The organism is Leuconostoc gelidum subsp. gelidum KCTC 3527, from assembly GCF_000166715.1.
In the GTDB taxonomy this organism is placed as follows: Bacteria; Bacillota; Bacilli; order Lactobacillales; family Lactobacillaceae; genus Leuconostoc; species Leuconostoc gelidum.
In genome coordinates this window covers 1-41,561 of sequence record NZ_AEMI01000037.1, presented here as the reverse complement: position 1 = coordinate 41,561, position 41,561 = coordinate 1, and the positions used below count along the sequence as shown (strand labels likewise).

Sequence of the window (41,561 nt, the reverse complement as noted above, 5' to 3'; positions counted from 1 at the left end):
TAACTAAATTAATAATTGTGCCAGAGTTTTTTAAATACTAATTGCTATAACCAACCCAATGCACTGATTGCAGCATAGAAAACACTACCAACCATCAATACAACCATGACCCACGACATGATAAGTGTCATTTTTTCGATGCGAGTACGCGGCTTTTGAACAGCTTTAGGAACACGATGCTGATTTAATTTTGCGTCAATTTCTGCTTGTAATTTAACATTAACAGGCCGTGCGTTTTGTTCATCTGTCATATTTCACCTCATTTATAATTCAAAAATAGTGTATCATAATCAGTCATCTATATGCAATTTTAAAATGATAAATCAATGAATTATATACGATTTATCATAATTTATGATAGAAATTCTTGCCTTTTTGTTTAGGTTTAGGTATTGTTATTAAAGTACAAAGAAACTATGAGGTAAAGTAATGCAGTGGTGGATTTGGCCGTTAAGTGCGGTAAGTTTCATATTATTTGTATTTGTGTTAAATAGATGGACACGATTGGGTGATCTTAAAATTAAAACGTTAGATATTATTGTCATCCCAGTCTGGGTGATACTACATGTTACGATGGGATACTGTTTTGGTATCAGTTTGATTTTATGGTTTCTGTTAGTATGGTGTTTTGTGGGAGCTGTTTTGGTATGGTTTCTATTACAAGGCAAATGGCATTGGCGCTTGTTTTGGCATAAGTATTGGGAGTGGAGTGGGTTGGTTGGTACTTTATTACTTTTAATTGTGACAATTGTTGGGTTTTGGCACCACTAATATATTTTGTCGATAAAAACGCTGCTATGCAAGAATAGCAGCGTTTTTATGTGTGTTAAAATTTACTAAATGATGACAAATTAGTAATTAGGTGGAGGGAAGTGGTGAAATGTGGTAAATTAGTAGTATAGAATTTTTATTGGAGGTGGTCCTGATGTTTATGGGCGAATATTCACATACGCTCGATATCAAAGGGCGACTTATTATTCCAGCAAAATTTCGAAACCAATTAGGCGAGAAGTTCATCGTGACGCGTTGGATGGAACATGCATTACGCGCCATGCCAATGCCAGTTTGGGAAAAATTAGAAAAGCAACTTAACGAGCTACCATTAGGAAAAAAAGAAGCACGCCAATTTAAACGCTTTGTGATGGCAGGGGCGATGGTAGCTGAAATTGATAAACAAGGACGGATTATAATTCCGTCAAACTTAAAAGACTATGCTGGACTTGAAAAAAGTGTGACAGTAACAGGATCTGGGGATTCATTTGAAATTTGGAGTTCAGAAAACTGGCATGATTATACACTTGCTACAGCTGATGATTTTGATGAGATTGCAGAAGGACTAGTTGACTTCGACTTCTAGTTAAAAGGATAAATGGAATGACTGAATTTGAACATGTCACAGTACTCTTAAAAGAAGCAGTTGCATTATTGAATGTAAAACCAGATGGTCATTATGTTGATGCAACTTTAGGTGGCGGCGGTCATACTGGTGAAATTCTTAAGCAACTAGACAACGGCATACTTTATAGTTTTGATCAAGATGATACAGCAATTAAGTATAACGAAGAACAATATGCCACTGAAATTGCATCAGGTAAATTGATCCTAATCCATCGGAATTTCCGTACGCTGACTGAAGCTTTAGCTGAACTTGGCGTGAGACAAGTTGATGGCGTGATTTATGATTTAGGCGTCAGTTCAGTACAGTTTGATGATGGGCAACGTGGCTTTAGTTATAATTACGATGCTGATCTGGATATGCGGATGGATCAACGACAGGCATTAACCGCTAAAATAATTATTAATGAGTGGCCATTTAATGATATTTTACGTATTTTAAGTCGATATGGAGAAGATCGCTTTCCTAAACAAATTGCACGTAAGATAGAGCGTCATCGTGAAAATGGTGCGATTAATACAACATTTGAATTAGTTGATATTATCAAAGAAGCAATTCCAGCTCCTGCTCGGCGTAAGGGGGGGCATCCAGCAAAGCGAACCTTTCAAGCATTGAGAATAGCTGTTAATGATGAACTAGGAGCATTAGAAGATTCTCTGACTCAATCACTTGATTTGCTTGCACCAGGTGGTCGTATTAGTGCTATCACATTTCAGTCACTTGAAGACCGTTTAGTGAAACAAATGTTTCGCGAAAAGACATCAACCCCAGAATTACCAGTTGGTTTACCAGTTTTACCGGGTCAATTCGAAGCGGATTACACTTTATTAACACGTAAACCTATTTTGCCAACTGATGATGAAACACAAACTAATCACAGAGCACAATCGGCTAAATTACGTGGTATCGAACGCAAATAATATTTAGGAGTTGCAAACATGGCACAGAATGCATATCAATATTCAACGGCGGCTGAAGCGCTACCTTTAGCACAACCAAAAACGCGTATAAAGTACAAAGCAGCGCGTTGGACACGAAAAGAACGGCTAATGGTTGCTTTTGTTTCAGCCGTCATTATGATATTGATGGTGGGCGTTGTTTTTTCAAGTATGCAAACGAGTGCAGCACGTTCGAATGCAGCAAACATGCAAACGGAAACTGAGACCACAAGAGAAACTAATAACGCTTTGCGTAGCGATATTCAAAATAAAACAAGTAAGCAAAATTTAGATGAGGTTGCTAAGAAATATAATATGACGTTATCCGATAGTAATGTCAGAAATATTAACCAATAATTATGAAAAATACCATGAGACGGATACCAAATAAAAAAGTTACTAAAAACGCCAAAGTATTTGGCGGTGTATTATTGGGCGCAATTGTGCTGGTAACTTTAGGGCTTGGTATACGTCTTTTTGTTATAGCGAGTGGTTCGGTTGATGGACATAACTTAAACGATGCAACACGTCGCGCATTTATGGCGAACCAGATAGTACCAGCAAGTCGTGGTAAAATTTATGATACTAACGGTCAAGTATTAGCAGAAAATACAACAGTTTATGATATGTATGCTGTGCTTGATAAAAAAGTAGCACGTGTTAAAGATACGAAAACCGGTAAATATGTTGATGGGTCTGGTCATGTAGTAGATAAAGAAACTACTGCAGAAAAGCTTAGTAAAATTATTGACATGGATCAAAAAGATATATTAAGTCGATTAGAAAAAAATGTCTATCAAGTTGAGTTTATCTCTACAAAAGTTCAAGCGAGTAAAAATTTAAATATTGATCAGTATAAAAAAATTCAGGCCCTTAAATTACCAGGTATAAATTTCATATCACGGCCATCACGAATATATCCTAATGGCAATATGGCATCACATTTAATTGGTGCGATGAGTACTGACGAAAATAAAAAGAGTGGTCAATCTCAACAAATTGGTTTTATGGGTATAGAAGCTGCTGAAAATACATTACTTGCCGGAAAAAATGGTATTAAAAAATATGATGGTCAAGTGGAAAATGTGCAGGATAGTAGGACAGTAAAACCAGGTAATGATGTTTACCTTACGTTAGATAGTTCACTTCAAAATACACTTGAGACGCGTATGGATGACTTACTTAAAACGACGAAGGCAAAAGCAACAGTTGGCGTTTTGATGGAAGCTAAAACTGGCCGAATCGTTGCTGCAACGCAACGCCCAAATTTTAATCCTAATGGTAAAACAATTAATCCAGACCTATGGGCTAATTTATTGGACCAGGCCCCTTTTGAGCCTGGATCTACTATGAAGGGTATTACGCTTGCTGCAGCCATTGATTCAGGCAAGTGGCGACCTAATGCTACCTACCCATCTGGGACACTCTTAATTGATGGTAAAAAAGTTGTTGATGCATTTGGGCAAGACCAGGGTACGCTCACATATCGAGAAGGATTTTGGCGTTCCTCCAACGTTGCATTTGCACGAACTGAACAGCAGCTTGGAGCCACAACTTGGCGTAATTATCTTGAAAAATTTCGGTTTCTACAATCGACTAAATCGGGTTTAAATGGTGAAGAATCCGGGCATTATTCTTTTGATTATCCTATTGATCAAGCTAATACGGCTTATGGTCAAGGAATTAGTGTGACACCACTACAAATGATTCAAGCCTACTCAGCTATTGCAAATGATGGAAAGGAAGTTAAGCCATACTTCGTGGATAAAGTGGTTAATCCTGCAACAGGGGCAATTATGCAACAAGGAAAAACGGATACTGTCGCACACCCTATTAAAGCCAGCACAGCACAACAGGTTCGTAAATATATGATTGATGTTGTTAATCAAGAGACTGGTACTGCAAAAGAGTTTGATTTGCGAAAGTTTGGTTATCAAATTGCAGCTAAAACTGGAACAGCTCAAATATCTGAAAATGGCCAGTATTTACAGGGATTGAACAATGCCATTCATTCTGTGATGGTTTTGGCACCAGAAAAAAACCCAAAGTATATTTTCTATATGGCTGTGAAACAACCTAAGGTTTTTCCTGATCCAACAATTCAAATAACAATGAACAAGGTATTTCAACCCTTGATGCTTCAGGCTTTAAATAATAGTGATAGTGCTGTAAAATCAAAGACAACGAAACAGACAGTACCTAATGTTGTTGGTCGATCAATTGCTAAAGCGACGCAAACATTAACTGGTGCAGGTTTTAGAACAGCTGTTGTGGGTAATAGTGGCCAAATTGAGAGTCAGTCTTTACTACCAGAACAAAAATCATTAACGAACCAACTGGTGATTTTGCATGCAAAAGGTAATACATATTTACCAGATATGACGGGCTGGAGTTTGACGGATGCACAGTCATTTGCCCGAGAAGCAGGGTTTAAACTCACTTGGTCAGGATCTGGATATGTTGTAGGCCAAACGGTGGCTAAAAATCAGTTAGTTGTAGATACTAGTCAAGTTACCGTTAGGTTAAAAGAAAAGAAGTAAGGAAAGAACATGTCTGAAAATTTATGGGCGTTGACCCGCGCACTAATCGTAACAGTAATATTTATGCCATTCCTGATTAAATTTTTAAAACAATCAAAAGAACAGGCAGTTATTCGAAAGCTTGGACCAGACCATCAAGCAAAGTCCGGTACACCTAGCATGGGTGGTGCACTTTTTGTTGTCGCTGCATCGATTAGTTCACTTATAGGCGGTGGGCTGTATAATGGTTGGCATGGCGTAATGACTATGGTGATTCCGGTCGTTGCATTTTTGGCTTATGCAACTATCGGTGGCATTGATGATACATTAAAATTAATTAACCACGCTGACGATGGTTTTGCTTTTAAGCCAAAGCTAATAGCACAAACGGCTAGTGCAGCAGTTATTATGCTAATTATGTGGTTTATGGGTGTTCCTTTCACATTGTATATCCCATTGCTTGGGACGTACAATTTGGGTATTTTCTATTTTGCATTTCTTTGGTTTTGGCTTGTTGGATGGTCAAATGCGACCAATCTTACTGATGGTCTAGATGGTTTATTGGCGGGTATAAGTATTATTGTTTATGCAGCCTATAGTGTTGTTGCTATGAACATGCATAATCAAGTATTGGTCATTTTCAATTTTTCAGTGATTGGTTCCTTGATTGGTTTTTTGATTTTCAATAAACCTAAAGCCAAAATTTTCATGGGTGATACTGGCTCACTTGCTTTAGGAGCTGGTTTAGCTATTGAATCAATTTTGCTTGGTATACCATTTTCTTTGGTTTGGTTTGGTTTGGTGTTTGTTATCGAAACATTGTCAGTTATTATTCAAACAGTTGGTTATCATTTCTGGCATAAACGTATATTTCCAATGGCGCCAATTCATCATTCATTCGAAAAGTTTGGCTGGAGTGAATGGCAAATTGACACCTTGTTTTGGATTTTATCTGCAATTTTAGCAGTTGCTGGTATCTTTTACATGAATTAAAGGCGGGTTTACTCGCGTACATAAAATTTTAGAAATCAGGTTATGATGAAAATACAAGATTTTAACAATAAAAAAGTGATGGTATTTGGTTGGGCACGTTCAGGGAAAGCAGCGGCACAGCGATTGCTTGAACTTGGGGCGCAAGTCACTGTTGTTAATGGTGGCGAATTCGAAGATGACATAGTATATCGACAATTGTTGGCAGCAGATGTCCAATTTATTAACCATGATGATGCGATGTCATTAAATACTACTTTTGATTATTTAGTTAAAAATCCAGGCATTAATTATGAAACAGCATTAGTTAAACAAGCAGAAAAGTTAAACATCCCTATTTTGACAGAAGTAGCAGTTGCTTTGAGTTCATTTGAAGGTCGTTTAATTGCTGTGACGGGTTCAAATGGCAAAACAACAACAACGTCATTAATTCGAGATATGCTCAAAAGTGATGGTCAAAAAGTAACGACTGCTGGTAATATAGGTATTCCAGTCTGCGAGGTTATCAAAAACTTAACAGCAGATGATACACTTTTATTAGAATTATCAAGCTTTCAATTAATGGGAACGCCAGATATACGGCCAGATATTGCATTAATTACAAATATTTTTGCCAATCATTTAGATTATCATGGGACACGTGAAAATTACGTGACGGCCAAGTTTCAGCTAACAAAAAATCAAACAACTAACCAATTACTAGTCCTAAATGCAGATGGCCAAGATACAGATGATTTTATCAAAAAAACACATGCCAAAGTTGTTGCGTTTTCTCGCATAAAAAATGAATATACTGTACGTACAGATAGCGTTGATCTCATTATTTCGGGTAATCATTTGATGCCGCTAAGTGATATTAAATTAGTAGGACCACATAATCTTGAAAACATTGTGGCTGCGGTGACAGTTGCAAAATTAGCAGGTGTGCATGACGTGGCAATACGGCATGTACTTGAAACATTTGGTGGTGTAAAACATCGTTTACAACATGTTTTCACGGATAACGGTGTGACTTTTTACAATGATTCTAAAGCGACAGATATTGAAGCGACACAAACAGCGTTAAATAGTTTTCACCAGCCAACGATTTGGTTAGCTGGTGGATTAGATCGTGGTGATGATTTAATGAGATTATTACCAAATTTATTACATGTGAAGGCCGTTATTGCCTTTGGTGAGACGCAACAAAAAATTGTCACTGTTGCACGCGCTGCTAATAAACCAGTTATTACTGTGGATGACGTTGAACAAGCTGTACCAGTTGCAGTGAAACTTGCTGTCACTGGGGATGTCGTGTTATTGTCACCGGCAGCTGCTAGCTGGGATCAGTATAAAAGTTTTGAAGAGCGCGGCGAACGTTATGTCACTGAGTTAAAGAAAGTATTGGGGCTATAATATGCGTGTAATTTTATCAGGTGGTGGCACAGGAGGCCATATTTATCCAGCTTTGGCATTGGCTGAAGTTATTAAGCAACATGAACCAGATTCAGAATTTTTATATGTTGGCTCGGAACGTGGTGTGGAATCTGACATTGTACCAGCTACTGGTATGGCTTTTGATAAGTTATCTGTCCAAGGATTTAAGCGGTCATTATCATTTGATAATGTTCAAACAGTTAATTTATTTTTAAGAGCAGTCAAGCAATCTAAAAAAATTATTAAAGATTTTAAACCAGACGTTGTTGTTGGTACAGGTGGTTATGTCGCTGGGGCGGTGGTCTATGCTGCACAACGTATGCATGTTCCAACTGTCATTCATGAACAAAACTCTGTTGCTGGTGTGACAAATAAATTTTTAGCGCGTGGTGCAAGCAAAATTGGAGTTGCTTTTGATGTTGCTAAACAACAATTTCCAGCAGGAAAAGTGACACTTGTTGGTAACCCTCGTGCGCAGCAAGTTGCACATATTGTATCAACGTTTTCTTGGCAAACGTTGGGTTTGCGAGACGATAAATCAACGCTTTTAATTTTTGGCGGCTCACAGGGTGCACCAGCTATCAATTCAGCAGTTATTGAAGCTATGAATACTTTTAATTTAAGAAATTATCAAATTGTCGTAGTGACAGGGCCTAAACGATATGATAATGTGTTATCGCAACTAAATAGTCAGGGTATTGCTGTCGCTGATAATGTTCGCATTCTGCCATATATTGACAATATGCCAGAAGTGCTAGCAAAAACCAATGCGATTGTATCCAGGGCTGGGGCAACATCAATTGCTGAAATCACAGCATTAGGCATTCCATCAATTTTAGTGCCAAGCCTTCATGTTACTGGCAATCATCAAACTAAAAATGCACAAAGCTTGGTCGATGATGGTGCTGCACTAGTAATAGCAGAAACAGATTTAAATGGAGAAACACTTATAACAGCTGTTGATTCATTATTGTTGAATGATAAAGCCAGCGAAAATATGGCGGCACAAGTTGCAAAAGTGGGAATACCTGATGCCGGTGATAGATTGTATAACTTAATACAAGATGCAATTTTAGAAAAGAAAGATTAAAATAGTGCATGTTTTAAAAGACAAAAAGATACTGAAAACAAAACGACCGCGACAACTTTGGATAAGTTTAGCGGCTTTTGTGGTGTTTATGATCGGTATCGTGTTCTTATTACAACCATGGCGAACAATTAAAACAGTTAGTATCAATACAATGATGATACCAACCGATAAAATTGCAACATATGCTAATATCAATCAGCAAACGCCATACTGGCGTATAGGGGGCCAGACAAAGTTTATTGCACAACACATTGTTAAACAAGATGATCAAATTGACTCAGCTCAGGTCACATTGCAGGGGAGTAATGTTAACATTAACATTGTTGAGAAAGTAACTGCGGGTTATATTGAACAAGGAAATAATTGGTATATTATTAATCGTGAGGGAATGTTTAAAAAGGTTCAAACCCCTGAAGGAAATGCACCTGTATATGCCAACTTTAAAACAAACAAAGATGTTAAAAAATTGGCTAAAGCGTTTGTATCATTAGAATTAACGTTACGTCAAAATATTAGTCAGATCATTTTTTCGCCCAATAAAGATAATGCTAACCGTCTCATAATTATTATGAATGATGGGAATACTGTTTATGCAACATTAGATACATTTGGAAAAAAAATTAATTATTATCCTGGAATTGCTGCACAAATGCCTGTTAAAGGTATTGTTGATTTGCAATTCGGTGCCTATTCGTATGCTTATGGCACCTCACAGGCAAATACAACGAATAAAAAAAGCGACCATAAAGACAAACAAAAGTGAGAATTTGTGGCGTAATAGCTATAACTTATGATATTATTATAGTTAGGTATATTTTATTAAAAAATAATTTTGTAAAGGGGCACGACGCATGAATAATTCAGGCGTGACGGTGGGTTTAGACATTGGTACCACATCCATCAAAGTAGTCATTGCGCAAACAACTGGTAATCAATTCAACGTGATTGGTGCAGGAAATGCACCTTCACGGGGTTTACGCAAGGGCGTGATCGTGGACATTGATGCAACTGCCAGTGCGATCCGCGAAGCGATTGAACAAGCACAAGAAAAAGCAAATTTTCAAATTAATGAAGTAATTGTAGGAATTCCTGCAAATCAAATTGAAATGGTTCATGTCGAAGGCCTCGTTTCGATTGCTAATCAAAATAAACGTATTACTTACGCTGATGTACAAAATGTGGCAAAGCAGGCTTTATCGCATAATGTCTCATCAGATCATGATGTGATTGATTTAATTGCTGAGGAATTCATTGTAGATGGTTTTGATGGTATAAAAGATCCGCATGAAATGATTGGTGTGCGACTGGAATTACACGGAACAGCCTTTGTTGGACCAAGCAAGATTTTAGATAATACACGTATGGCGATTCAAAAAGCAGGTTTGAAACTACATGAATTTGTTTTGGCGCCATTGGCCATTGGCACTAGCATTTTAAATGATGGTGAACAGGACTTTGGAACTGTGTTAATAGATCTCGGTGGTGGACAAACTACGACATCCGTCATACATGATCGTAAGTTGAAGTTTAATCATGTAGACCTCGAGGGTGGGGATAATGTGACGAAAGATATTTCAACAGTTCTAGGTATCTCTTATACACATGCTGAAAAAATCAAACGTGATTTTGGATATGCGGATCCAACTCAGGCAAGTGCCGACAAAGAGTTTTCTGTTGAAGTTGTTGGAGATAATACACCTCAATTAGTTAATGAACACTATCTTTCAGAAATCATTGCCGCAAGGTTAGAACAAATATATATGCGTGCATTTGATCCGCTGAGCACGGTTAACGGTTTGAACATGCCAGGTGGTATTGTTTTAACTGGTGGAAATGCGGCTTTGCCACGTATGGTTGACTATGCTAAAACTATTTTGGGTGAAAATGTACGACTTTTTATACCTGATCAAATAGGATTACGCCATCCTTCTTATACACGCGCAATGGCATATGCGATGTTTGCTTCGCGTGAAAGTATGACGCAACAGGTCATTAAACAAGTTATCATGTCACATCGTGACGATACTGATAATGTGCAATCTGTACCATCAGTATCCAAACAATCACATGAATATGAAGAAACATCTGAGTCAACAGAGCAGACGTTGTACAACTATGATGGCAAGCAAGATGACCAACCACGGCAAAGCATTTTTAGCCGTTTAATACAAACAATTAAGAATTTATTTCGAGAAGATTAGTATAATTAAGGAGACAACTTATGGATTTTTCAATTGATGACGCCCAAGAAACCGGTGCAATCATTAAAGTTATCGGTGTTGGTGGTGGTGGATCAAACGCTGTCAATCATATGATCGAAGAAGGTGTTAGTGGCGTCGAGTTTATCGTTGCTAACACTGATGTACAGGCCTTAGATAAGTCTAAAGCTGACATTAAAATTCAAATCGGGCCAAAATTGACTGGTGGTTTAGGTGCTGGTTCAAATCCTGAACGTGGTACTAAAGCTGCTGAAGAATCATCTGAAGACATTGCTTCAGCAATTTCAGGTGCAGATATGATTGTTATCACGGCTGGTATGGGTGGCGGAACTGGGAACGGTGCAGCACCAGTTGTCGCGCGTATAGCTAAAGAACAAGGTGCTTTAACTGTTGCTGTTGTGACACGTCCATTCAAGTGGGAGGGACCCAAACGTGGTCGCTTCGCCGCTGAAGGATTACAAGCGTTGTCCGAATCAGTTGATTCGCTGATTGTGATTACTAACGAACGTTTAAAAGATCGTATTGATTTACGTACACCACTGTCAGAGGCTTTTAAAGTTGTTGATGAAGTTGTGGCTCAAGGTGTTCGAGGTATCTCAGAACTAATCACAAACCCAGGATTCATTAATCTTGATTTTGCTGATGTGAAAACTGTTATGCAAGATGCCGGACCTGCCTTAATGGGTGTTGGCCAAGCTAGTGGCGAAACACGTGCCGCTGACGCAACGAAGCAGGCTATTTCCTCACCATTGCTTGAGGTAGATATGTCAGGTGCTGAAGACGTTTTGCTTAATATTACCGGTGGATTGGATATGTCATTGTTTGAAGCGCAAACCGCCTCAGAAGTGATTGCTCAAGAAGCAGGGCGTGAGGTCAACGTTATCTTCGGTACATCTATTGATGAAAATCTAGGTGATTCAATTCGTGTGACGGTAATTGCAACTGGTCTTCAGAATGTTACGGTAGATTCTGCAGCAAAAAAATCTGCTGCACCGAAAGCAAACGCTGCTAAAGTATTTGGTACGACAAGTAACAATGTAACGCCAGCAACACCAAACACATCAATATTTGAAAAACCAGCAACAGAGCCTGTTAAATCAACAACGCCAACGCCACAAAATGATCCATTTGCTGATTGGAATATTAGTAGTGCTTCAAAAGATGCGTTTGCTGAGGATGAACGGTTTGATGGTGTACAGAAACAAGCGTTCGATGTATTTAATACACCGACATCCAATGAAACACCAGTAGACTTTTCAAACAATGACGATGATACTGAACAACCACCATTCTTTAAAAAACGTTAATAAAAAAACGTGAGTTGTGTATATTTTGATTGTGTTATATAACGATGAGATACAATCATTGTCGTGTACACAGTGAGTTTCAACCTGCGTGTTTAAGGAGAAATCATGGCATTAGGCGATACAATTAAACGTCTTTTCAGTAATGATGAAGATGATTCATATGACGATAGCTATGATGATAGCAGCTATCAAGAGCAACCACAATATCAACAACCAGTGCAACAAACATCACAGCAACAAGCAACCTATTTTGGTCGTCAATCGGCACAATCAACAATGACAGATCCAGGTAATGCTAATAGTAAAATTGCATTATTTGAACCTAAAGTATATTCAGATTCTAGAGACATTGCTTCTCAGATATTAGGCGGAGAGGCAGTAATAGTTAACTTTACGCAAATTGATGAAGCACAAGCTAAAAGAATATTAGATTTCTTAGGTGGTGCTATATATGCAGTCAATGGGGAAATTGAACGTATCGGTCAGTCTATCTTTTTAGTAACACCTGCAACTTTTGAAATTTCAGGGACGTTGACAGATAATTTAGAACCGAATACGCGGTATTAACATATGCTAGAAATACTAAATTGGATTATACGTATCGCAAATTATTATGAGTATGCAATTGTCATTTATGTCCTAATGTCTTGGTTACCTGGCGCGCAACAATCAGTGTTTGGCAAGTGGCTTCAACGAATTGTTGCACCCTATCTAAACTTATTTCGGATAATACCACCAATTGGTGGTATTATTGACATTTCACCAATTGTTGCCATTTTGGCTTTGAATTTTGCCATTAGCGGCTTGTCTCATTTGGTGCTACTTTTCCTGTAATATGATAGATAATTTTTCAACAATTGAACAACACTTCCGACCAGAAGAAGTAACATTTATTCAGCAAGTAACTGATTGGATTCGTCAAAGTGAAGATGAGTATCGTGGCATTCTAACACGTTTTTTAAACCCTCGGGAACAATATATTTTGCAAACTTTAGTTAATCGTTCAGAAAATTTACAAGTGCATTATAATGGTGCAACTAGTAATACCGAAAATCAGCGTGCAGTCATAGCACCAGATTTTTATACTGTCGCATTATCGGATTTTGAATTAGCAATTCTTGAAATTAAATATCCGGTAAAATTCGCTGAATTACATCATTCAATGATTCTAGGTGCATTTATGAGTGCTGGTATAAAACGTGAAGTTATCGGTGATATTTTATCTAATGATAAAAAATGGCAAGTCATTGTTGATGCAAAAATGATAACATATATTCAACAAACAGTTCAAAAAATTGGCCGAATTAAAATTGCATTGATTGCACGTGATGTGAAAGATGTCATTGCGGTTCATGATGATTGGAACGAAATATTTTTATTATTGTCATCTTTACGAATTGACACGACTATTTCAATGGCTTTTAATATACCACGTAGTGTAGCAAAATCATTAATTGAACAGCAACAAGTTCGAGTTAATTGGACAACGATTGTTAAGCCAGATCATGTAGTAGCAGTAGGAGATATTGTATCTGTTCGCAAATATGGACGTCTGCAACTTAAAATGTGTGATGGGTTTAGCAAAAAAGATAAAATTAAGGCAATTGTAAATATTATTCGACGTTAAGTTAACTCGAGTTATATCAAAATTAAAAGGAGACCAAGATGGTACTAACACCTGATGAAATTTTGAAGCATGAATTTACTAAAAAGGGTTCACGTGCATATATTGCATCTGAAGTTGATTCGTTTTTAGATCAAGTTAATGGTGATTATGAAACTATTATTACTGAACGTGATAAACTTTTAAATGATAATGAACAGTTACAAGTTAAAGTTGATGGCCTAGAGGCGAAACGTGAGCAAGTCAACCAATCAATTTTTGTCGCTCAAGAAGCCGCTGATCGTTTGAGACAAGAAGCCGATGGCGAAGTAAAAAAGCAATTAACACATGCCCAAGAAGCAGCCACAAAGATTATTAGTGATGCACGTACAAAGGCTGAGGCTGAAGCAACAAGCCTAGCACAAGAAAATGAAGGTCTGATTAAAGAGCAAAATGAATTAAGAACTGAAGTAGAAAATTTTAAAAATTCATTCTTGAAATTATTGGAACTTCAGCGTAAACTATTAGAAAATGATGATTTAGCTGAAGCAGTTCATCGTTTGCCAATTGGACAAGCAACGGCTGATCGTATTGATAAAATAGCAACAATTGAAAATGAGACTGTTATGTCAATGGTAGCAAGCGAATCCGATTCTACAGAAACAGAAAATGAGGAAGCTGCTCCTGAGCAAGGGCCAATTGTTGTGTTTCCCGAAGCAAGTGAAAACGAAGATAATAAATTATAAGAAGCATAACACAATAAGAATGGCATACATACGTGCAGCGAGTCATGGTGGTTAGAGATGATCGTCCCTGTAGCCTTTTAAATCAGTTATGAATTTGTTGGACTGAAATTTAAGTAAGTTTAACCGGTGCAGACCGTTAATACTGATTTGAGGGTTGTTTACTTGTAGACAACTAAAATTGGGTGGTACCACGTGAAAACGTCCCTGTGTTGTAAAACACAGGGACGTTTTTTATTGTTTTAGGGCACCTTATTATTTTGTTACTAACGTTAAGTTATAAATAGGAGATGGCATTATGAAGTATAAAGATACACTCAACCTTGGAAAAACGGCATTTCCAATGCGCGGATCATTACCAAAAACTGAGCCGATTCGTCAACAAAAATGGTATGATTCTGATTTATATAATCAACGTCTATCACAAAATGAAAAAAAACCACATTTTAATTTACATGATGGCCCCCCATATGCCAATGGAAATATTCATTTAGGTCATGCTTTGAATAAAATTTCAAAAGACATTATTGTGCGTTATAAAAATATGGCTGGTTTTTATGCACCCTATGTTCCAGGATGGGATACACATGGTTTACCAATTGAACAGCAGTTAACAAAAGCTGGTCACGATCGTAAAACAATGCCTAAGGCTGAATGGCGAAATTTAGCAAAAGATTTTGCCTTGGAACAAGTTGATAAGCAAAAAAATGATTTTAAACGTTTAGGGATTATGGCTGATTGGCAGAATCCATATATCACATTGCAACCAGAATTCGAGGCTGCACAGTTACGTGTTTTTGGTGAAATGGCTAGTAAAGGTTATATATTTAAGGGGTCAAAACCAGTTTATTGGTCATGGTCATCAGAATCTGCTTTAGCGGAAGCGGAAATTGAATATCACGACATCAATTCAACGTCTTTGTATTATGCTAATCAAGTGAAAGGTGGCAATGGTATTTTAGATGCTGATACTTATTTTGTTGTTTGGACAACTACGCCATTTACAGTGACAGCCTCACGGGGTATTACTCTTGGACCTGATATGGATTATTCAGTGATCCAACCAGCAGAAGAAACTCGCAAATTTGTCGTTGCTACAGGGCGTTTAGAGGTCATTGCGCCATTGTTTGGTTGGGATGAATATAAGACTTTGGCAACATATAAAGGCGAAGAATTGGATCGCATTACAGCGTATCATCCATGGGATCTTGATGCCGAAGAATTAGTTATGAATGCAGATCATGTTACTCTTGATTCGGGTACTGGTTTAGTTCATACTGCTCCTGGTTTTGGTGAGGATGATTTCAATGTTGGTAAGCAGTACGGTCTAGAAGCTGTTGTTACGGTCGATGAAAAAGGGTATATGACTAAAAATGCCGGACCGGATTTTGAAGGCAAGTTTTACGATGATGTTGTTGGCCTTGTCATCAACAAATTGACCACAGCTAATTTGTTCTTGGCTAAAGAAAAAATTACGCATTCTTATCCGTTTGATTGGCGTACAAAAAAGCCTATTATTTGGCGTGCTGTACCACAATGGTTTGCATCTGTAGGTAAGTTCCGTCAAAATATTTTGGATGAATTAGATAATGTCAATTTTTTCCCTGAATGGGGAAAGAAACGTTTGTATAATATGATTCGTGATCGTGGCGATTGGGTTATTTCACGTCAACGTGTTTGGGGTGTGCCATTACCCATTTTTTATGCAGAAGACCAAACGCCTATTTTAGATCAAACTATTATTAATCATGTAGCTGATTTATTTGAAGTACATGGTTCGAATTATTGGTTTGAGCATGAAGCTAAAGACCTATTACCTGAGGGTTATACTAACGCACACTCGCCTCATGGAGAGTTTACTAAAGAAGAAGATATTATGGATGTTTGGTTTGATTCAGGTTCTTCTTGGTCTGGTGTCATGAATACACGTGATCAATTAGATTATCCCGCAGACTTATACTTAGAAGGATCAGATCAGTATCGCGGTTGGTTTAATTCCTCATTGATTACTTCGGTAGCTGTTACAGGGCATGCACCCTACAAAAATGTACTGTCTCAAGGATTTACTTTGGATGGTAAGGGTAATAAAATGTCTAAATCACTTGGTAACACAATATCACCACTTGATGTAGCCGACAAAATGGGCATTGAAATTTTGCGGTTATGGACAATTTCAGTTGACACATCACAAGATATGCCAGTATCAAATGAAATTTTAAAACAAGTATCTGAAAGTTATCGTAAGTTACGTAATACTTTGAGGTTTTTAATGGCTAATACGGCCGATTTTAACTATACAACAGATGCAATTACTTTTACTGACAGAGCTGGGCATGACCAATATTTCTCAGTTGTTTTAAATAATTTTATTAAAGATGTACGTGATTCATATGATAATTATCAATTTAATGATATTTTTAAACGTGTTATTAATTTTGTTAACGTTGACTTATCGGCATTCTATTTGGATATTGCCAAAGACGTTGTCTATGTTGAAGCACCAACTGGACATGCACGCCGTTCAATGCAAACGGTATTTTATGAAACATTAATAGCTTTGACAAAGTTATTGTTGCCTATATTACCACATACATCTGAAGAAGTTTGGGAGTATTTGCCAAATGAGAATCAGGATTTTGCTTATCTTTCTGACATGCCAGAGGTACAAAATTTTGGTGATACAAGTGAATTATTGAAAAATTGGTCTACGTTTATGTCGATGCGAGATGCAGTTAACAAGGCGCTTGAAGAAGCACGAACGGCCGAATTAATTGGTAAAAATGCCGAGGCAGCCTTGACATTGTATTTGACAACAGAACAGCAACAACTATTGTCTGATTTAAATGCTGACGTCCGACTACTTTTGATGGTTTCTCAGTTATACATTGCTGATGCTAAAACGGCAGTTGACGTAAAATCATATGATGGGGTTCTCATTTCGGTGAAGCATGCCGTTGGTGGTGTATCACCGCGTGATCGTCTGTTTCATGAGGATATTGGTGCAGACGCATCATTTCCAAATTTGTCAAAGCATGAGGCAGATATCATACGTGAATTCTATCCAGAAGCATTGATTGAAGGATTAGAATAAAATCAGCGTCAGATTTATATGTGGAAAACAAACAATAATAGTTGACGAACTATGTTATTTGAAAATTCTAAAGTGTTAGCTCAAAGTTAGTAAATGTGGCACTTTTCAGTGAACTAATGGCTTTAATTATGCCAAAAAGTTTGATTACGAACGAGAACGTGCTGGTATAAACCAGTAACATACACTGTTAATTCGAATTAACAGTGTATTTTTATTGTGTTTGAGTGGCTTTCTAAGATACAATGTAGATATAAATAAAAAAAGGGCGGTTATTGCTTTTTACATAGCCGAAAAAACTATGACAAATCAAAAAATAAAATATTATGTGGTTACAACTTTGTTTGTTGCGATTGTTTTGCTGCAAATGATTGTGCCGTGTCTTGGTGTGATGCCATTAGGGGCATTCGTAATTGGTGCCAGCGCGACAATTATACAATTTACAGTGGCGTTAGCTGGTATTTTATTGGGACCTAAATATGGTGCTGTTGTTGGTTTCTTTTGGGGAATAATGTCATTTATTAACGCGATAACTCACCCAGGAACAATTGGTTCACTAATGTTTCAAAATCCTTTTACAGCATTGATCCCACGAATTTTGGTTGGTTTTCTAGTTGGATTATTATTTAATTATTTTTTACGTAAACGATCGGGAACAATTAGGACCATTGGACTAGGCATTCTTGGAATTGTGGCTGCACTTATTAATACAGTTGGCGTTGTCACTTTAACAACAATTGGTTTCACTGTGATGCATACAAATTTTACAGGTATTCCTGATCAAAATCTGTTGAGTTGGTTAATTGGTATTGTATCGTTTAATGCCATTTTTGAAATGATTGTTGGGTTTATTTTGATTACTGTTGTTGGTAATGTTTTAATACCAGTGGCTGAACGCGCAAATATTAAGGGTTAATATAGCTGGGAAAGCATTATTAGAGATAGAAAAAGCACGACTTTTAGTCGTGCTTTTTGATGCACTAACCCAGACTCGAACTGGGAGCAAAGACTTAGGAGGTCCCCGTTTTATCCTGTTAAACTATTAGTGCGAACTATCATATTATACCTTAGTTTTAGTAAAAAATAAAATAGAAATTGCGTTAATATGTATCATATCATCAGTTTTTGGTGGAATGTATTTTTGACTATAGATTAATTTTAAAGTTGTATGTTTTAATTAGTTTATTAAATCATATGACTTGTTATTTATGGTACTGTTATGCGGTGTTAAGAAATAAAAATTTTATTCTAAATATTTGATTAAAATCTAAAAATTAAGAAAATGTCTGTTGTTTAATAAACAAAATTTGAATAAGTGATAGTCAGCGTTGATACTTTACAAGAGGATTTTTTGCTATAATAGAAGTAGATAAATTAATTTGAAAGGAAATGCGTCGTAATTTACATTTTACACGCTTAATATAAACATTATGGGAAAATTTATCGAAATGGATCATCCATTGATTCAACATAAACTAACAATGATTCGTAATAAGAATGTCGGGACAAAAGATTTCAGAGCGCTTGTTGATGAAATTGCAATGCTTATGACATATGAAGCAAGTCGTGATTTGCAATTGGAAGATGTTGTTGTGCAAACACCAGTGGCGACAACGACTAAAAAGCAATTGGCAGGCAAAAAACTAGCTGTTGTACCTATTTTGCGTGCTGGATTAGGCATGGTGGACGGGATTGTACAGTTGATTCCTGCAGCTAAAATTGGACATATTGGTATGTATCGTGACGAAGAAACTTTGGAACCGGTAGAATACTTTATTAAATTACCAGAAGATATTGATCAGCGGGACGTGTTATTAGTTGATCCGATGCTTGCTACTGGCGGTTCAGCAAAAGATGCTATTGTTGCTTTGAAAAAGCGTGGGGCAAAACATATTAAATTGATTACTTTAGTTTCAGCACCTGAAGGGGTTAAGGCAGTTCAGGAAGCCCATCCTGACGTTGATATTTATACAGGATCGTTAGATGACGGCTTGGATAAAAACGGCTATATTATTCCTGGATTGGGTGATGCTGGTGATCGATTGTTTGGGACAATGTAATTTACGATTGAAAGACTGATGATAGAATCAGTCTTTTTTATGTATTTATAATGATAAAAATAAAACTATTGACATTTTAAATTTATATCTGTATAGTATTATTCATCAAGAAGTAAGCAAGCAATTGCTCAATAACAAGGAGAGACAACATGATTAAAACTTTTTATAAACAAGTGAATAGTGCACTTCTCCGCAACCTTCTTCTCATTTGAGTCTAGTTGGTTGTTATTTGAGCAAGATCAACTACTGGACTTTAAAAGTAAGTTTATGTAGCTGGTTAGGAATATGACGTGAAAACGTCCTAACGAGCAATCGTTGGGGCGTTTTTCTTTTTCTCCAATGATTGCGATGCTCAATTGAAGTGTAAGTTAAAAGGAGATTAGGATTATGGCACAAAATGCAATTAATAAAGGAACACAAATTAATAAAGAAGCGATCCAAGCAAAAGTTGGAGAAGCTGAAGAATCTATTCGCGATATTGTGTATAAAACATCGGCAGCGGTTTCAAATGCTATTTTAGTGACTTTGGGAATGGGATTGTTATTGCAAACTATTGCCGGATTTATCAATTGGGCACCAATGGTGCAGATGGGTGCAATCACAAAAATTATGTTACCAGCTGCGTTTGGTGCAGCGGTCGCATCGCAGATGAAAACAAATACAATGGTCATGTTTAGTGCTATGGCTGCATCGACTGTCGGTGCTAACGCTGTCTTTTTTAGTAATACAGCGGTTCAAGGTGTTACGGCAACAGGCTATGCTGGTACACAGGCAGCAGGTTCAGCGATTATAACAACTGGACAACCGATTTCAGCTGTCATCGCAGCTATTATTGCAGTGTTGTTTGGAAAATGGTTGAGTGGTAAAACACCGTTGGATATGGTGATTGTGCCAGCTGCTACAACAATTGTGGGTACAGTGAGCGGGTATTACTTAGCGATGGTGACGACACCAGCATTGGTGGCTGTTGGACATTTTATCGCCTCTAGTGTGGCTGTGAATCCCATTATTGGTACAGCAATTGTTGCGATGGTATTTGGTGCTATGACAATGACGCCAGCTTCAGCGGCTGCACTAGCTGTGGCCATTGGTGCAACAGGGGTGACGTCACCTCAAGCTGCTGGTGCAATATTAATCGGTACAACAGCCGTGTTTGTTGGTTTTCCCGCAATGTCATTTCAAGAAAATAAAATTGGTGCAACGATCGCACAGGGTATTGTGACGCCGAAAATTCAATTTCCAAATTTGACTAAAAATCCAGCATTGATTATTCCACCAATGATTGGTGCAGCCATTGCAGCCCCAATTGCTACATTAGTATTTCATGTCACAGCACCTTTTGCTATGGCGGGTATTGGATTTAATTCGTTTATTGTCCCTTTGGCTTTGGCAGGATCAAATCCAGTTGCGTTTGCTGCTTATATGGGTGTTGGTGTTGTCGTACCAGTTGTTGTGTCATTTGTGGGTTATCGTGTGATGCGCAAAATGGGGTGGGCAAAACCAGAACAATTGCATTTGGAAATGATTTAATTAATTGTTTCAAAACGTTTTTGGAGATAAATTATGAAAAAATTGTTTCTATAAGTAACATGGATACAAAAAAATTTGACATCGTCTGATAAAGTTGTTATTATATTCTCAACAGTGAAGAGATAAGTAATATCGTGAGCACACTAAGAGAATCTATGTTTGGTGAAAGTAGATTGCGCGATGATATGAAAATGGTCTTGGAGAGATACGCCATGGTGAGCATACGCTAATGCGTTGTGAGCAATGACCGGGTGTGCCCGTTATAGCAACAGCAATTCCTATCTTTAAATTTTTTAAAGCATGGCGATTGTATGAGGTATGTTTTTAAACATACAAATACCGGGTGGTAACACGATAAGTCGTCCCGCAGTTTGATTAAGTTCAAACTGCGGGATTTTTTGTTTTTATCGGTATTTAGTTGTTGGTTATAATTAAATGAACTGGATCGAGGATAAAATGGCAGGGAAATTAAAACGTGCAATGACAGCACGACAAATACAAATGATTGGATTAGCCAGTGGTATTGGCACAGGATTATTTTTGTCATCTGCTTACACAATTCATACAGCAGGGGCTTTTGGTACAATTTTAGCGTATTCTGTGGGTGCAATTTTAGTCTATTTGGTGATGCTAAGTGTGGCTGAATTATCAATTGCGATGCCACAAACGGGTGCATTTCATTATCATGCACAAAAATTAATAGGGCCAGCCACTGGATTTTTCGTTGCTATTTCCTACTGGTTAACATGGACAATTGCCTTAGGGTCTGAATTTACAGCATCAGGTATTATTATGCAAAGATGGTTTCCAAATATTCCTGTGTGGGCGTTTTCCGGGGTATTTCTTGTTATTATTTTATTGAGTAATATATTTTCAGTTAAAATATTTGGTGAAAGTGAATATTGGTTAGCTGCTATTAAGGTTGTTGCCATAGTTGCATTTTTGATTGTTGGTGTATTGATCCTAACGGGTGTATTACATTCTAGCAAAACGCAAAATGTTGGCTTTCAAAACATTTTCAGTCATGGCGTTTTTCCAAATGGTATTGGCGCTGTATTTACAACAATGTTAGCAGTTAATTTCGCCTTTAGTGGTACCGAACTGATGGCCATTACGGCTGGCGAAGCTGCAGACCCAAGTCGTGCCATATCTAAAGCGATAAAAGCAGTTTGGTGGCGTCAAGTTATTTTCTTTATTGGTAGTATTACTATTTTGGCAGCAATTATTCCTTACGAAAAAGCGGCTGTTACTCAAAGTCCATTTGTCACAGTATTTAGTATGATTGGGATACCTTATGCCGCAGATATTATGAATTTTGTCATTTTAACCGGTATCATTTCAATGGCTAACTCAGGTCTATATGCTTCGACGCGTATGTTGTGGTCATTGAGTCATGAAGGATTAATTTCTGCCAAGTTTGAGAAAGTAAATGAAAATGGTATTCCAATCAGGGCTCTTTTGGCAAGTCTTGTGGGTGGTATTTTAGCTTTAGGGTCTAGTTTTATGGCTGCAGGGTCCTTATATCTTATATTAGTAGAAGTTTCAGGATTAGCAGTGGTATTCGTGTGGATAGCGATTAGTTGGTCGCACTATAAGTATTACCAACTACTAAAACGTGAAAATCGAACTCAAGAATTACGTTATCCAAAATGGGCCTATCCGATTTTACCACTAGCTGGATTTATTGGCTCATCGTTGTCAATTATTTTGGTTATTTTTGATCCTCAGCAACGGGCAGCGCTGTTATGGTCAGTACCATTTATAATTTTAGTGTATGGTTATTATTATTTAAAGTTTAAATGGTGGCCAAAGCGCCATTTGTCAACAGTAACAATGACCAAGAAATAAAGTAGGAGAACTGGCATGACAAAGTTTGAATCATATATTGAATCAGGAGTAGTTGTAATAGATGGTGGTATGGGTAGTGAACTTGAAAAACGACAGATCGATGTGAATAATAGTTGGTGGTCAGCCTCGGCATTGATTCAATCGCCAGAAGATATCTGTGATATTCATAAAAACTATTTTAATGCAGGGGCTTCGTTAGCGATTACTGATACCTATCAGGCGCATATAAAATCTTTTACGGATCAGGGATTAAGTGAAACAAAAGCATATGAACTCATAGATTCAGCTGTCAATTTAGCTAGGCATGGCCTTGAAAATTCTAATCGAAGTGATGGTTTAATCGCTGGATCCGTTGGACCTTATGGTGCTTATCTGGCAAATGGTGCTGAGTACACCGGTAATTATTATTTATCAGAATCTGAATTCCAAGCATTTCATCGGCCCCGTATTGCTCGTTTAATTGCTGATGGTGTAGATGTATTTGCCTTGGAGACGATGCCAAATTTTGAAGAAACTAAGGCCTTAGGCCACTTACTACAACAAGAGTTTCCGTCTGTTGATGCGTATCTATCGTTTGCCACAGAAAATGGCGATCATTTGTGGGACGGCACGCCACTATCAGAAGCGGTTACTTATTTTGAATCAATCAGCCAAATTAAAGCTATTGGTGTCAACTGCACATCGCCTCAAAATATTTTACCAGCTTTAAAAAACATCACACCAAATACGAGTAAGAAAATAATTGTTTATCCTAATGCTGGCGATGATTATGATCCAGAAACTAAACGTTGGGTTAGTCAACATGGACCAATTAAATGGGATGAATTAGTACCAATATGGCTAGCTGCCGGAGCTAGTTTAATTGGCGGTTGCTGCAGAACAAGTCCTGATGATATTAATGAAATAGCTCTGGCCATTATAAACACGAAACAATCATTTGTATAGTAATTCAAACATAAATTACTTTGAAGTCAAGAGAGGCGATGATGATAATTGATTTAAAAATATATTATGTATATAGTGATAAAATTACAATAAATATGCTCTTGAAAAATTGTGGCACAGAAGACGGTATTATGTTCTAATTTGACAGTTTGAAAACAATAATAATAAGGACGAGAATATGACTAAAATATCTAAAATATATCATACGAAGTCAGCACCAGTATTGTCATTTGAAATTTTTCCACCAAAAAAAGAGACCGACATTGAATTACTTTATCAAACATTGGATGAAGTTAACCCAAAAAAATTAGGCGTTGACTATATCAGTGTGACATATGGTGCCGGTGGATCAGGTGATAATACAAGGACACGAGATCTAGCACAATATATTCAAATGCATTTCGGTGTTACTGCACTGCATCATTTAACTGGTGTGAATCAAACACCAGAAAGGTTGCGAGATATTCTTTCAAAAATTGAACAAGCAGGCATTGAAAACATACTTGCTTTACGTGGTGATTTAGCAGATAAAACTTATGTTAATGTCAATTATCCCTATGCTAAAGACTTAATTTATGGTATTAAACAATTTAGTGGTTTTAATGTCGGGGCAGCAATTTACCCAGAAGGTCATATTGATAATCCAATTACCGGTATTAGTATGGCTGGCATTAAAGAAAAAATTGCGAGTGGGGCTGATTTTTTGATGTCTCAATTTTTCTTTGAAAATGATGTCTACTATAATATGCAAGAAGCATTAAAAAATAATTATATTAAAGTACCAGTGTCTGCTGGTGTGCTGCCAATCATTAGTAAAGCACAGGCTGAACGTATGGCACATATGATTGGGTCACCATTGCCGGCACGGTTGGTTAAAATTGTTCATAAATATGAAGATAATCCGGAAGATTTAAAAAAAGCAGGCATTGATTATGCGCTCGAACAAATTCAAGATTTATTAAATCATGGCGTAGACGGTATTCATTTATATGCTATGAACCAACCAAGCGTACTGAAAAACATGTTACCTATTATTAATCAAGAAATCAAAACCAAATGTTTTGTTGAAGATGGAATTATTGATCATGCATAATTAGCAATTAAAAAATCATCACTGTAATAGTGATGATGTGACAGTATCTTTTGGTAGCAGACAGCTAAAAATCAATTGCTATTAGAATAAATAATTGATAGGTTGGGTTTTCTAAGATTCAAGTTAAACAGGTTTTAGATGCTGTAAAGCAAAATAGTTTAACAACTTGTTACAATATGGAAATGATGGTTATGACGTCAACTCATACGGATCATTTTGTCCAGGAAGCCATTTTAGTTTTGTTAATGGATTAGATTTTGTCCCCCAAATGTCTAGTAAAGCAGCAATAGCAATGTGGACGGGTGTTTGAGAATCAAATGTGATTTTAAGTTGAGTATAAATACCATCTTGGCGTAACTCGGGCTTGACACTGAGTAATTTTTTGGTATTATGAGTGGTGATGTAGCGACCAGCAATAAAATTACCCGATATTAACCAGCCGAGATGACGAATGTAGACAATGTCACCTAAATGGCCTAGTGTAAAACTAATTGAGCCAACGATATGACCACGGTATTTTAACGAAAAACGTGGTAATATACCAAATGATGTCTGCTCTATACGGACAAGCACGTTACCGGACATATCTTGAACTTGTAATTCGTCGTGCTTTTTACCTGTTCGACCAGATACTAAATAGCTCGCTTGAAAATTTTCGTCAAACACGATGTTTACGCCGTCGTCTATGCTGTGTCTTTGTCGGAGATAGTATTTTGTCATAATCGCCTCTTGACACTAATTTTACCACGAAAGAAGATTAAATATGCCACTATCGCATACAACCTGGGCCCCATATGTTAAAGAAAAGCTAACAAATGGTCAAATCAAAGATATTCAGTACTTTTTGGATACTATCTATCAAACTGATACCATTTTTCCACCACGTGATCAGGTATTTTCGGCGCTAGTTGCGACGCCATTAACAAACACTAAAGTGATTATCATGGGACAAGATCCTTATCATGAAGTTGATCAAGCACAAGGTTTAAGTTTTTCGGTTCCTGACGATATATTGGCACCACCATCGTTACGTAATATTTTAAAGGAATTGGCTACAGACATTGGTGAACGTCGATCTCATGATTTAACTTCATGGACAACACAAGGGGTACTTCTACTAAACGCTGTTCTAACTGTGCCAAAAGGGCGTGCAAATGCGCACGCTGGACAGGTCTGGGAACCATTAACTGATGCTATTATTCAAATTGCATCTGAGGATAATGCACCGAAAGTGTTTATTCTGTGGGGGAAATATGCACAGTCGAAGCGACGGTTGATTGATGAATCAAAACATTTAGTTCTGATGGCAGTGCATCCCAGTCCCTTATCAGCATATCGTGGTTTTTTTGGTAGCCAACCTTTCTCGCAAGCGAATGCCTTTTTAAAGACAAATGGGCGAGCGCCCGTTGATTGGTTAAATTGAGTGAAATAAATCACAAAAAATGATGAAACCACAGACAAATACTAATTGTTCTGTTACAATGAACTTGTAAATTAAATTAAAAAATGTTTGTTAAAAACGTTGGAGGAAGTATCTTGGTTGAATTATTTGAACAATTAAAGCAAAAAATAAGTGGACAAAATAAAGTGATCGTTTTCCCTGAAGGTGAAGATGCGCGCATTCAAGGTGCGGCTGTCAGACTAGCTAATGAAGGTTTAATTAAGCCAATTTTGTTGGGAAATGAAAATGCCATAAATGCCACTGCCACTGAATATCATTATGATTTGTCGAACGTATCAGTGATTGATCCATTAAACTATGATGTGAATGCTTTAGCAAAATTAAATGCATCATTAGTAGAACGACGTAAAGGCAAGACTGATGCTGAAACAGCCGAAAAATGGTTGCAAGATGTCAATTATTTTGGCACAATGTTGGTGTATACTGGTAAAGCGGATGGCATGGTTTCAGGGGCAACACATCCGACTGGTGATACGGTCAGACCAGCATTGCAAATCATCAAGACAGCACCAGGCTCATCACGTATTTCAGGTGCTTTTATCATGCAAAAAGGTGATGAACGGTATGTTTTTTCGGATGCTGCAATCAATATTAATGTTGATGCATCAGCAATGGCGGAAATTGCGATTCAATCAGCACAAACGGCTAAGGTATTTGATATTGAACCCAAAGTTGCTATGCTATCATTTTCAACTAAGGGTTCAGCCAAATCACCATTGGTTGATAAGGTAGTTGAAGCAACTAAATTAGCTAAAGAAATGGCACCAGAATTAGCCAATCAAATTGACGGTGAATTACAATTTGATGCTGCATTCGTTCCAAGTGTCGGCATTGCCAAAGCACCAGAATCAAATGTTGCAGGGCATGCTAATACATTTATTTTTCCAAGTTTAGAATCAGGTAATATTGGTTATAAAATCGCTCAGCGCTTAGGTGGGTATGAGGCAATTGGGCCTATTTTGCAAGGGTTAGCTAAGCCCGTATCTGATTTATCACGTGGTGCTAATGAAGAAGATGTTTATAAAGTAGCCATTATTACTGCGGCGCAAGCATTATCATAAATAAACTTATGACAGTCTAACAAAATAAGAAGCAGTATACAATATATGTTGTATACTGCTTCTTATTTTGTTATTTTAGCAGACTTATGTCGGTTATGATCGGTAATAGTTGCAAAAGTGTTGTCTTTCAAATCAGCTATTAGGTTTTCAGCAGTATGGTCATTTAAATCAAAGTGATGATCACCAATTGTTAATATATATCGGTCAGCCATATCATAAAATTTAAGTGAAGCCATCCGTGAGTTGTATGTTGCCATTAAGTTAAAAAGTTCTTTTTTTGTCATTTTTCATTCAAATTGTGCATCATATAGATGCCTATAAATACCATTATCAGCCAGAAGGCTTTGGTGTGTGCCTATTTCTGCGACTTGCCCCGCATTCATTACAATAATTTGATCTGCTTTGTGGATTGTACTCAGGCGATGTGCAATCACAACTGCAGTTTTTGCGACCATTAAATTATCTAATGCATGTTGAATTGCTTTTTCAGATTCATTATCTAATGCAGCAGTGGCTTCGTCTAGAATCACGATAGGCGCATTTTTTAATAGGGCGCGTGCAATAGATAGACGCTGTTTTTGTCCGCCAGATAGTTTGACACCGCGTTCACCAACCTCGGTATTTAATTGATGTGGTAATTGTCTGATAAAATCAGCAATATCAGCCTGTTGCGCTGCTTGCCAAATGTGATTTTGGGTAACATTTTCGGTACCATATGTAATGTTATCAGCTATAGTGCCGTCAACAATTGTAACGTCTTGACTAACTACGGCAATATTTTGACGTAAGTTGGATAGATTGAAATCCTTAATATCTATACCGTCAAATGTAATGTTACCGGCTGAACGATCATACATACGAGTGAGTAGTTTAGTAATAGTTGATTTGCCTGAACCGGAACGACCAACTAAGGCTGTTGTTTTACCACTTGGTATGGTTAAAGAAACATGATTTAAAGCAGGTTTAGTTTCCACATCGTATTCAAATGTCACCTGTTGTAAGCTGATACCTGTTTTTAAAGGATTAGGAAAAATTACCGGGTCTTGTATTTCAAGAATGCTTGGATAGTAACTTAAAATATTTTTAATACGATCGTATGAGACTTGTGCGGTTTGAAAAACGTTCATTAACATAGAAAATGATCGAATGGGATCTTGTAGCATAGCGACATAAGCAGTATAGGCGACTAAATCACCGATAGTCATGGTACCACGCATAACAAATAATGAACCAAATAATAACACAATTGCTGTACCAGCTGTGTTAATTAGTGTGATTAAAGGTTGGAAAATGGCTTGCCATTTGGTAGCTGTTAAGGAATAATTGTTTGATTCGTTAGCAATGGCTTTAAATTTGTCTGTTTCTGAATTTTCTGATGTATAGGATTTGATTAATTCAATTTCTGTAAGCGTCGCTTGTAGCTGATTATTGATTTTACTTTGTGCATAACGTACATTTGAATAAGATTCACGAATACGGCTACGGAAAAATCGAATAGTGACAAATAAAATTGGGAACGTTATTGAGACAAGCAAGGCTAAGTGCCAGTTCTGAAAAAATAAGAAAGTTAAAACACCAATAAAGGTGAAAATATTACCAATAATACTAAATGTATTGGAACTAATTAACATTTGAAGATTACTGATATCACTGGTTAATCGAACCATTAAATCACCGGTTTTCGTATCTTGAAAAAAAGCATAATCTTGTTTAAGTATGTAATTATACGTTTCAATACGTAAATCCGTAATGGCGCGTTGTGATAAAATTTGCATCATATAGGTAGAAAAAAATGTGATTGTGCCAAGAATCAGAGTAGTTATGAGTAACCAAACAATGTTACTGTATAGTGCATATTGATTATTTTGAGGTAACGCATGGTCAATAATGTTTTTTGTGAATTGTGGCACCATAAAATTCAACCCTGCCATAATAGTCAGTAAAAAGACATTTAATAGGACAAGGCCACGGCGCTTTAAAACAGATCCAAAAACAAAACGGATCATTTCACCGATAGTGGAATTTGATTTTGAAAGCTGTTCTTTGATTTCGGACGGGCTCATACGGCTATTTGAGTTATTCATAATGTTTTATTATACGCTACATTGTGCCAAGTCTGAAAAAAATATTGTATATACAGAATTATGAATTTACCAATGACGTAAATTGGTTGTAATCGTATAAATACCATAAAGTAATAAACTAATTAAATAGAGCCAACTAATCATGCGCCACCATTTAATGTGAAGTTGAGGTTTAGAACGCCGCATATGATGGACCTCCCCATGTCGTTATTATTTAAATTTAATATAACGCATTTATATGACGACTATGTAACAATATCAGCACGTTAAGAAAATGATACACTTTTTTATAAATTCTTACAAAAAACAATTAACTATTTACGCTGTGGTAGTTAGTTTTGTAGCCCCTTTGTAGCACTAAATAAAAAACAACCCACTTTCAATGCTTTCAAACAGCTTACGAAATAAGCTGCTAACGTTGATACACCAACGTTTACAAACAAAAAAGCTGTCCTACCAACAACGTTGATAAAACAGCAAATATGCCGCTGACAGGAATCGAACCTGCACGAGATTGCTCTCATATCGACCTGAACGGTACGCGTCTGCCAGTTCCGCCACAGCGGCAATATACGCTTTATTATACTAGATTTTTTTGTAAAATAAAAGATTGACTTTCAATGCCAATATAGTAATATATAAAATAATGGGATTAAAAAGACTAATGTTAAGTTTTTTGAGTATTTTTAGACTTTTTAAACTGTATTTGTTAGCTTATATACCAAAAATTACGTTTATCAAATTAGAGGTATTCGTAAAATATACATGAGTATCTTGTTGTTGAACACAAAATGGAGGGTGTGCAAACGCACAAAATCATGATGACAACTTATAATTTTTCTGCTGGACCAGGTGTTATGCCAGAAGAGGTCATAACACAAATTAAACAGGAGTTTGAAAAAAACGAACAGACCCATATGAGTATTATTGAAATATCTCATCGTTCCAAACAATTTCAAACAATTGTGACTGATGCTGAAAATAAATTGCGTCAATTAATGCATATTTCGGATGAGTATGCTGTTGTCTTTTTACAAGGTGGCGGGTCCACTCAATTTGAAATGATCCCATTAAATTTCGCAACAAATCACCATGAAATTGCCTTACTAGATTCAGGTAACTTTGCTCAAAAAGCTGCGGAAGCAGCTAGAGAGCTTGGTAATAAAGTAACAACATTAAATAGTACAAAAAACATACATTATCAAAAGCTGCCACCTTTACCTGATGATTTTGATCCAATGACTTACGATTATTTACATATTGTGACCAACAATACGATTGAGGGCGTAACTTTCCACCAAAATAATTTACCCAAAACAACTGGACGTCTCGTTGCTGATATGAGTTCAAATATATTAGCAGAACCATATAATATATCAGATTTTGATGCAATTTTTGCTGGCGGTCAAAAAAATCTGGGCCCAGCAGGCGTCACTGTCGCAATCATTAAAAAATCTTGGTTGGCAGAACAAGATGTCACTGGGGTTGGTCCGATGATGCGTTATCAAAATCATATTGATAAACAGTCAATGTATAATACATCACCTGTTTTTGCAATATACGCTTTAAATTTGGTGCTCGATTGGGTCATACAACAAGGTGGCGTGACTGAAATGTATCGTCGCAATTTGGAAAAATCAAAACGTCTTTATGCTTATCTTGATCAGTCAGAATTCTATACTGCACCAGTGGAAGCGAGTGCGCGTTCTCTGACAAATATTGTTTTTACGACAGGTGATCTTGAAAAAGATAAGGTTATTGCTAAGCAAGCGACTGAAGAAGGTTTGTTTAATCTTAGCGGGCATCGTTCAGTCGGTGGTTTTAGAGCATCATTATATAACGCACAACCGATGTCGGCTGTAGATGCGTTGATTGCATTTTTGCAGAAAGTAGAACAACAAGCATGACAACGATCAAAACTTATAATGCGATTAGTACCATAGGATTAGATTATTTAAAGCAACATGATTATGAGATTAATACAAATGATAATCCAAAAGGGATACTTTTGAGATCTCAAAATCTGCATAATGAAGAAATTGCCGCCAGTGTACGAGCCGTTGTACGAGCAGGTGCTGGATTCAATAATATTCCAGTAGATGACTTATCAAAGCGCGGCGTGGTTGTGTTTAACACACCTGGCGGCAATGCAAACGCGGTTAAAGAGTTAACACTAGCATCATTAATTTTAGCGGCACGGCCGGTTATTGGGGCAATTGGCTTTGCTAATGAAACACGTGGTGGTGACGTATCTTTACGTACAGAGGTGAGCAAGGGTGGCTATCGTGGCACTGAGTTAGCTGGGAAAACGCTAGGGGTTATTGGTTTAGGAAATGTCGGTTCAAAGGTAGCTAATACTGCTTTAGCACTAGATATGGATGTTATTGGCTATGACCCTGGGCTAAATGCTAACACAGCCTGGCGAATTGATCGGCACATTTTGCACGCTAAAAATGTGCAAGAGGTCTTACAAAAAGCTGATTATATAACAGTGCATATTCCGTTAACTGATAAAAATAAGTTTTTTATTGATAGTGATAGTATTGCACTTATGAAACCAACAGCTGCCTTATTAAATTTTTCGCGCAATGGCATTGTTAATGACTTGGCAGCAAAAGCAGCGTTAGATAATGATAAACTACGGGTCTATATCACAGATTTTGCTGATGAAGCATTATTTGATCATCCAAAAGTCATCATCACACCACATATTGGTGGTTCAACGGTTGAAGCAGAAGATACAAGTGCCTTAATGGCGGCACGCCAGTTAGACGAGTATTTGACAACTGGTAATATTATCAATTCAGTCAATTACCCAGACATCGATGAACCATTTACAACAAAATACCGTGTTGGTATTATTCATGAGAATGTCCCAAATATGATTAGTCAAATTTCAAAGTTTTTTGGTGATAATGATATTAATATTGAGCAATTGAGTAATCGCGCAGTAGGTGCATACGCGTATACGTTAGTAGCGATAAATAACTTTAGTGATGCCCAGCAAGAATATGTTAAAACGGCATTAGACGAAATTCCGCATGTTATTTTGACTCGTCGCTACGTCAATGAAAACTACTAAGGAGGGTAATCATAAATGAAAGATTTACAGGAATCAGGGATTACAAAATTATCTCAACGTGGTGTTAGTATCAACGATATAGCTGAAGGCGCACGTACTTTTTTAATAGAAAAATATCATGATGCCGTTGATGAGACGCTATTAAATACAGCTATTTCACGTGTATTACACAAAGATGAAGTGGCAGATATTATATTAACGGCGTTGTATTTAGATGAACAAGCAGAAAACATGCCTGACACGCAGCCACTCAAAGCACGTTTACAGCGCGACGCGAACGGGCACAATGTTGATGAAATATTGGCAATTGCAATTACACAACAGTTCTCAGCAGCTGCAACAGTCCACTATGGTTTACTAGATGATCTCAAGCCAGGTTTGATTGGTATTATTAATGATAAAACCGATAGTATTAATGTTTATTTAGATGATATATTGGCAGCTTTGATTGCCAGTTCAGCGATGCTTTACTTAGAATTATTGGGTGGCAATACTTATTAAAAAATATTAATACCATGAGTGCATAAAAACGTGACTTACTACTTTAAAAACTGGTAAGGTAAGCGTTTTTTTGATAGAATTAAAGGCACAGTAATAATTTCAAGGAGATGTTAAAATGTCAGGACATAGTAAATGGCATAACATACAAGGCCGTAAAAACGCCCAAGATGCTAAGCGTGGTAAAATTTTTCAAAAGTTAGCACATGATTTGTACGTTGCAGCTAAGGCTGGTGGTGCAGATACAGATATGAATGCATCACTACGGCTGGTTGTTGAAAAAGCTAAGTCAGCTAATATGCCAAAAGATAATATTCAGCGTGCGTTGGATAAAGCTTCAGGTGCTGGTGGTCAAAAATTTGAAGAAGTAACTTACGAAGGCTACGGTACGGCTGGTGTTGCCGTGTTAGTTGAAACATCAACGGATAATATTAATCGGACGGTATCAAGTATTCGCAATTCGTTTAAACACTTTGGTGGTGCTTTAGGAACTTCGGGTTCAGTCGCTTTTCAGTTTGATCGTAAAGGTTATTTGGCTATTGATCGAGAAATGTTTCCTGAATTAGATGAGGACACTGTTCTAGAATCCGCACTGGAAGCGGGTGCTGAAGATGTGCAAACGCAAGATGCAGTTTTTGAAATTTATACGGCACCAAATGACTTTCAAACTATTGAAGGTACTTTGGGTGAAGCAGGCTATGTTTTTGATGAAGCTGAAGTGACTATGATTGCTCAAAATCCCATGATTATTTCTGATGAAGATCGTGAAAAGTTAGAGCAATTAATAGATGAATTAGAAGAAAATGAAGATGTCTTAGCTGTATATACAACAGCTGACTAATAAATTGATTTATACAAAAACACATCCCTGAATGACTGTCTATTGACAAACATTTTGTTCATGAGATGTGTTTTTTTGAATTAATTTTGAGCTTTTTGAATTAATTTTGTTACAAATGCGTTTAATGTGACTGTATCTTCATCGTCTGGTCTGAGATTTATTTTAATGCCATCTGCCCCCTTAATACCATGTGTTTTGGCAAATTGTACTTCAAATTTTGGTACTGCTAGTCCAAAATCAGACATATAATATATATCACCTGATCCAGCAACGCCGTAAACGACACCACTTAAATCTGCCTGAGCTAAGTCATCAAAAAAATCAAGACCCTCGTCAGGCAAAGAACCATTGTCGTACGTATAAGGTACGATAACAGCAATATTCGTGTGCTCGAGTTCATCAACTTCAGTTTGTGATATTTCTGTTTTTTTTACGTTGATGCCAGCAGTTTTGAAAGCTGAAACGATAATATCGGCAACATCTTCATTATTACCGGTGATTGTTGCATATACGACGTGTGCATCCATGATTAATATGAGTTATGCTAGTATACCTTCAAATTATGCGTATAATAGACATATTTCCTCCATTTATATTTTATAGTTATAATTATAAAGACTTTACAGATAATTGCACCCATTGTTTTCGTGAAATAATGCACGAATATGACGATTTGTTGACAAAATGAAAAAAGAGCTTTACACCACCCGTTTATGGCCTTACTATAAAGACTGGAAATTAAATGTAAAAAACCGCGACTACTTGATAGATTTGCGACCGCTTAGGAGATTACAAATGATACACCAGTTGTTGGCCGAATTTATGGGCACTGCTCTAATGATTATTTTTGGCGTTGGCGTTCACGCTGATGAGGTTTTGAACCGAACGAAATTTCACGGTTCGGGTCATATTTTTGCCATTACAACCTGGGGATTTGGTATCTCTATTGTGTTGTTTGTCTTTGGCGATGTTTTTATCAACCCAGCTATGGCTATGGCACAGCTTGTACTTGGAAAAATTGATCTGATATATTTTCTAACAGTCAGTGTTGTTGAAGTACTTGGTGGTATCGTGGGCTCTTTGATTGTTTACGTAATGTATGCTGATCAGTTTAAACTATCAGAAAAAGATATTGATCCCGTTATCGTACGAAATATATTTTCAACTGCACCAGCAATTCGTAACTTACCACGTAACTTTTTTGTTGAAGCGTTTGCAACCTTTGTATTTTTAACGAGTATTATGGCTATCTCAGCTCGAGCTGGAAACGTACCTGGTATGGTGCCGTTATCAGTTGGTTTCTTAGTATGGGCTGTGGGTATGGGTATGGGTGGTACGACTGGATTTGCGATGAATTTAGCAAGAGATATGGGACCACGGTTAGCCTATACAATTTTACCTTGGAAAAATCGCGCATCGTCTGATTTTAAATATGGATTACTTGTTCCAGGCATTGCCCCTTTTGTAGGTGCAATAGTTGCAGCTTTATTTTCAAAATATTACTTAGGCCTTTAATGACATGTTCTTGGTTTTAAAAGCGAACTTGTTATTTTTAATTGTTCAGTTATAATAAAATTATCAATTTTAAAGAGGAAAAAATTATGACACTGACACGGGAACAATATAATGCTTTAAAAATGGCGTTTGATAATGGTATTTTAGATCATGATGATCTTGCCAAGGATGCGCTTGAGATTTTATTACTAGCAGTAGCGCCAAAGTAACTGTTGCATAAACGAAAAAACAGTGTTAAAATTATTTTCAGTAACGTTGATAAGGACAACTCAAGTGTACATATGATAAAGAGAGCTCATGTTTGGTGAAAATGGGTGATTTGTGCGTGAGAGACTACCTTTGAGTGGTGGTTGAGTAAGTAATGAAAAACATCCGGGTGACACCGATAGCTGTCATTTAAGTAGCATGGTTAAACATGTTAAACTTGGGTGGTACCACGGTGAAACGTCCCTTTAAGTCTATTGACTTAGAGGGACGTTTTTGTTTTTATCATCACATAGTTAACTTGAATTCAAAACTTGTTACAAAATTTGAAAGGAATAATAAATATGTCAGCACTTAATCTTACATTCCCAGATGGGGCAGTGAAAGTCTTTCCCGATGGAACAAAACCAATTGAGGTTGCTCAGAGTATCTCAAAATCTCTAGCTAAAAAATCAGTATCAGCTAAACTAAACGATGCATATGTTGGTATGAATGATATTATCCCAGAATCTGGTAATTTTCAGTTAATTACCACAAATGATGCTGAAGCGCTAGCTTTATTACGTCATGCAACATCACATCTCTTGGCACAAGCTTTGAAACGGATGCCAAAGTTTGCCAATATGCATTTTGGCGTAGGACCTTTCATCGATAATGGATTTTATTATGATACAGACAATGGTGCAGGAAATCAGGTTTCAGTAGAAGATTTTTCTGAAATTGAAGCAATGATGCATAAAATTGTTAAAGAAGATTTACCAATAATATCACGTCAAATTACACGTGCAGAAGCGTTGGAAATGTTTGCGACAGATCCATACAAAATGGCATTGATTACGGATTTACCCGAAGATGAAATTCTAACAATTGCTATACAAGGCGATCATATTGAATTGGACAAAGGTGGCTTAGTCCCATCAACTGGTTGGATTAAACATTTTAAATTAACATCCGTTGCTGGTGCTTATTGGCGTGGTAAATCATCTAATCCAATGATGCAACGCATATATGGTATCTCGGAATGGAAGCAAGCAGACGTTGATGCTGAAGTAACACGCCGTGAAGAAGCTAAAGAACGCGATCATCGCACAATTGGTCGTGATTTAGACTTGTTTTTTACAAGTCAAGAAGTTGGCTCTGGATTGCCAGTCTGGCTACCAAATGGGGCAACGATTCGGCGTCAAGTTGAACGTTATATTACTGACAAAGAATTAGCCAATGGCTATCAACATGTCTATACACCTGTATTATCAAACTTAAATTTGTATAAAACTTCTGGACATTGGGATCATTACCGTGAAGATATGTTTCCGCCAATGGATATGGGAGATGGTGAGTTTTTAGAGCTGCGTCCTATGAATTGCCCATCACATATTATGGTATTCAAGCACAAGCCACGTTCGTACCGTGAATTACCAATTCGCATTGCTGAACTTGGCATGATGCATCGTTATGAGAAGTCTGGCGCATTAACTGGTCTATCACGTGTACGTGAAATGACGTTGAATGATGGCCACACATTCGTTGATCCAGAAAAAATTGAAGAAGAATTTAAGTCCATTTTGACAATGATGATGGCCGTTTATCGTGATTTTAACATCACAGATTATCGCTTTCGATTATCATACCGCGATCCTAAAAATACTGAAAAGTATTTTGATGATGACGAAATGTGGGAAAAGTCACAAGCACAACTCAAACGTGCAATGGATGATCTTAAATTAGATTATTACGAAGCTGAGGGTGAAGCTGCTTTCTACGGTCCAAAGCTGGATGTGCAAACGAAGACAGCCTTGGGTAATGAAGAAACAATGTCGACAATTCAGTTAGACTTTTTGTTGCCTGAACGTTTTGATTTGACATATATTGGTGCCGATGGGCAAGATAATCATCGGCCAGTGATGCTACATCGTGGCATTGTAGGCACAATGGAACGTTTTACGGCATATCTGATCGAAATGTATAAAGGTGCTTTTCCAACCTGGTTGTCACCATTGCAAGTGCAAATCATTCCTGTCAATCTTGGTGCGCATGGTGAGTATGCCGATGGTATCCAAAAAAAGTTGCAGTCTGCGGGCTTGCGGGCTAATGTAGAAACCAAGGAAGCTAAGTTGGGTTACTTGATTCGTGAAGCGCAAACTAACAAGATTCCATACACACTAGTATTAGGTGATTCTGAAGTTGAGGCTCAGACAGTGACAGTACGTAAGTATGGTGAAGAAAAGACACAAACAATGTCATTTATTGATTTTCAAATGGCTATTTTAGCAGATGTTGCACGTTATTCACGTACAACAGAGACACATGAATAAAGTTAATAGAAGTCGCTAATATATGTTAGCGACTTTGTACATACAGATTGTATATGTTTGAAACAGGGGGATAAATATTTTTATGGTAGAAACAACGGAAGATGGTAATAAACCGCCAAAACGCGGATTACAAAATCGTCATGTGCAATTAATTGCTATTGGTGGCACGATCGGAACAGGACTCTTTATGGGTGCTGGTAATTCAATTCATTATGCTGGACCTATTATTTTATTGGTATACTTAATTGTTGGATTATTCATGTTTGTTATGATGCGGGCTATTGGCGAACTATTGTATGCTGATCCAAAGCAGCATACATTTATTACGTTTATTACTAGGTATGTTGGCAATCGCGCAGGTTTTTTTGCACGATGGTCCTATTGGTTGACGGTTGTATTCATGGGTATGGCTGAATTAACCGCAGTGGCCAAATATGTCCAATATTGGTTACCAGGACTACCAAGTTGGTTGATCCAAATTAGCATGTTGATTATCCTAACATGCGTCAATTTAGTCGCTGTAGCATTATATGGCGAAACGGAATTCTGGTTCTCAATGATTAAAATTGTCGCTATTTTAGCTTTAATTGCTACGGGTATTATTTTAGCATTAACAGGGTTCAAAACACCTGTAGGGGATGTGTCATTTAGTAATGTTTTTCACCACTTTTCATTTTTTCCAAATGGTTTTGGAAATTTTATTAATGCTTTCCAAATGGTCATGTTTGCCTTTGTCGGTATGGAATTTATAGGAATGACCGTAGCAGAAACAGATAATCCACGCGAAGTTTTACCTAAGGCGATTAATCAAATACCTTGGCGGATATTATTTTTCTACTTAGGGGCATTGTTTATTATTATGACGATCTATCCTTGGCAAAAAATTCCTGCTGATCAAAGCCCTTTTGTGATGGTTTTTGAGCTAGTTGGGATTAAATGGGCGGCAGCATTAGTTAACTTTGTTGTTCTTACAAGTGCTGCATCGGCGCTGAATTCCGTATTATTTAGTGCGAGCCGTAATTTTTATGCTTTATCATTCCAATCAAAAGCACGTTTCTTACAGCCATTTAGAAAAATGTCTAAAACACAATTACCACTCAACGCGGTTTTGTTTACATCTTTGATGATAGCCTTTTCGGCAGTTATTTCTGTTATACCTGCGATTACAAATGCATTTAGTTTTGTCACGAGTGCTTCAACAGATTTGTTTTTGATGATTTATGTCTTAACGTTAATCGCGTATATGAACTACCGTAAATCAAATGATTACATGCATGATGGTTTTTTGGTTATTGCACCTAAAACATTAGTACCACTCGCAATCATATTTTTTATTTTTGTCTTTATTACGCTATTTTTCAACCCAGATTCACGTATACCAGCTATTGGTTCAACGATTTGGTTAGTTATATTTGGCCTGATTTCATGGTGGCAACCAAAAAAAGCCATCAGGTAAAACTATTAACTGTTCAATTGAAGATGTTGAACAGTTTTTATTTGGTATGCTACACTAGAAATATTGCAGAAGGGAATAGTATATGCGCGACAAAGGTTTAAATATAACAATTATTCATGTCATGATTTTTTTGTTTTTCTTGTTTGTTTACGTGGCACCAACCCATTTTACATTTTTAAATTGGAATGTTTTCTTATCATTATTGCCTTTTGATTTTGCATTAGTTGTGGCAACGACACATTTTAAAAGTGTTAAATCTATTTTTCTTGTATTATGGTTACTTTTTTTTCCAAATACAATGTATATGATGACAGATTTTATACATTTAAATGCCATTGGCACAGACTTGAATCAAGCGGCGCAATACTTTAATTATGCTATATTAGCAACAGGAATTTTTATAGGCGTTGGTTTAGGTATCTTAAGTTTAGAAATTATAGCACAAGCCCTATTTAAAAATCACGCTCACATTATTTATTTTATTGTTACGGCACTTGTGTCGCTATTATCAGCGATTGGTATTTATCTTGGCCGCTATTTGCGATTAAATTCATGGGATATGTTCACTAACTTTAGTGATGTCATTCAAAATATTGTATCGTCTGTGGGTTATCACATGGTAACATTTGTGATCCTGTTTGCGGGTGCACAATTTGCAATACTTGTCATTTTCCACTATGGCGTGCGATTGATAAACATAAACTTGTCAGTAGAAAAGTAATGTGGTAGAATAGTATATGTTGAACAAGTAGGAGCACCCGCTTCTCGCCAAGTGACCAAGTTGCTTGGCAGATACAGTTATCCGAGATGGATCGCAAGTGTTGAAGTGGGTAAAGATTAGGTTCTTTATCCACTTTTCTTCTTGATTCACAAAATAAATTTGGAGGTGTCTGACAATAGCACGTCAACCAAGACAAGTTGATTTAATCAACGATAATATTCGGGCATCGCGCGTACTACTTATCCATGAGGGTAAGCAAACAGAAATGTCTACGCGAGATGCACAACAAATTGCAAACGATTCAAACCAAGATTTGGTATTGGTACAAGCTAACGCTGAGCCACCAGTTGCCAAAATCATGGATTGGGGAAAAGCGAAGTTCGAAGCACAAAAGAAACAAAAAGAACAGCGTAAAAACCAAAAAATCGTTCAAGTTAAAGAAGTTCGCATGTCGCCGGTTATTGATTCGGGCGATTTCGAAACGCGTAAAAAAGCTGCTATCAAATTCCTTGGACAAGGAAATAAGGTTAAGCTGAATTTACGCTTTCGTGGTCGTATGATTACGCACCAAGACATCGGACGTCAAGTATTAGACCGTATGGCCGCAGAGCTTAACGACATTGCTAAGGTTGAGCAACGTGCCAAGATGGACGGCCGACAGATGTTTTTGGTCTTGGCACCTAGAGATGCCAAGTAATGAAGGGTTTAGTTGCTTAATTGCATGCTTAAACAAAAAAATCACACAGTAGGAGAATTAGTCACATGCCAAAGATGAAAACACACCGCGCATCAGCAAAGCGCTTTAAGAAGACAGCCAACGGTGGTTTGAAGTCAGCCTCAGCTTATACTTCACACCGTTTCCATGGTAAGACAAAGAAGCAACGTCGCCAATTGCGTGGTACACGCATGATGGATTCAACGACTGTTAAAACATACGCTAAGATGCTGTCAAACATCTAATTCGCGTTGCGATAGTTCATCTATCTATATTTTGGATTTAAAATCCAGTAATTTATTTTTTAGAATTCTAGGAGGAATTACCCATGCGAGTTAAGGGTGGTACAGTTTCACGCGCACGTCGTAAGAAGATTGTTAAGTTAGCCAAGGGTTACCGTGGTCAACGTCGTATTAATTTCAAGGTTGCTAAGCAACAAGTATGGAAGTCATATTTGTATGCATACCGTGATCGTAAGAACACAAAACGTAACTTCCGTAAGTTATGGATTGCTCGTATCAATGCAGCAGCCCGTATGAACGGTTTGTCATATTCTAAGTTGATGCATGGTTTGACACTTGCAGGTGTTGAATTGAATCGTAAAATGTTAGCTGATATTGCTGTGACTGATTTTGATACATTTTCAAAGTTAGCAGACCAAGCAAAATCTGCATTAGCAGCTGATAATGTTTTGGTACAAGAACGTGTAGCCGCAACATTGGAAACGACTGTTAAGGTTGATCGTTAATACCTATTCATATTAAAAAGTCCGAAAATCTGTCTGAGATTTTCGGAACTTTTAATTATGATAGGTTAAAAGTAGCT

At 37.1% G+C, this 41,561-nt stretch carries 41 protein-coding genes and 2 tRNA genes; 36 read left to right on the top strand and 7 right to left on the bottom strand.

Features of this window, described 5'->3' with window-relative positions:
- Positions 1–44: 44 nt before the first annotated feature.
- Entirely contained in the window at positions 45–251 is a 207-nt protein-coding gene (locus EUI_RS0109115) for a DUF4044 domain-containing protein (RefSeq protein WP_010687868.1), read from the bottom strand.
- A gap of 178 nt (positions 252–429) precedes the next feature.
- Here EUI_RS0109115 and EUI_RS0109110 point away from each other — a divergent pair, with 178 nt between their 5' ends.
- From EUI_RS0109110 to EUI_RS0109030, 17 genes are all read left to right on the top strand, one after another.
- Complete coding sequence (locus tag EUI_RS0109110; protein ID WP_010687867.1) at positions 430–771, top strand: hypothetical protein; 342 nt, start codon at positions 430–432, stop codon at positions 769–771.
- 154 nt (positions 772–925) lie between these two features.
- Positions 926–1,357 (top strand): division/cell wall cluster transcriptional repressor MraZ, encoded by a 432-nt coding sequence (mraZ, locus tag EUI_RS0109105; protein ID WP_010687866.1) that lies wholly within the window; start codon positions 926–928, stop codon positions 1,355–1,357.
- Between the two features lie 17 nt (positions 1,358–1,374).
- Positions 1,375–2,316 (top strand): 16S rRNA (cytosine(1402)-N(4))-methyltransferase RsmH, encoded by a 942-nt coding sequence (rsmH, locus tag EUI_RS0109100; RefSeq protein ID WP_010687865.1) that lies wholly within the window; start codon positions 1,375–1,377, stop codon positions 2,314–2,316.
- A gap of 18 nt (positions 2,317–2,334) precedes the next feature.
- Positions 2,335–2,691: a cell division protein FtsL gene (locus EUI_RS0109095; protein WP_010687864.1), complete on the top strand. Its 357-nt coding sequence runs from the start codon at positions 2,335–2,337 to the stop codon at positions 2,689–2,691.
- Between the two features lie 2 nt (positions 2,692–2,693).
- Entirely contained in the window at positions 2,694–4,874 is a 2,181-nt protein-coding gene (locus EUI_RS0109090) for a penicillin-binding protein (RefSeq protein WP_029508554.1), read from the top strand.
- A 9-nt stretch (positions 4,875–4,883) separates the two neighbouring features.
- On the top strand, positions 4,884–5,846 hold the full coding sequence (gene mraY, locus EUI_RS0109085; RefSeq protein ID WP_010687862.1) for a phospho-N-acetylmuramoyl-pentapeptide-transferase: 963 nt from the start codon (positions 4,884–4,886) through the stop codon (positions 5,844–5,846).
- A 45-nt stretch (positions 5,847–5,891) separates the two neighbouring features.
- Positions 5,892–7,238 (top strand): UDP-N-acetylmuramoyl-L-alanine--D-glutamate ligase, encoded by a 1,347-nt coding sequence (gene murD / locus EUI_RS0109080; protein WP_014947656.1) that lies wholly within the window; start codon positions 5,892–5,894, stop codon positions 7,236–7,238.
- Position 7,239: 1 nt separating this feature from the next.
- Positions 7,240–8,349: an undecaprenyldiphospho-muramoylpentapeptide beta-N-acetylglucosaminyltransferase gene (gene murG / locus EUI_RS0109075; protein WP_010687860.1), complete on the top strand. Its 1,110-nt coding sequence runs from the start codon at positions 7,240–7,242 to the stop codon at positions 8,347–8,349.
- 31 nt (positions 8,350–8,380) lie between these two features.
- Positions 8,381–9,112 carry a cell division protein FtsQ/DivIB gene (locus tag EUI_RS0109070; RefSeq protein ID WP_050792015.1) on the top strand — a complete coding sequence of 244 codons (732 nt, stop codon included), beginning with the start codon at positions 8,381–8,383 and terminating at the stop codon, positions 9,110–9,112.
- A gap of 88 nt (positions 9,113–9,200) precedes the next feature.
- A complete protein-coding gene (gene ftsA, locus EUI_RS0109065; RefSeq protein ID WP_010687858.1) occupies positions 9,201–10,550 on the top strand; it encodes a cell division protein FtsA in 1,350 nt (449 codons plus the stop codon).
- Between the two features lie 20 nt (positions 10,551–10,570).
- A complete protein-coding gene (gene ftsZ, locus EUI_RS0109060; RefSeq protein WP_010687857.1) occupies positions 10,571–11,875 on the top strand; it encodes a cell division protein FtsZ in 1,305 nt (434 codons plus the stop codon).
- A gap of 105 nt (positions 11,876–11,980) precedes the next feature.
- Positions 11,981–12,442 carry a cell division protein SepF gene (locus tag EUI_RS0109055; protein ID WP_010687856.1) on the top strand — a complete coding sequence of 154 codons (462 nt, stop codon included), beginning with the start codon at positions 11,981–11,983 and terminating at the stop codon, positions 12,440–12,442.
- A gap of 3 nt (positions 12,443–12,445) precedes the next feature.
- Positions 12,446–12,709, top strand: a complete 264-nt coding sequence (locus EUI_RS0109050) for a YggT family protein (protein WP_010687855.1) — start codon at positions 12,446–12,448, stop codon at positions 12,707–12,709.
- 1 nt (position 12,710) lies between these two features.
- Positions 12,711–13,502, top strand: a complete 792-nt coding sequence (locus EUI_RS0109045; RefSeq protein WP_010687854.1) for a YlmH family RNA-binding protein — start codon at positions 12,711–12,713, stop codon at positions 13,500–13,502.
- Between the two features lie 38 nt (positions 13,503–13,540).
- Positions 13,541–14,224, top strand: a complete 684-nt coding sequence (locus EUI_RS0109040) for a DivIVA domain-containing protein (RefSeq protein ID WP_010687853.1) — start codon at positions 13,541–13,543, stop codon at positions 14,222–14,224.
- 295 nt (positions 14,225–14,519) lie between these two features.
- Positions 14,520–17,312, top strand: a complete 2,793-nt coding sequence (ileS, locus tag EUI_RS0109035) for an isoleucine--tRNA ligase (RefSeq protein WP_010687852.1) — start codon at positions 14,520–14,522, stop codon at positions 17,310–17,312.
- Positions 17,313–17,610: 298 nt separating this feature from the next.
- Complete coding sequence (locus EUI_RS0109030; RefSeq protein ID WP_010687851.1) at positions 17,611–18,225, top strand: ECF transporter S component; 615 nt, start codon at positions 17,611–17,613, stop codon at positions 18,223–18,225.
- A 60-nt stretch (positions 18,226–18,285) separates the two neighbouring features.
- Here the strand turns inward: EUI_RS0109030 and EUI_RS0109025 are convergent.
- Positions 18,286–18,358 (bottom strand) — tRNA-Arg (locus EUI_RS0109025).
- Between the two features lie 381 nt (positions 18,359–18,739).
- Here EUI_RS0109025 and upp point away from each other — a divergent pair.
- The 5 genes from upp to EUI_RS0109000 all read left to right on the top strand — a co-directional run bounded on the left by upp (position 18,740) and on the right by EUI_RS0109000 (position 24,785).
- Entirely contained in the window at positions 18,740–19,369 is a 630-nt protein-coding gene (upp, locus tag EUI_RS0109020; protein ID WP_010390927.1) for a uracil phosphoribosyltransferase, read from the top strand.
- A gap of 387 nt (positions 19,370–19,756) precedes the next feature.
- Positions 19,757–20,899, top strand: a complete 1,143-nt coding sequence (locus tag EUI_RS0109015; protein WP_010687850.1) for a PTS sugar transporter subunit IIC — start codon at positions 19,757–19,759, stop codon at positions 20,897–20,899.
- 456 nt (positions 20,900–21,355) lie between these two features.
- Positions 21,356–22,747 carry an amino acid permease gene (locus EUI_RS0109010; RefSeq protein WP_010687849.1) on the top strand — a complete coding sequence of 464 codons (1,392 nt, stop codon included), beginning with the start codon at positions 21,356–21,358 and terminating at the stop codon, positions 22,745–22,747.
- Positions 22,748–22,762: 15 nt separating this feature from the next.
- Entirely contained in the window at positions 22,763–23,692 is a 930-nt protein-coding gene (gene mmuM / locus EUI_RS0109005; RefSeq protein WP_010687848.1) for a homocysteine S-methyltransferase, read from the top strand.
- Positions 23,693–23,870: 178 nt separating this feature from the next.
- Entirely contained in the window at positions 23,871–24,785 is a 915-nt protein-coding gene (locus EUI_RS0109000; RefSeq protein WP_010687847.1) for a methylenetetrahydrofolate reductase, read from the top strand.
- Positions 24,786–24,974: 189 nt separating this feature from the next.
- Here EUI_RS0109000 and EUI_RS0108995 read toward each other — a convergent pair whose 3' ends face one another.
- Positions 24,975–25,505, bottom strand: coding sequence for an LURP-one-related/scramblase family protein (locus EUI_RS0108995; RefSeq protein WP_010687846.1), 531 nt, complete (start codon positions 25,503–25,505; stop codon positions 24,975–24,977).
- Between the two features lie 43 nt (positions 25,506–25,548).
- Here EUI_RS0108995 and EUI_RS0108990 point away from each other — a divergent pair, with 43 nt between their 5' ends.
- Positions 25,549–26,208: a uracil-DNA glycosylase gene (locus EUI_RS0108990; RefSeq protein ID WP_010687845.1), complete on the top strand. Its 660-nt coding sequence runs from the start codon at positions 25,549–25,551 to the stop codon at positions 26,206–26,208.
- Positions 26,209–26,291: 83 nt separating this feature from the next.
- Positions 26,292–27,308 carry a phosphate acetyltransferase gene (gene pta / locus EUI_RS0108985; protein ID WP_331333962.1) on the top strand — a complete coding sequence of 339 codons (1,017 nt, stop codon included), beginning with the start codon at positions 26,292–26,294 and terminating at the stop codon, positions 27,306–27,308.
- Positions 27,309–27,370: 62 nt separating this feature from the next.
- Here the strand turns inward: pta and EUI_RS0108980 are convergent, their stop codons facing one another.
- From EUI_RS0108980 to EUI_RS0108965, 3 genes are all read right to left on the bottom strand, one after another.
- On the bottom strand, positions 27,371–27,592 hold the full coding sequence (locus EUI_RS0108980) for a hypothetical protein (RefSeq protein WP_010687843.1): 222 nt from the start codon (positions 27,590–27,592) through the stop codon (positions 27,371–27,373).
- A 3-nt stretch (positions 27,593–27,595) separates the two neighbouring features.
- Complete coding sequence (locus EUI_RS0108975) at positions 27,596–29,392, bottom strand: ABC transporter ATP-binding protein (protein WP_010687842.1); 1,797 nt, start codon at positions 29,390–29,392, stop codon at positions 27,596–27,598.
- Positions 29,393–29,875: 483 nt separating this feature from the next.
- A tRNA-Leu gene (locus EUI_RS0108965) sits at positions 29,876–29,959 on the bottom strand.
- Between the two features lie 254 nt (positions 29,960–30,213).
- Between EUI_RS0108965 and serC the strand changes: the two genes are divergently transcribed.
- From serC to EUI_RS0108945, 4 genes are all read left to right on the top strand, one after another.
- The gene (gene serC / locus EUI_RS0108960; RefSeq protein WP_187286552.1) at positions 30,214–31,299 is read left to right on the top strand and encodes a 3-phosphoserine/phosphohydroxythreonine transaminase; all 1,086 of its coding nucleotides are present in this window, start codon (positions 30,214–30,216) and stop codon (positions 31,297–31,299) included.
- Positions 31,296–32,474 carry a 3-phosphoglycerate dehydrogenase family protein gene (locus tag EUI_RS0108955; protein ID WP_010687839.1) on the top strand — a complete coding sequence of 393 codons (1,179 nt, stop codon included), beginning with the start codon at positions 31,296–31,298 and terminating at the stop codon, positions 32,472–32,474. Before serC ends, EUI_RS0108955 begins: the two co-directional genes overlap by 4 nt.
- A 15-nt stretch (positions 32,475–32,489) precedes the next feature.
- On the top strand, positions 32,490–32,975 hold the full coding sequence (locus EUI_RS0108950; RefSeq protein WP_010687838.1) for a phosphatidylglycerophosphatase A family protein: 486 nt from the start codon (positions 32,490–32,492) through the stop codon (positions 32,973–32,975).
- 115 nt (positions 32,976–33,090) lie between these two features.
- Positions 33,091–33,813 (top strand): YebC/PmpR family DNA-binding transcriptional regulator, encoded by a 723-nt coding sequence (locus EUI_RS0108945; RefSeq protein WP_010687837.1) that lies wholly within the window; start codon positions 33,091–33,093, stop codon positions 33,811–33,813.
- A gap of 80 nt (positions 33,814–33,893) precedes the next feature.
- Here EUI_RS0108945 and EUI_RS0108940 read toward each other — a convergent pair whose 3' ends face one another.
- A complete protein-coding gene (locus EUI_RS0108940) occupies positions 33,894–34,340 on the bottom strand; it encodes a flavodoxin domain-containing protein (RefSeq protein ID WP_010687836.1) in 447 nt (148 codons plus the stop codon).
- A gap of 268 nt (positions 34,341–34,608) precedes the next feature.
- Between EUI_RS0108940 and larD the strand changes: the two genes are divergently transcribed.
- From larD to rplT, 8 genes are all read left to right on the top strand, one after another.
- Positions 34,609–35,328 (top strand): D/L-lactic acid transporter LarD, encoded by a 720-nt coding sequence (larD, locus tag EUI_RS0108935; protein ID WP_010687835.1) that lies wholly within the window; start codon positions 34,609–34,611, stop codon positions 35,326–35,328.
- Between the two features lie 86 nt (positions 35,329–35,414).
- On the top strand, positions 35,415–35,537 hold the full coding sequence (locus EUI_RS10915; protein ID WP_010687834.1) for a hypothetical protein: 123 nt from the start codon (positions 35,415–35,417) through the stop codon (positions 35,535–35,537).
- Positions 35,538–35,876: 339 nt separating this feature from the next.
- Positions 35,877–37,844: a threonine--tRNA ligase gene (gene thrS, locus EUI_RS0108925; protein ID WP_010687833.1), complete on the top strand. Its 1,968-nt coding sequence runs from the start codon at positions 35,877–35,879 to the stop codon at positions 37,842–37,844.
- An 82-nt stretch (positions 37,845–37,926) separates the two neighbouring features.
- On the top strand, positions 37,927–39,300 hold the full coding sequence (locus EUI_RS0108920; RefSeq protein ID WP_010687832.1) for an amino acid permease: 1,374 nt from the start codon (positions 37,927–37,929) through the stop codon (positions 39,298–39,300).
- Positions 39,301–39,382: 82 nt separating this feature from the next.
- Positions 39,383–40,021, top strand: coding sequence for a DUF1361 domain-containing protein (locus EUI_RS0108915; protein ID WP_010687831.1), 639 nt, complete (start codon positions 39,383–39,385; stop codon positions 40,019–40,021).
- Positions 40,022–40,178: 157 nt separating this feature from the next.
- Positions 40,179–40,718 (top strand): translation initiation factor IF-3, encoded by a 540-nt coding sequence (infC, locus tag EUI_RS0108910; protein ID WP_049777074.1) that lies wholly within the window; start codon positions 40,179–40,181, stop codon positions 40,716–40,718.
- Between the two features lie 65 nt (positions 40,719–40,783).
- Positions 40,784–40,981, top strand: a complete 198-nt coding sequence (gene rpmI / locus EUI_RS0108905) for a 50S ribosomal protein L35 (RefSeq protein WP_004900365.1) — start codon at positions 40,784–40,786, stop codon at positions 40,979–40,981.
- Between the two features lie 83 nt (positions 40,982–41,064).
- Positions 41,065–41,484 carry a 50S ribosomal protein L20 gene (rplT, locus tag EUI_RS0108900; protein WP_010385428.1) on the top strand — a complete coding sequence of 140 codons (420 nt, stop codon included), beginning with the start codon at positions 41,065–41,067 and terminating at the stop codon, positions 41,482–41,484.
- Positions 41,485–41,561: the final 77 nt, after the last annotated feature.

Coding starts and splice junctions, on each gene's coding strand:
- EUI_RS0109115 (WP_010687868.1), bottom strand. CDS start 251: ATGACAGATGAACAAAACGCACGGCCTGTTAATGTTAAATTACAAGCA.
- EUI_RS0109110 (WP_010687867.1), top strand. CDS start 430: ATGCAGTGGTGGATTTGGCCGTTAAGTGCGGTAAGTTTCATATTATTT.
- mraZ (WP_010687866.1), top strand. CDS start 926: ATGTTTATGGGCGAATATTCACATACGCTCGATATCAAAGGGCGACTT.
- rsmH (WP_010687865.1), top strand. CDS start 1,375: ATGACTGAATTTGAACATGTCACAGTACTCTTAAAAGAAGCAGTTGCA.
- EUI_RS0109095 (WP_010687864.1), top strand. CDS start 2,335: ATGGCACAGAATGCATATCAATATTCAACGGCGGCTGAAGCGCTACCT.
- EUI_RS0109090 (WP_029508554.1), top strand. CDS start 2,694: ATGAAAAATACCATGAGACGGATACCAAATAAAAAAGTTACTAAAAAC.
- mraY (WP_010687862.1), top strand. CDS start 4,884: ATGTCTGAAAATTTATGGGCGTTGACCCGCGCACTAATCGTAACAGTA.
- murD (WP_014947656.1), top strand. CDS start 5,892: ATGAAAATACAAGATTTTAACAATAAAAAAGTGATGGTATTTGGTTGG.
- murG (WP_010687860.1), top strand. CDS start 7,240: ATGCGTGTAATTTTATCAGGTGGTGGCACAGGAGGCCATATTTATCCA.
- ftsA (WP_010687858.1), top strand. CDS start 9,201: ATGAATAATTCAGGCGTGACGGTGGGTTTAGACATTGGTACCACATCC.
- ftsZ (WP_010687857.1), top strand. CDS start 10,571: ATGGATTTTTCAATTGATGACGCCCAAGAAACCGGTGCAATCATTAAA.
- EUI_RS0109055 (WP_010687856.1), top strand. CDS start 11,981: ATGGCATTAGGCGATACAATTAAACGTCTTTTCAGTAATGATGAAGAT.
- EUI_RS0109050 (WP_010687855.1), top strand. CDS start 12,446: ATGCTAGAAATACTAAATTGGATTATACGTATCGCAAATTATTATGAG.
- EUI_RS0109045 (WP_010687854.1), top strand. CDS start 12,711: ATGATAGATAATTTTTCAACAATTGAACAACACTTCCGACCAGAAGAA.
- EUI_RS0109040 (WP_010687853.1), top strand. CDS start 13,541: ATGGTACTAACACCTGATGAAATTTTGAAGCATGAATTTACTAAAAAG.
- ileS (WP_010687852.1), top strand. CDS start 14,520: ATGAAGTATAAAGATACACTCAACCTTGGAAAAACGGCATTTCCAATG.
- EUI_RS0109030 (WP_010687851.1), top strand. CDS start 17,611: ATGACAAATCAAAAAATAAAATATTATGTGGTTACAACTTTGTTTGTT.
- upp (WP_010390927.1), top strand. CDS start 18,740: ATGGGAAAATTTATCGAAATGGATCATCCATTGATTCAACATAAACTA.
- EUI_RS0109015 (WP_010687850.1), top strand. CDS start 19,757: ATGGCACAAAATGCAATTAATAAAGGAACACAAATTAATAAAGAAGCG.
- EUI_RS0109010 (WP_010687849.1), top strand. CDS start 21,356: ATGGCAGGGAAATTAAAACGTGCAATGACAGCACGACAAATACAAATG.
- mmuM (WP_010687848.1), top strand. CDS start 22,763: ATGACAAAGTTTGAATCATATATTGAATCAGGAGTAGTTGTAATAGAT.
- EUI_RS0109000 (WP_010687847.1), top strand. CDS start 23,871: ATGACTAAAATATCTAAAATATATCATACGAAGTCAGCACCAGTATTG.
- EUI_RS0108995 (WP_010687846.1), bottom strand. CDS start 25,505: ATGACAAAATACTATCTCCGACAAAGACACAGCATAGACGACGGCGTA.
- EUI_RS0108990 (WP_010687845.1), top strand. CDS start 25,549: ATGCCACTATCGCATACAACCTGGGCCCCATATGTTAAAGAAAAGCTA.
- pta (WP_331333962.1), top strand. CDS start 26,292: ATGTTTGTTAAAAACGTTGGAGGAAGTATCTTGGTTGAATTATTTGAA.
- EUI_RS0108980 (WP_010687843.1), bottom strand. CDS start 27,592: ATGACAAAAAAAGAACTTTTTAACTTAATGGCAACATACAACTCACGG.
- EUI_RS0108975 (WP_010687842.1), bottom strand. CDS start 29,392: ATGAATAACTCAAATAGCCGTATGAGCCCGTCCGAAATCAAAGAACAG.
- serC (WP_187286552.1), top strand. CDS start 30,214: ATGACAACTTATAATTTTTCTGCTGGACCAGGTGTTATGCCAGAAGAG.
- EUI_RS0108955 (WP_010687839.1), top strand. CDS start 31,296: ATGACAACGATCAAAACTTATAATGCGATTAGTACCATAGGATTAGAT.
- EUI_RS0108950 (WP_010687838.1), top strand. CDS start 32,490: ATGAAAGATTTACAGGAATCAGGGATTACAAAATTATCTCAACGTGGT.
- EUI_RS0108945 (WP_010687837.1), top strand. CDS start 33,091: ATGTCAGGACATAGTAAATGGCATAACATACAAGGCCGTAAAAACGCC.
- EUI_RS0108940 (WP_010687836.1), bottom strand. CDS start 34,340: ATGGATGCACACGTCGTATATGCAACAATCACCGGTAATAATGAAGAT.
- larD (WP_010687835.1), top strand. CDS start 34,609: ATGATACACCAGTTGTTGGCCGAATTTATGGGCACTGCTCTAATGATT.
- EUI_RS10915 (WP_010687834.1), top strand. CDS start 35,415: ATGACACTGACACGGGAACAATATAATGCTTTAAAAATGGCGTTTGAT.
- thrS (WP_010687833.1), top strand. CDS start 35,877: ATGTCAGCACTTAATCTTACATTCCCAGATGGGGCAGTGAAAGTCTTT.
- EUI_RS0108920 (WP_010687832.1), top strand. CDS start 37,927: ATGGTAGAAACAACGGAAGATGGTAATAAACCGCCAAAACGCGGATTA.
- EUI_RS0108915 (WP_010687831.1), top strand. CDS start 39,383: ATGCGCGACAAAGGTTTAAATATAACAATTATTCATGTCATGATTTTT.
- rpmI (WP_004900365.1), top strand. CDS start 40,784: ATGCCAAAGATGAAAACACACCGCGCATCAGCAAAGCGCTTTAAGAAG.
- rplT (WP_010385428.1), top strand. CDS start 41,065: ATGCGAGTTAAGGGTGGTACAGTTTCACGCGCACGTCGTAAGAAGATT.